At 42.2% G+C, this 57671-nt stretch carries 44 protein-coding genes, 1 tRNA gene and 1 other annotated feature (1 of these 46 only partly in view); of the genes, 18 read left to right on the top strand and 27 right to left on the bottom strand.

Going from position 1 to position 57671, the window contains the following annotated elements; translation table 11 throughout:
* A protein-coding gene (argF, locus tag HWQ42_RS03455; protein ID WP_292809299.1) for an ornithine carbamoyltransferase crosses the window boundary here: on the bottom strand, nt 1-805 show its 5' portion. It extends 116 nt beyond the left edge of the window; only the first 805 of its 921 coding nucleotides appear in the window; the start codon lies at nt 803-805; its stop codon lies beyond the left edge, outside the window.
* A 375-nt stretch (nt 806-1180) separates the two neighbouring features.
* On the opposite strand from argF, the gene HWQ42_RS03450 reads away from it, so the two are divergent.
* A tRNA-Thr gene (locus tag HWQ42_RS03450) sits at nt 1181-1252 on the top strand.
* 72 nt (nt 1253-1324) lie between these two features.
* On the opposite strand, the gene HWQ42_RS03445 is transcribed toward HWQ42_RS03450, so the two are convergent.
* The 4 genes from HWQ42_RS03445 to HWQ42_RS03430 all read right to left on the bottom strand — a co-directional run bounded on the left by HWQ42_RS03445 (nt 1325) and on the right by HWQ42_RS03430 (nt 7247).
* Entirely contained in the window at nt 1325-2329 is a 1005-nt protein-coding gene (locus HWQ42_RS03445) for a transaldolase (RefSeq protein ID WP_292809297.1), read from the bottom strand.
* 149 nt (nt 2330-2478) lie between these two features.
* Entirely contained in the window at nt 2479-3909 is a 1431-nt protein-coding gene (gene pyk / locus HWQ42_RS03440) for a pyruvate kinase (protein ID WP_334811997.1), read from the bottom strand.
* Nucleotides 3910-4158: 249 nt separating this feature from the next.
* Entirely contained in the window at nt 4159-5202 is a 1044-nt protein-coding gene (gene gap / locus HWQ42_RS03435; protein WP_292734434.1) for a type I glyceraldehyde-3-phosphate dehydrogenase, read from the bottom strand.
* A 206-nt stretch (nt 5203-5408) separates the two neighbouring features.
* Nucleotides 5409-7247 (bottom strand): VWA domain-containing protein, encoded by a 1839-nt coding sequence (locus HWQ42_RS03430; RefSeq protein ID WP_292809293.1) that lies wholly within the window; start codon nt 7245-7247, stop codon nt 5409-5411.
* A gap of 259 nt (nt 7248-7506) precedes the next feature.
* On the opposite strand from HWQ42_RS03430, the gene HWQ42_RS03425 reads away from it, so the two are divergent.
* Nucleotides 7507-7866: a Rieske (2Fe-2S) protein gene (locus HWQ42_RS03425; protein ID WP_292809291.1), complete on the top strand. Its 360-nt coding sequence runs from the start codon at nt 7507-7509 to the stop codon at nt 7864-7866.
* Between the two features lie 159 nt (nt 7867-8025).
* Here the strand turns inward: HWQ42_RS03425 and HWQ42_RS03420 are convergent, their stop codons facing one another.
* Entirely contained in the window at nt 8026-8550 is a 525-nt protein-coding gene (locus HWQ42_RS03420; RefSeq protein ID WP_292809289.1) for an Hsp20/alpha crystallin family protein, read from the bottom strand.
* 828 nt (nt 8551-9378) lie between these two features.
* On the opposite strand from HWQ42_RS03420, the gene HWQ42_RS03415 reads away from it, so the two are divergent.
* The gene (locus tag HWQ42_RS03415; protein WP_292809287.1) at nt 9379-15084 is read left to right on the top strand and encodes a PAS domain S-box protein; all 5706 of its coding nucleotides are present in this window, start codon (nt 9379-9381) and stop codon (nt 15082-15084) included.
* Nucleotides 15085-15220: 136 nt separating this feature from the next.
* On the opposite strand, the gene HWQ42_RS03410 is transcribed toward HWQ42_RS03415, so the two are convergent.
* Both HWQ42_RS03410 and HWQ42_RS03405 read right to left on the bottom strand, forming a co-directional pair.
* Nucleotides 15221-16867, bottom strand: coding sequence for an AarF/ABC1/UbiB kinase family protein (locus tag HWQ42_RS03410; protein WP_292734423.1), 1647 nt, complete (start codon nt 16865-16867; stop codon nt 15221-15223).
* Between the two features lie 330 nt (nt 16868-17197).
* Complete coding sequence (locus HWQ42_RS03405; RefSeq protein ID WP_292809285.1) at nt 17198-18262, bottom strand: mannose-1-phosphate guanylyltransferase; 1065 nt, start codon at nt 18260-18262, stop codon at nt 17198-17200.
* Nucleotides 18263-18377: 115 nt separating this feature from the next.
* Between HWQ42_RS03405 and HWQ42_RS03400 the strand changes: the two genes are divergently transcribed.
* From HWQ42_RS03400 to HWQ42_RS03390, 3 genes are all read left to right on the top strand, one after another.
* On the top strand, nt 18378-19895 hold the full coding sequence (locus HWQ42_RS03400; protein ID WP_292809283.1) for an LCP family protein: 1518 nt from the start codon (nt 18378-18380) through the stop codon (nt 19893-19895).
* Between the two features lie 85 nt (nt 19896-19980).
* A complete protein-coding gene (locus tag HWQ42_RS03395; RefSeq protein WP_292809281.1) occupies nt 19981-20487 on the top strand; it encodes a pentapeptide repeat-containing protein in 507 nt (168 codons plus the stop codon).
* A 46-nt stretch (nt 20488-20533) separates the two neighbouring features.
* Complete coding sequence (locus tag HWQ42_RS03390; RefSeq protein WP_292809279.1) at nt 20534-21370, top strand: hypothetical protein; 837 nt, start codon at nt 20534-20536, stop codon at nt 21368-21370.
* Nucleotides 21371-21676: 306 nt separating this feature from the next.
* Here the strand turns inward: HWQ42_RS03390 and HWQ42_RS03385 are convergent, their stop codons facing one another.
* On the bottom strand, nt 21677-24694 hold the full coding sequence (locus tag HWQ42_RS03385; protein ID WP_292809277.1) for a GAF domain-containing protein: 3018 nt from the start codon (nt 24692-24694) through the stop codon (nt 21677-21679).
* Nucleotides 24695-25465: 771 nt separating this feature from the next.
* On the opposite strand from HWQ42_RS03385, the gene murJ reads away from it, so the two are divergent.
* On the top strand, nt 25466-27070 hold the full coding sequence (murJ, locus tag HWQ42_RS03380; RefSeq protein ID WP_292809275.1) for a murein biosynthesis integral membrane protein MurJ: 1605 nt from the start codon (nt 25466-25468) through the stop codon (nt 27068-27070).
* Between the two features lie 214 nt (nt 27071-27284).
* Here murJ and HWQ42_RS03375 read toward each other — a convergent pair whose 3' ends face one another.
* Nucleotides 27285-27974 (bottom strand): class I SAM-dependent methyltransferase, encoded by a 690-nt coding sequence (locus tag HWQ42_RS03375; RefSeq protein ID WP_292809273.1) that lies wholly within the window; start codon nt 27972-27974, stop codon nt 27285-27287.
* Nucleotides 27975-28388: 414 nt separating this feature from the next.
* Between HWQ42_RS03375 and HWQ42_RS03370 the strand changes: the two genes are divergently transcribed.
* Together HWQ42_RS03370 and HWQ42_RS03365 are read left to right on the top strand one after the other, a co-directional pair.
* Entirely contained in the window at nt 28389-28901 is a 513-nt protein-coding gene (locus tag HWQ42_RS03370) for an outer membrane beta-barrel protein (protein WP_292734405.1), read from the top strand.
* Nucleotides 28902-29105: 204 nt separating this feature from the next.
* Nucleotides 29106-29399, top strand: coding sequence for a hypothetical protein (locus tag HWQ42_RS03365; protein WP_292809271.1), 294 nt, complete (start codon nt 29106-29108; stop codon nt 29397-29399).
* Here the strand turns inward: HWQ42_RS03365 and HWQ42_RS03360 are convergent.
* From HWQ42_RS03360 to HWQ42_RS03345, 4 genes are all read right to left on the bottom strand, one after another.
* Nucleotides 29396-32464 carry a DUF3769 domain-containing protein gene (locus HWQ42_RS03360; RefSeq protein ID WP_292809269.1) on the bottom strand — a complete coding sequence of 1023 codons (3069 nt, stop codon included), beginning with the start codon at nt 32462-32464 and terminating at the stop codon, nt 29396-29398. The genes HWQ42_RS03365 and HWQ42_RS03360 overlap by 4 nt on opposite strands.
* A gap of 197 nt (nt 32465-32661) precedes the next feature.
* Nucleotides 32662-32778, bottom strand: coding sequence for a photosystem II reaction center protein I (locus tag HWQ42_RS03355; protein ID WP_041566417.1), 117 nt, complete (start codon nt 32776-32778; stop codon nt 32662-32664).
* Between the two features lie 400 nt (nt 32779-33178).
* Complete coding sequence (locus HWQ42_RS03350) at nt 33179-33880, bottom strand: DapH/DapD/GlmU-related protein (protein ID WP_292809267.1); 702 nt, start codon at nt 33878-33880, stop codon at nt 33179-33181.
* A gap of 662 nt (nt 33881-34542) precedes the next feature.
* On the bottom strand, nt 34543-34680 hold the full coding sequence (locus HWQ42_RS03345; protein ID WP_174707946.1) for a hypothetical protein: 138 nt from the start codon (nt 34678-34680) through the stop codon (nt 34543-34545).
* Nucleotides 34681-35258: 578 nt separating this feature from the next.
* Here HWQ42_RS03345 and HWQ42_RS03340 point away from each other — a divergent pair.
* Together HWQ42_RS03340 and glgP are read left to right on the top strand one after the other, a co-directional pair.
* On the top strand, nt 35259-35582 hold the full coding sequence (locus HWQ42_RS03340) for a hypothetical protein (protein ID WP_292734393.1): 324 nt from the start codon (nt 35259-35261) through the stop codon (nt 35580-35582).
* A gap of 633 nt (nt 35583-36215) precedes the next feature.
* Nucleotides 36216-38780: an alpha-glucan family phosphorylase gene (gene glgP, locus HWQ42_RS03335; RefSeq protein ID WP_292809265.1), complete on the top strand. Its 2565-nt coding sequence runs from the start codon at nt 36216-36218 to the stop codon at nt 38778-38780.
* A 68-nt stretch (nt 38781-38848) separates the two neighbouring features.
* Here the strand turns inward: glgP and HWQ42_RS03330 are convergent, their stop codons facing one another.
* A complete protein-coding gene (locus HWQ42_RS03330) occupies nt 38849-39310 on the bottom strand; it encodes a DUF29 domain-containing protein (RefSeq protein WP_292809263.1) in 462 nt (153 codons plus the stop codon).
* Nucleotides 39311-39348: 38 nt separating this feature from the next.
* Nucleotides 39349-40131 (bottom strand): DUF429 domain-containing protein, encoded by a 783-nt coding sequence (locus tag HWQ42_RS03325; protein ID WP_292809305.1) that lies wholly within the window; start codon nt 40129-40131, stop codon nt 39349-39351.
* 151 nt (nt 40132-40282) lie between these two features.
* Here HWQ42_RS03325 and HWQ42_RS03320 point away from each other — a divergent pair, with 151 nt between their 5' ends.
* A complete protein-coding gene (locus tag HWQ42_RS03320; RefSeq protein WP_292809262.1) occupies nt 40283-41542 on the top strand; it encodes a glycosyltransferase family 4 protein in 1260 nt (419 codons plus the stop codon).
* Between the two features lie 254 nt (nt 41543-41796).
* Complete coding sequence (locus HWQ42_RS03315; RefSeq protein WP_292809260.1) at nt 41797-42663, top strand: calcium-binding protein; 867 nt, start codon at nt 41797-41799, stop codon at nt 42661-42663.
* Between the two features lie 148 nt (nt 42664-42811).
* On the opposite strand, the gene HWQ42_RS03310 is transcribed toward HWQ42_RS03315, so the two are convergent.
* Nucleotides 42812-43888, bottom strand: coding sequence for a class I SAM-dependent methyltransferase (locus HWQ42_RS03310; protein WP_292809258.1), 1077 nt, complete (start codon nt 43886-43888; stop codon nt 42812-42814).
* Between the two features lie 827 nt (nt 43889-44715).
* On the opposite strand from HWQ42_RS03310, the gene trpS reads away from it, so the two are divergent.
* From trpS to HWQ42_RS03295, 3 genes are all read left to right on the top strand, one after another.
* Nucleotides 44716-45726, top strand: coding sequence for a tryptophan--tRNA ligase (trpS, locus tag HWQ42_RS03305; RefSeq protein WP_292809256.1), 1011 nt, complete (start codon nt 44716-44718; stop codon nt 45724-45726).
* Between the two features lie 58 nt (nt 45727-45784).
* A complete protein-coding gene (locus HWQ42_RS03300; RefSeq protein WP_292734370.1) occupies nt 45785-46705 on the top strand; it encodes a methylenetetrahydrofolate reductase in 921 nt (306 codons plus the stop codon).
* 127 nt (nt 46706-46832) lie between these two features.
* Entirely contained in the window at nt 46833-47684 is an 852-nt protein-coding gene (locus HWQ42_RS03295; RefSeq protein WP_292809254.1) for an Rpn family recombination-promoting nuclease/putative transposase, read from the top strand.
* Nucleotides 47685-48080: 396 nt separating this feature from the next.
* On the opposite strand, the gene HWQ42_RS03290 is transcribed toward HWQ42_RS03295, so the two are convergent.
* The 3 genes from HWQ42_RS03290 to HWQ42_RS03280 all read right to left on the bottom strand — a co-directional run bounded on the left by HWQ42_RS03290 (nt 48081) and on the right by HWQ42_RS03280 (nt 50105).
* The gene (locus HWQ42_RS03290; protein WP_292809252.1) at nt 48081-48326 is read right to left on the bottom strand and encodes a hypothetical protein; all 246 of its coding nucleotides are present in this window, start codon (nt 48324-48326) and stop codon (nt 48081-48083) included.
* Between the two features lie 219 nt (nt 48327-48545).
* The gene (locus tag HWQ42_RS03285; protein WP_190240812.1) at nt 48546-49100 is read right to left on the bottom strand and encodes a phosphate-starvation-inducible PsiE family protein; all 555 of its coding nucleotides are present in this window, start codon (nt 49098-49100) and stop codon (nt 48546-48548) included.
* An 81-nt stretch (nt 49101-49181) separates the two neighbouring features.
* A complete protein-coding gene (locus tag HWQ42_RS03280; protein WP_292809250.1) occupies nt 49182-50105 on the bottom strand; it encodes a tetratricopeptide repeat protein in 924 nt (307 codons plus the stop codon).
* Between the two features lie 266 nt (nt 50106-50371).
* On the opposite strand from HWQ42_RS03280, the gene HWQ42_RS03275 reads away from it, so the two are divergent.
* On the top strand, nt 50372-52420 hold the full coding sequence (locus tag HWQ42_RS03275) for an elongation factor G (RefSeq protein WP_292809248.1): 2049 nt from the start codon (nt 50372-50374) through the stop codon (nt 52418-52420).
* A gap of 227 nt (nt 52421-52647) precedes the next feature.
* Here the strand turns inward: HWQ42_RS03275 and HWQ42_RS03270 are convergent, their stop codons facing one another.
* The gene (locus tag HWQ42_RS03270) at nt 52648-53118 is read right to left on the bottom strand and encodes a hypothetical protein (RefSeq protein WP_292809246.1); all 471 of its coding nucleotides are present in this window, start codon (nt 53116-53118) and stop codon (nt 52648-52650) included.
* A gap of 147 nt (nt 53119-53265) precedes the next feature.
* Between HWQ42_RS03270 and HWQ42_RS03265 the strand changes: the two genes are divergently transcribed.
* The gene (locus HWQ42_RS03265) at nt 53266-53916 is read left to right on the top strand and encodes a Uma2 family endonuclease (protein ID WP_292809244.1); all 651 of its coding nucleotides are present in this window, start codon (nt 53266-53268) and stop codon (nt 53914-53916) included.
* Nucleotides 53917-54051: 135 nt separating this feature from the next.
* On the opposite strand, the gene rplL is transcribed toward HWQ42_RS03265, so the two are convergent.
* The 6 genes from rplL to secE all read right to left on the bottom strand — a co-directional run bounded on the left by rplL (nt 54052) and on the right by secE (nt 57627).
* Nucleotides 54052-54441, bottom strand: a complete 390-nt coding sequence (gene rplL, locus HWQ42_RS03260; RefSeq protein WP_292809242.1) for a 50S ribosomal protein L7/L12 — start codon at nt 54439-54441, stop codon at nt 54052-54054.
* 93 nt (nt 54442-54534) lie between these two features.
* Complete coding sequence (gene rplJ, locus HWQ42_RS03255) at nt 54535-55179, bottom strand: 50S ribosomal protein L10 (RefSeq protein ID WP_099102701.1); 645 nt, start codon at nt 55177-55179, stop codon at nt 54535-54537.
* A 63-nt stretch (nt 55180-55242) separates the two neighbouring features.
* Nucleotides 55243-55410, bottom strand: a sequence feature (ribosomal protein L10 leader region).
* Between the two features lie 70 nt (nt 55411-55480).
* Nucleotides 55481-56194 carry a 50S ribosomal protein L1 gene (gene rplA, locus HWQ42_RS03250; protein WP_292809238.1) on the bottom strand — a complete coding sequence of 238 codons (714 nt, stop codon included), beginning with the start codon at nt 56192-56194 and terminating at the stop codon, nt 55481-55483.
* 129 nt (nt 56195-56323) lie between these two features.
* On the bottom strand, nt 56324-56749 hold the full coding sequence (gene rplK / locus HWQ42_RS03245; RefSeq protein ID WP_099102703.1) for a 50S ribosomal protein L11: 426 nt from the start codon (nt 56747-56749) through the stop codon (nt 56324-56326).
* 6 nt (nt 56750-56755) lie between these two features.
* Nucleotides 56756-57406, bottom strand: coding sequence for a transcription termination/antitermination protein NusG (nusG, locus tag HWQ42_RS03240; protein WP_094348919.1), 651 nt, complete (start codon nt 57404-57406; stop codon nt 56756-56758).
* Complete coding sequence (gene secE, locus HWQ42_RS03235; protein WP_099102704.1) at nt 57406-57627, bottom strand: preprotein translocase subunit SecE; 222 nt, start codon at nt 57625-57627, stop codon at nt 57406-57408. Before secE ends, nusG begins: the two co-directional genes overlap by 1 nt.
* Nucleotides 57628-57671: the final 44 nt, after the last annotated feature.

The raw sequence follows: 57671 nt of genomic DNA, 5'->3' as shown, positions 1-57671 counted from the left end.
CGCGATGGGCTGGTAAGCAGTGTAAAACAATTGCCTCTGGATCAGCAAGGCTCAATAGCTGCTCTGAAATTTGGTAAGGCTGGAAAATTGGCATCCGGTTGTCTGCTTCTGCTTCTTGCCCCATACTCGCCCAAACATCAGTGTAAAGTACAGCAGAACCCTTTGCGGCTAATTCTGGATCGTGAGTCAGGAGGACTTCAGTTTTGTTGTTAGCGATCGCTCTTGCTTGCTCTACAATCTGAGAATCTGGCTCATATCCACTAGGAGTAGCAATTCGAACATTCATCCCCACTAAAGCACAGCCCAACATCAAAGAATTAGCTACATTATTCCCATCACCCACGTAGGTTAAAGTTAACCCAGCAAGAGTGCCAAAGCTTTCTTGAATCGTCAATAAATCAGCTAATACCTGACAAGGATGTTCTGCATCAGTAAGTGCGTTAATCACTGGAATCTTGGCATATTCCGCAAAAGTTTCTAAATCCTGCTGGGCAAAAGTGCGAATTGCCAAAATATCCAGATATCGATCTAACACCCGCGCTGTATCCTGCAAAGGTTCCCCGCGACTAACTTGAGTAACATTAGGATTGAGATCAATTACCTGTCCACCCAGTTGGTACATCGCCACTGTAAAACTTACCCGTGTACGAGTTGAAGCTTTGGAGAACAACAACCCCAAAACTTTATTACACTGCAACTTCAACTGCTGTGATTTAAGTTGAGTTGCCAATTGCAGAAGTTCTTGAAGTTCCGTAGAACTAATGTCCGCTAGACTTAATAAATCTCGTCCGAGCAATGCTGCCATGCTTGTAATCTGTAAAAAATAATTATATATTTCTGTTCCTTTATTCAGCCGTGCCAAGAAAATATAGTTTTAAAACTGACCAGATATTTTTGGGTTCAGCCCAGGATTTGAGTTAGCTTTTGCGATGAATATTAATTTATCAACTTTATCAGTGATTCAGAATCCCTGATTGTTTCTGGTTCATCACAATGGAAACGCCAGAACAACCATCTAGGCGTACAAAAGCAGCGATATCGCGAAAATTTCTGGTCTTTTAGCCTAATTTCTGATGAAGTAGATATTTTTTAGAATTAACAGCTAGACAAATAAATGGATTATGGTACAATGATGAATCGTGGTTGCTAATTAAGAGTAATCGTCGTAATCGTCAAACTTGCCAGCATAGCACAGTGGTAGTGCATCCGACTTGTAATCGGAAGGTCGCGAGTTCAAATCCCGCTGCTGGCTTTTATTAAAATGCGTTACGGCTCAAGCCGTAACGCATACTACCTACTTTAGATGTTTTTTAATTGGAAGTCCCTAATGGGTTGCCACTACCTCTCCTTCCAGGCGAACGAGTCGGTCTGCCAAAAGTTTTTCAAGGTCTTCTAGTGCCTTGGTGAAACCTTTAATACCTTCGTCTAGTTTGTCAGTTGCCATACGGTCAGCAGCGTGCATCTTGTCATAGCTAGCTTTGTCAATAGATATCTTTTCGATTTCCAAGCTTGCTGCCTTCGCAGGGTCAAGTTTGCGTGGCAGTTCTCCAACGGTTGCTTGCAATTCAGCCAAAAGCGACGGCGAAATAGTCAGCAAGTCACTACCTGCAAGTTCAGTAATTTCACCAAGGTTACGGAAACTAGCTCCCATAACTTCGGTTTTGTAGCCAAATTTCTTGTAGTAGTTGTAGATTTTGGTGACGGACAAAACTCCTGGATCTTCGGTTGCTGGGTAGCTATCGCGTCCGGTATCTTTTTTGTACCAGTCGAGAATCCGACCGACGAAGGGAGAAATTAGAGTAATGCCGGCTTCTGCACAGGCGATCGCTTGGTGAAGACCAAACAATAAAGTAAGGTTACAGTGAATACCTTCTTTTTCGAGAATTTCCGCAGCGCGAATGCCTTCCCAGGTGCTGGCAATTTTAATTAAAACGCGATCGCGACCAACTCCAGCAGCTTTATACTGAGCAATTAAGTCCCGTGCTTTAGTCAGGGTAGCTTCGGTATCGTAGGACAAGCGAGCATCCACTTCCGTAGACACGCGACCGGGAATGATTTGCAAAATCTTTAATCCAAAGGCAACTGCCAAACGGTCGAAAGCCAGAGAAACTATCTGTGCTTGGTTGGCTCCGGCTCCAGCATCTTTCTTCGCTTGCAGTAAAGTTTGATCGACAATTCCCTGATATTCTGGCATTTGTGCCGCAGCAGTAATCAGTGAAGGATTGGTGGTAGCGTCTTGGGGTTTAAACTTTTCAATTGCCTGGATATCCCCTGTATCTGCGACTACAACAGTCACTTGTCGCAATTGTTCTAGTAAATTCTTAGACATAAAATACTCCGTGATGAATGTTACAGGATTTACTTATTCCCCAGTTCTTTACACTCTTTACTCTTCCTTCAATTCTGATTCTGGCAATTTTTCTTAATGATTGCCCAATTTTGCTTACTATCTTGAGCCACAGCCTTATTCTAAGTGCCTTATGCCGAAATTGGCTGTCCAATGGAATGCACTTTGATTAAACTAGTTGTGCCCGATTTACCAATTGGAACACCAGAGGTAATTACTACCTTATCGCCCTTGTTTGCTAGACCCATGTCTACAACTGTGTTCACTACATTGGTAAACATCTCTTCAGCATTGTGGACTGGTGGGATCAACAAAGCTTCCACACCCCAAGAAAGTGCTAGCTGGCGGTAAGCGGTAATGTCGGAGGTTAGGGCAATAATGGGAGAAGTCGGCCGATATTTAGACACCATTCTCGCCGTACTTCCTGATGAAGTGTTACAAAGAATTGCCCGTGAGCCAGTTTCATAAGCGATGCGACAGACGGATTCTGCCACAGATTCGGTAACGCTGAGACTGCCTGCTTCATGACACCAAGCGTGTTTGCTACCCTCATCTAAAGCTTGTTCTGTCCGCACGGCGATGTTGTGCATCATCTGGACGGCGGCGACGGGATATTGTCCGACAGCTGTTTCACCAGAAAGCATTACTGCGTCTGTTCCATCCAAGATAGAGTTAGCAACATCGGTTGCTTCGGCGCGGGTGGGATCGGGGGCGCTAATCATCGACTCTAGCATTTGGGTGGCTGTAATCACCGGCTTACCAGCACGATTGCAACGGCGAATAATATCTTTTTGAATTAGGGGTACTTCGTGAATTGGCACTTCCACCCCTAAATCGCCACGGGCAATCATAATCGCGTCGGCAACTTTCAGAATGGAGTCAAAGTTTTCTACTGCCTCCGATCTTTCGATTTTGGCAATTAAGCGGATCGAAGCGCCAGCGGCTTCAATCATTCGTCTGGCGGGTTCTAAGTCTTGTGGCGATCGCACGAAGGACACCGCCACCCAATCTACACCCAACTGAATCCCAAAACGCAAATCCAGCAAGTCTTTTTCGGTGATCGAACTTACAGGTAAAGGAGTTTGGGGCAGGTTCACTCCCTTGTGCGTAGAAATTAACCCGCCAATTTTCACTTGGGCGCGAATGCGATCGGCATCGCGATCGGTAACTATCAATTTGACGCGACCATCATTAATTAAAATTGGTTCGCCTGGTCGCACCATTGCGAACAAAGTCGGCAATGGTAGGGGTAGTTCGTCAATACTCCCACCCTTTTCTTGCAAAACAAAAGTAACTTCAGTACCAGCTTCTAAATTTAACCCTTCCGGTGGTAAAGTTCCCAAGCGAATTTTGGGGCCACACAGGTCTTGCATAATGGCGATCGGCTTTTGCAGCTCAGTACTAATCTGCCTGAGATAGTGAGCCGTTTGGGCGTGGAATTCATAAGCTCCGTGGGAAAAATTCAGCCGTGCCACATTCATTCCAGCTTTTACCAAGGCTTGCAGCTTTTCAGGTGCAGATGTAGCCGGGCCAACAGTACAAATGATTTTGGTTCGACGCATAGGGATTGGGGGTTGAGGAGTAACCTGCAAATTTGGATGCTTGGAGCGTAGGCGTAGCCCGTCGTAGACATCGCACAAAACATCCAAATTCACACGTGCTTCATATCACTGGTTTGCTAAATAAAAATACTAGATTCCGTTTTATTTTCGGAGTATTTACCATTTGACCCAAATCCCAAAAGTCCCTAGTCAAGAGTCAGCAGTCAAAAGCTAATGACCAATGACTAATGACTAATGACTAATGACTAATCAAACCACAGCCGCTGTCGGGGCGAGTTTTTCCTTCTGTGACATAGACAACATCAGGTCAATCACGCGATTTGAGTAGCCCCACTCGTTGTCATACCAGGCAATTACCTTGAAGAAGTTTGAATTCAACTCAATCCCAGCACCTGCATCGAAGATGCTGGAATGAGTATCACCTTGAAAATCTGTGGAAACTACTTCTTCGTCTGTGTAACCCAAGATACCCTTTAGTGAACCTGCGGCAGCCTCCTTCATCGCAGCACAGATTTCCTTATAACTGGTGGCTTTGGCTGTTTTGAAAGTTAAATCAACTACAGAGACATCGGGAGTTGGAACTCGTAATGCCATCCCAGTTAACCTGCCCTTCAATTCTGGTAAAACCAGTGCTACGGCTTTCGCTGCGCCTGTGGAGGAGGGAATAATATTTTGGGATGCACCTCGACCACCCCGCCAGTCTTTTTTGCTGGGGCCGTCTACAGTTGGCTGAGTCGCAGTCATAGCATGGACTGTGGTCATCAACCCTTCAGTCAACCCGAAATTATCATTAATCACCTTAGCTATGGGAGCTAGACAGTTTGTAGTGCAGCTAGCATTGGAGACAATGATATCCTTGGCGGGGTCAAATAGGTGATGATTGACACCTATTAACAGAGTAGTAACTCTATCTGGATCTTTAGTGGGAGCGGAAATTACCACTCGCTTTGCACCTGCCTTTAAGTGGTTTGCAGCTCCTTCGTAGTCAGTGAAGAGTCCGGTAGCTTCTACGACATAATCTGCACCTAATTTTCCCCAAGGTAACTCTGCTGGATTCCTCACTGACACACAAGGAATGAAATGTCCGTCAATGAGAATACCGTCTTCCTTGGCTTCAACCTTCTGTTTTAATTTACCGTGGGTTGAGTCGTACTTTAATAGGTAAGCGAGGTTATCTGGTGGTACTAGGTCGTTAATGCCCACAAACTCAATGTTGGGGTTATCGATGCCAGCACGAAGCACAAGTCGCCCGATTCGACCGAAGCCATTGATACCAACTTTCAATTTAGTCAAGATTAAACCTCCCGTTGTGGAAGTTGAACAAAAGGAGAAAGTTAAAAGTCAAAATAGATTGCCTTTTACTCTTTACTCTTTGATCCTGACAGTCTCAGTCGGCTAAGGCATATTTACTTGGCATATTTTAAGGATTGGGCATTGGGCATAAGGCATTAATTATTCTCCTCTGCTCCCCTGCTCCCCTGCCTCCCCTGCTCTCCAATTCAAGTGGGTTGGACAAATCGCTTAATTTCACCACAGGCAATGTAAGACTTGCCATCTGGCGCGGTTTTGACTTCATCAACGACGTAAAGCATTCCTTCTTCGCGAACCGATCGCGGAAAACGCATGTTCCAATCTGGTTCATATCCGTCGGAAACCACCCTAGCGCGTAGCTTGCTGCCATCTTTGACACACTGAACTAAAATGCTGTCCCCTACACTGTCAGTTGTAGGAAGATCGGCAGCACTGGCAGGGCCTTTGGAAGCTTTACCTGTGTTAGTTGGATACGATTGTCTAGGGGCAACAAAGATATCTGTTTCACCGGGTTTAGCAAAACGGGTAATCTTACCACGTACCCGATAGAAAGTGCGATCGCTTGAGAGTTCCAACCCTTCAACGACATAGCGTGCCCCCTCGGCACGAATGGCGCGGGGAAACTGGATGTTCTTGGTTGAATCATAGCCTTCGGACATGACCTTGATCCGCAGTTTACCCCCTTCACGAACGCAGTGCAATTCAACGCCTGAACCGACTTCATTCACAATGGGCATGGCGTAAACTTCATCGCCAGCAGTGACACCACGACCCACCAAATCGCTGCGATTGCGCGTCATCGTCTGGTAAGTCTGATCCCGCATCTCTTTCCGTCCGGCATTGCCTAGAGCTTTTTGAGCGATTCGACTGGCGAAATATTCAAGCTGATCGATTTCTTCAGCAATTTCAAAATTCTCGTTCAAGCCTTTATCCCGCAAATCTTTCACAAGCGCCTGCAGGATTTGTTCAGCTTCCTGATGCTTGCCATGCTCAGCGAGATTAAGCCCAGTCTCTTTGGCCTTAGCGATGGTAAGGCGACTCAGTTCCAGAATGATATGGCTCGTAGCAGCAAAAGCTGCTTCCTCAACAGTGCCAACTTTGGCGACGACATCAACTGTACCTGACACGCTTTGAATGCGGTCATCTTGCACAACATCGGCGCTGTAATGCAGCTTCATCACAGGTAAATCGCCAACTTGAGCGCTTGATATCCCCAGACTCAAACCGAGAAGTTTGTCTTCACCCTCGTAAAGCTCTCCCAAAGTGATGACAGCTTTACCAGCGTCATTCTGGCTAACTTTAGCCAGACTTAAGGTATCAACCAGGCTGACACCATCTGCTAATTCAAGCGTCACCTTGAGGTTCTGTCCCACTACTGCTCTGAGACTGTCTAGCTCAATACTAAACACTTCAGTTGCTTCGTCGATGCTCTGAATGAAGTAGAAGTTGCCTGTAGCGGCCCTTGCCATACCAATCAGCAGGTCTTCATTAAAACCTTGAGCAAAGCCTAACGTAGTTGTAATAATGCCTTCCTCAGCTTTTTGCCCTGCTGTCGCTGTCAGTATTTTGGGGTCTTGAATGCCCATATTGGCGTGACCATCGGTAAGCAGGAGAACACGGTTGATTTTTTGCGGGTCGAGTCGCGTTTTCACGTGTTCGCAGCCTTTGAGCCATCCCCCCGATAAGTTGGTAATACCGCCGGCTCTCACCTTGCGGATGGAATTTTTCAGTGTAGATTTGTTAGTCACAGCTTGGGGTGGCACAACACTATCCACTTCATCGTCGTAAACAACTACTGAGAGAATGTCATCAGGCTCAAGTCGATCTACCACAGACTCAGCGGCTTTGAGCGCGTGATGCAAGGGAGCGCCTGCCATAGAGCCGGAACGGTCAATTACAAGCGAAAGGTTAAGGTTACGTCGAGGAGATTTAGCTATGTCAGGACGAAAACGTAGCAGAATATCAGTCTTTAATGAAGATCCTGCGGCGAGGATAGATTGCTCAAATTCGTAACTTGTCTTAATCATTTTTTATATCTCTTAGAATTGTCTGTTATCAGCTACAAGCCTTGTGAAACATAGACAGTAAATGCTTTATTTAGTGTACCCAGAAATAAGTTTATTCAGTATATAAATGCTGTTTAATGTAAAATTTTATAGTTTTATTATCTTGCCAGCGTAGACAAAGCCCGTCGTAGACATTCTCGACTCTCCGGTACTCAAAGGCGATCGCACTGGTCACTATTGCGGGAAACTGAAAGCAGATATATTAGGAGAGGAGAACCTAATGAGTTGGACTAAAGTTCTTGCCGTCGATGCACTTTCCCCAGGTGCGCGAGAAGTGGTGAAAGTTGGCAACCGGAAAATTTTGCTTTTGAATCACGAAAGTCAGTTTTATGCTGTAGATAACACTTGTCCTCACCTAAAATTACCTTTGAAAAGTGGGAAAATAAATGAGAATGGCGCAATTGTTTGTTCCTTCCATCACAGTGCTTTTGACCTGCGGACTGGTGAGGTAAAAGATTGGTGTTCTTGGCCACCTGGTGTAGGTAAGGTACTCTCGTTAGTTTCACAACCAAAGGCACTGCCAGTGTTTCCGATTCGTGTGGAAGAAGGCAGTATCTGGGTTGATGTCCAAGAGGAATAAACTCTCACCCTAAATTTACTGAAATAGGGTTGAGAAAAAAACCAATAAAAACCCCAGCTAAACTCATTAGCTGGGGTTTCTATCAAGATTTACCTATTTTAAAGATATAGGAATTATGGAATGAGAAAATAGAACGTCTTCTCAAGTAGTTTGAACACTTTACTGTGATGTAATGTTGGATTGTGTGTTGCCATTGCCAGCTTCTATAGAAGCTGTAGCACTTTGAGATTGGCCTAAATTGACTTTGAATACCTTACTCTGCTCTTGCTCCAGTTTGGGTAAAGTCAAAATTAAAATCCCATCTTTTAGGTCTGCCTTAATTTGTTGATTCTGAACTTTGGTTGGCAGAGGAATTACTCTAGCGAACTTGCCATACCGGAATTCAGAATGCACTTTATCCTTAGATTGGGAATGTTTTTCGTAACGATGCTCACCAGCAATCGAAACTGCATCTTGAGTAACTTGAACATCCAAGTCTTTACCTTCCACGCCTGGAATCTCAACTCTTAATAGCAACTCTGAACCATTATCATGTAATTCAACCGCAGGTACCCACGCTGTTCTCGGTGATGCAGAAATATCTGAGTTACCACGCTCGGCTACTGTCAGATCAGAGAATAGTTGATCCATTTGACGACGCAGAATCTCCATTTCACGGAATGGTTCCCAACGAATGAGTGCCATATTTCAATCTCTCCTTAACTTTCTAATTCAATTTTGGGTAATCAATCAAAGTTTTAGAGGTGTTTTTGAGAGAGGAGCTTTATTTGCTTTGTTTCTTCTCTCTAGTAAGTAATTTAATAAAAGAAGAATCTAAAAACAGTTGGGTAAACCGTACAGACATAGGTTGGATTTACCGTATCAAACAAAACAATCATCAAAAGCTTGAGAATAGTTAATGTCAAAGGAAGTAGGCAATCATAAATTAAACTAGATTATGTAATCTAAATTTAATTAAATTCGCTTGTAGTCAGAAGCTCTAGCCCGATCTCAGGGTTAGATTGACAAAGACGCTGGACGTAGCTTGCCGTATGAAGACTTGCTAACGCTTTTGGCGTCTCCCCAATGCGAAGGACTACGGTGTGGACACAAGTAGAAAAAAGGTCGATTTCCCATTGTTCTCAGATTTATCTCGTTCCCATACAGAGCATGGCAATGGCTGATTAGCGGCTGCTGCCTCCAGTCAGACATTGAGTCAGAGACTCAATGAATGCATTCCCAGTCGGAGACTGGGAACGAGTCAAGCCTCATCAACCTAGATTTTTAGGACTTGTATGTACACCGTAGCTTTGGCTGTTTGGGATTCTTCCGATTTAATTAAGTAATGAAGCAGACATAATATAAGCAGTTATCCTGCTTTATATGCAACTTTTCTATACACCCGGCGCTGAAGTATAGTTGTAAGCGATGATGATTTTATTTACAATCTGGTGATAGAGTTTTGCTTTCTGATTTCATGTTCAGTTTTATTGAAAAAATTATTCCTGATTGAAAATTAACTTAGTAACTGATATGGATGCTCAAAAAATAAAAATTTTATTAGTTGATGACAACTTAGAGAATTTACATTTTTTATCAGACATCCTTCAACAGCAAGGTTATGAAGTACAAAATGTCATTTCTGGACAATTGGCAATCAAGACGGCACTTGCTTCTCCTCCAGATTTGCTTTTGTTAAATGTTATTATTATAGAGAGGGATGGTTATGAAGTATGGCAATATTTAAAAGCTAACGATCAAACTCAAGAAATCCCGATAATTCTTTTCGGAATTTTCGATGATTTTTTTGAAAAAATAAACATCTTAAACTTAGGTGATATTGACTATATTACTCAACCATTCAAAACTAAAGAAGTTTTATTACGCATCCAAAATCAACTCACTCTCCAAAGACTGAAAAAACAGTTAAAAGAAAAAAATAACCAACTGCAACAGGAGATTCAAGAGCGTCAACGGATTACAGTTGAGTTAAATATTCGCAACCGACAAATAGAAGATATTTTTACAGAAATTCCCTTTAGCATTAGCAAAGCCTTTTGTAGAGAAGTTTATCAAAGCGAACGCCTTGTAGTCGAAGCCGCCCTCAAGAAGAGTGAAAGTCAGTATCGCCTCCTAGTGGAGACATCCCAGGACATGATCTGGTCGGTGGACATTGATGGAATAATTACTTTTGTCAATCCAGCAGTCAAACAGATTTATGGCTACGAACCCCAAGAAATGATCGGGCGTGCCTTAATTGATTTCATCTCACCTACACAAGTTGCTCAAGATAAAGTAGCCTTTGAGCGTGTTCTTCAGGGAAAGTCTATCTTCCAGCATGAAACTACCTGTGTGGCTAAAGATGGTACCTTACTTTATCTAATGTTGAATGCGATCGCATTACGCAACGAAGAGGGTCAGGTTATAGGTATGACAGGCACTGGTAGTAATATTACGCAGCGCCGAGGCGTAGAAAAATTACTCCAAGAAAGCGCGATTAAGCTCCGCAATCATAATCTAGTGCTAACACAATTGGCACAAAATCAGACGCTTTATCAGGGTGATTTGAAAGCAGCCTTGAGTAAAATCACAGAAACAGCGGTCAAGAATATTGGCATGGAACGAGCTGGTGTCTGGCTGTATGACGAAACAGGCATGAAAATCCAGTGTTTTGATCTATTTGAGGGCAGTAGCAATCAACATAGCGAAGGACTTTTCTTGTCAGCGGTAGACTATCCAATTTATTTTGCAGCTTTGCAGCAAGAACAACCAATCGCCGCAGATGATGCTCATACCGATCCCAGAACTAAAGAATTTTCTGTGTCTTATTTAAGATTAAATATTACCTCCATACTCGATACACCCATTAGGCTGGAGGGAAAGACCGTAGGAGTTTTATGCCTGGAGGCGGTGGGAGTTACGCATCATTGGACGCTAGAAGACCAAAATTTCGCTCGCTCTCTGGGCAATTTAGTATCTTTGGTATTGGAGGCAAAAGAACGCCAACGCGCAGAAGCAGCGCGACGGGCTTCTGAAGAAAAGTTAGCGTCAGCTTTTCGGTCATCTCCTGACCCAATTGCATTAATTACTGTTCCCAACAAACGCTACATCGAAGTAAACGACAGCTTTTGTCGGTTTTTTGGTTATTCTCGTTCTCAGGTAATCGATCGCACCGATGAAGAATTGCATATTTGGGTGAATCCAGAAGAATATAATTTTCTCATCAACATCCTGCAACAAGCAAAAGCCATCCGCAACTATGAGATTGATGTCTGCACTTCAACAGGAGAAATCAGGACAACACTGTTGAGTGCAGAAATGATCGAGATTGATGGGCAATGGTATGTACTGGGAACCGCAAAAGATATTACTGAACGCAAGCAGGCAGAAAATGAAAGCCGTTTGTTACTGTTGACAACCCAAGCTATCACTCGCGCCAGTGATGTCAACAACGCCTTAGCAGTGATCTTGCGTTTAATTTGTCACACCATTGGCTGGGATTTTGGTGAAGCCTGGATACCTAATGAAGATGGGACTGTTTTAGAACACAGACTGGGCTGGTACGGAGAGGAGAGCAGCTTAGAAGAATTCTGCCAGCAAAGCCAAACGGTGAAATTTTCTCTGGGAGTGGGATTGCCAGGAAGAGTTTGGAAAAACCAAGAACCAGAATGGATAGAAGATGTCTCTAAAGTTACACAACCAGTTTTCTTGCAATCGCTACAAGCAGCCAAGGTAGGATTCAAAGCTGGTTTTGGTGTTCCCATACTCGCTGGCAACCAAGTATTAGCTGTTTTAGTGTTTTTTAAACGTAGCTCAGTATTAGTAGATCGGCGTTTGCTCTTGCTAGTCAGTGCTGTTGCGGCTCAATTGGGTGGGTTGATTGAGCGCAAAACCCTAGAACAAGAACTAGCACTCAGAGAAGCTCGTCTCAATGCCTTCTTTAGCAGCGCTCCCGTCGGCATGAATATTGTAGATAACCAGCTGCGATTTGTGCAAATTAACCAACTGTTGGCGGAGATTAATGGACTACCCCAGCAAGATCATATTGGCAAGACCATCCATGAAGTCTTACCCCACATCGCCCCTTTAGTAGAACCAATTTATCAGCAAGTTCTGTTAACTGGTCAACCCATTCTCAATCAAGAATTAAGCAGCACATCAATCAAACAACCAGATATTATCCGCCACTTCTTAGCTTCTTATTTTCCGATTGTAGGTGAAGGCGATCGCCCCTCTGGTGTTGGCACAGTTTTAGTAGAAATTAGCGAACTACATGCAGCGCTACGCGAACGCAAACACGTCGAACAAGAACTGCGTTTAGCCAACGAACGCCTACAATATCTGCTCACATCTAGCCCTGTAGTTATTTATAGCAGCAAAATATCAGAGGATTTTAGCATTACTTTTATCAGTGAAAACGTTAAAGAAATGGTGGGCTACGAAGCGCGGGAATTTATCGATAACTCCAGTTTTTGGCTTTATCACGTCCATCCACAAGATATTGAACTGATCTCGGAAAAATTTTCTCACCTTATTAAGCAGGAGTACATTTCTTACAAATACCGTTGGTTACACGCTGACGGAACTTATCACTGGTTCTACGAAGAGATGAGGTTAATTCGTGACGAAGCGAATTCCCCGATCGAATGGGTTGGTTATTGGGCAGATATTAACGATCGCAAATTGGCAGAACTAGCTTTGCAGTCAGGCCAGCAACGATATCAACTTCTCGCAGAAGCCTCACCAGCTTGTATATTTCATACTGATGTAGATGGCAATGTTTTATATTTTAATCAACGCTGGAGTGAAATTACTGGATATAGTTTAGAAAATTCTCTGGGAACAGGTTGGGCAAATGCCGTACATCCAGACGACCGCGAGCAGCTATTGTTGGCATGGAATCAAGCAACAGTAGCGAAGTCAACCTATAAGTACGAACATCGTTTCTTGCATGATGATAATACAGTTGTCTGGGTAATTTGTCATGCTTTGCCAGAATTTAGAGATGATGGAGAAATTAAAGGTTACATCGGTACAATTACAGATATTACCGAGAGAAAATTGGCAGAAGAAGCCTTGCGTGAGAGTGCAGAGCGAGAAAGAGCGATCGCGCAAGTGATTCAAAGAATGCGCCAAACACTAGATTTAGAGACGATATTTGCGGCTACAACCGAAGAATTACGCCAAGTACTCAACTGCGATCGGGTTGTTGTCTATCGTTTCAATCCCGACTGGAATGGGGAATTTGTTTCTGAATCAGTGGGTAACGATTGGATTTCTCTCATAGAAGAACACAACAACAATCCTTATCTCACAGAGGGGGTATTACAAGATGGGCGTTGTCTAGCGAAAATTTTGGATAGCGCCGATAACCAGGTGGAATATCTCGATCTGCAAGCAACCCCAGGTGCAAGTTTTCTCTGTGTCCCAGACATTTACAATGCTGAGTTTCATCCTGCTTATATCAATCTCTTAGAGCGCTTTCAAGCTAAAGCCTACATTATTGTTCCGATTTTACATGGTAGTCAGCTTTGGGGATTGCTGGCGAGTTATCAAAATTCCGATCCCCGCCAATGGAAACCAGGAGAAATCAACATCGTAGTTCAAATTGGCAATCAGTTGGGTGTTGCTTTACAGCAGGCACAATTGCTAGCGCAAACTCAAAGGCAGTCACAAGCATTGCAAGAAGCTGTAATAATTGCTGATGCTGCTAACCGTGCCAAAAGCGAATTCCTCGCTAACATGAGTCACGAACTGCGTACCCCACTCAACGCCATCCTTGGTTTTACCCAAGTCATGAGCCACGATCATGATTTATCAACTGAACATCAGCAAAATCTCGCAATTATCAATCGTGCTGGCGAACATCTCCTGAATTTAATCAACGACATTTTGGAAATGTCTAAAATCGAAGCCGGCAGAATAACCTTAAATCTCAATAGTTTTGACTTAATTCGCCTCTTAGAAAACCTCGAAGAGATGTTGCGCTTCCGCGCCACCTCCAAAGGATTGGAATTGGTCTTTGAATATACATCTCACCTTCCCCAATACATCCAAGTTGACGAAAGTAAACTGCGTCAAGTCTTGCTTAACCTCCTGGGAAATGCCATCAAATTTACCGATACTGGCAGGGTGACGCTGCGAGTGGGGATGGGGGAGCAGGGGGGCAGAGGAGCAGGGGAGCAGGGGAGCAGAGGAGCAGAGGAGCAGGGGAGAATAATTAATGCCCAATGCCCAATGCCCAATGCCCAATCCCTAACCTTCGAGGTACAAGACACTGGTCGCGGTATTGCCCCACAAGAAATTGACTTGCTCTTTGAAGCTTTTGGGCAAACTGAAACCGGAAGAAAATCGCAACAGGGAACAGGATTAGGTTTAGCAATTAGCCGCAAGTACGTGCAACTAATGGGAGGTGATATTAGCGTTACCAGTATTATTGGCCAGGGAAGTAAATTTACTTTTGATATTCAAATTGGTCTAGCCACAGTCAGCGAAATCCAGAGCCAACAAATTAGACCCCAAGTTATTAGTTTAGCGCCCACTCAAAGCGAATACCGTATTTTAGTAGTTGATGACTCTACAGATAGCCGTTTAGTGTTAATGAAAATTCTCACATCCATCGGTTTTGTAGTCCAGGAAGCAATAAATGGCATTGAAGCGATCGCACTTTGGCAGACATGGCAACCACATCTGATCTTAATGGATATGCGGATGCCAATCATGGACGGCTATGAAGCCACAAAAGTTATTAAAACTAGAGAAGAAACCTCAATCCAAAATACCGAATCCCAAATCCCCAATTGGAAGACCATTATTATTGCCTTAACTGCTAATGCTTTTGAGGAACAACGAGAAGCAATAATCAAAGCGGGTTGCGATGATTATATTAACAAGCCTTTCCGTGAGGAGGAATTACTAGAAAAGTTGAGCGAATATTTGGGAGTTCAATATATTTATCAAGAAGAAAGCTATCAGTTAACAAACCTAAAGCAACAAAGACCAAAATCAATGTTGACGATCGCGGATTTAGTGAATCTATTATCTGAAATGTCGCCTGAATGGGTGAAACAGGTCTATACTGCCGCAGCCCAATGTAGTGATGACCTGATTTTAGAATTGATTGAGCAAATCCCTTCAGAAAATGCTGTACTGCAAAATTTTATCAAGAATTTAGCTCATGATTTTCAGTTTGAGAAAATCATGGAATTGACGAGTATTGCAGGAGTCTTATCCAGTTAATCAAAATTGATGGTTAAGCAAGTTCGTAGTAAGGACTTTAGTCCTTAATTTTCTCAGCACTAAAGTTCTTACTACAAACTTCCATTTTAAATTTTAGATTTTTCTTTCAATTCAAAGTCCAAAATTCAAAATGATTTTACCGTAAACGTCCCGATCGCAATGTACTGATAATTAACCACAAACCCAATAAACTAGCGACTGCAAAGAGGCTGGTGCTTAAAAAAGATAGCTGAGTTGTCTGCGCTCTGGTGGAAATAATTGCCGCACCCATAATCAGCGAACCCACTAATATACTAAAAGATAGTCGGTTAGCGGCATCATCCATAGTGCGCCGCACACCATCTAACCCCCGCAGCGATAAATTCCACTGTAAAGTTTCTGAGGTAACTCGGTCTAATAATAGTTCAATTTGGCGAGGAGATTGGAGAGACAGACTTTTAATATCTAAGGCTGTCCGTAATAGCGATCGCACTGGATTATCGCCTAGTAATTGCCGACGAAACAAGTCTGTAATTAATGGCTTAACTTCATCAAAAAAATTAAGCTCTGGGTTGAATGTCCGCGCTACACCCTCTAAATTCGCTAGGGTTTTAGCATACAAACCCATATTACTAGGCAGCCTAATTTTATTGTTGCGGGCAACTTGTAAAACTTCATAAATTATCTGACTGAAGTTTATTTGTGTGAGGCTGACATTGTGATACTTTCGCAACATGCGATCGTAATCATTTTCTAACCGTGATAAAATAACTGGTTGAGCAGAATCTGATAGCTGCAAAGTTAACTGAGCGCACCTTTGAGCATCTAAATCAACGATCGCTAACAACATCTCTGTTAATATCTGCTGTGTCCGGGGATCGAGTCTTCCCACCATGCCACAATCTAAGAGAGCCACACGACCATCTTTGAGATAAAACAAGTTTCCTGGATGGGGATCGGCGTGGAAAAAGCCATCAATATATAGTTGCTGGAAAAATACCCGAAACAACAAAGTAGTTATTTCTTTACGCTTTTCAGCAGGGTCTTTAATGTTAGGGTCATTATCCAAATCTGCCGCCAGGAACGGCACTCCATCGAGCCATTCCATTACCAGTAATTTCTCTGTGGTCAACTCCCAGTTAATTTCCGCAACTACTATTTGTGTGGGATCGTACCAGCGACTCTTGGATAAGTTGCGCCGCAGCTGGTCTGTAAAACCCGCTTCCCGTGTAAAATCTAACTCGGCTTCTAAGGCTTTAGTAAATTCTTCGGCGGTAGATTTGATTTCGTAGGTTTGCCCAAACTCAGTCCGCGCTACTAAATCGGCAATACCTTGAATTAAAGCAATATCTTGAGCAATAGTAATATCAATTCCCGGACGTTGCACTTTTAGAGCGACTTCTCGACCGTCTGCTAGTGTAGCCCGATGCGTCTGAGCAATTGATCCGGCTGCTACGGGGATCGGGTTAACTGTGCTAAAGGTTTCTGCTAATGGACGTTTTAATTCTTTGCGAAGAATTATTTCTATCTCTGACCAAGGAACTGGCGGTACTTCATCTTGTAGAGTTGACAATTCCTCAATGTAGGAGGCGCTCAGTAAGTCGGGACGGGTTGAGAGTAGCTGGCCAAGTTTGACGTAAACTGGCCCCAAGTCTACCAAAATATTTTTTAAAACCGCAGGTGTCGGCAGTTGGGGTTCATCAGCTTTGCCACCAGTAAGCAACCTTCGCATATAGTCCCAGCCATTGCGAAGGAAGACTTCCAGGATTTCTCGTTGACGGGGAACAGTTTGGGTGAGGAACATTTTTGTAAAAAACTGCAAAGAGGCAGAGGAGTTAAAGAGGTAGGTAGCAGGGGATGACAATACAACGGAAATCGGCTCTAGTTTTGATGCTGGTTAAAGTTTTGCTAGCTCGTCACTAGAACAGGAATCCCCACCGTGTAATAAGCGATGGGAACAAGAAAATCCTTTGGACGGAGAAATATATTTTTGATAGGCAGTAATAGAATCGATTGCTATTGTCTTGGCCAGAGGTTCAAAGCTAATAATGTCCATAACTGTCAGATAAAATAACAGACTGTCAAGTTATAATGGGAAAATAGACTTTTTCGCCTCTGCCAAGGGTTCTAACTTTTATAGCAGGTCAGTAAATCGGGAATCACTTTGGAGAATTTTAAGGATCTGCTTGATTTCCTGGGTACGTTCTTTTTTGACAACGAGGGTGATATTGCGATCGCGCACAATCACCACATCCTCTAAACCAATAGTAACAACTACATCTTCTGGATTTGAGGCGTAAATAATCGCCCCTTGCGTATCTAAACCTACGTGAGTAGCGAGTTCTACATTGGGAGTATCTTCCGTTTTCAGTAAACGTTCGATCGCATTCCAATCTCCTAAATCATCCCAACCAAAATCAACTGGCAAAACGTATGCTAGAGTTGTCTTTTCCATTAACGCATAGTCTATACTCTTCTTAGGCAACTGGGGATAGATATCAGGGCCATGTTGTTCTAAAGGTTCGATAATTTCTGGAGCATGGGTATGTAGTTCCTTGAGAACAACCCCTGCCCGAAAAACGAACATTCCACTATTCCAGCTAAAACGTCCCGTAGATAAAAAAGTCTCTGCCGTTTCTCGGTCGGGCTTTTCAGTAAAGCGGTTCACGTGATAAGCTGGCAACTCATTAAAGCTACCTATTTTTTCACCTTGTTCAATGTAGCCGTAACCGGTTGATGGAAAAGTAGGCTTGATCCCCAGTGTAACGATCGCTGCTGTGCTTGTTGCCAGTTGCGTAGCTGCATTTAATGTGTGTGCAAACGCCTCTTGGTTAGCAATCCAGTGGTCAGCAGGGAAAAAGCCAATCACAGCGTCTTCACCATAGCGCCGTTTGATTTCTAAACTTGTCCAAGCAACGGCTGCGGCAGTGTCTCTTCCTTCCGACTCAATCAGTAAGTTTTCAACTGGTAGATCGGGTAGTTGTTGTCTTACGCCTTCAGCTATCTGACTAGAAGTAATGACCCACAAGGAATCCCACCCGCCACCGAGTTCAATCAATCGATCGGCGGTTGCTTGTAATAGACTTCTAGAGCTACCATCAAGACTTAAAAATTGCTTGGGTCGGTCTTTGCGGCTTAGGGGCCAAAAACGTTCACCTTTACCACCAGCTAGGATTACGGGGAACAATAAAGTATTCATGTTGTCATACACGCCTACCGAAGAACATTACAAGTTTACAGTGAGCTTTTCCACTGGCAATATTTGTAGCTTGGATTAACATACTTTTAGGGAGTGGTTGAGTGGGGAGATAATTGTGATAAAACAAGTCGAATGGTCGGAAAATCCGGTTACGTCTCAGCAAGTAGTAGAGTTTGAAAGTGACGTGCGATCGTCGCAACTTCAACGGACAGAAAATCAAGTAACACCAGCACCACTGGCCGACTCAGAGGAGGAGGTCGAACTAAACCAGCCAGCGAATCCGAACCGTAGCGTCATCGAATCTGTGGGCGCGTTTCCCAATCAGCTTTCTGAGAGACTGGGCTTAACCATGCCTCGATGGCTGTTATGGTTTATGACGGTTGTCATTGGCATCATCTTATCTGGGCTGCTGGTGTCAACATTAGCGCTGTGGACTCCTTTATGGAGCAATCTAGATCGAACAGATGAAGATTTAGGAACTACTGCTAAAGACGAACTAAAAATCCCATTACCAGGGGAGTTATGGGGCAAACTTTCCCAGTACAAGCTTTCACGTCCGATGAATATTTTAATCATGGGGATTGAACCAGTCAGCGGTACCGTTGATGGCTCACCAGAAAGCTTTGCCGGGAAAAGCGACTCCATGCTACTGGTACGACTGAATCCTAGTGAAAAATCTGTAAGGGTGCTTTCCATTCCCAGAGATACAATGATCGCCATCCCTGAAAAGGGAGAAAAGGGATTAACTAAGGTATCTGATGCCAATGCCAAAGGCGGCCCAGTCTTGGCTGCACGGGTAGTTAGCCGTACCTTAAACAACGCCCCAATCGATCGTTATATCCGCATTTCTACCAGCGGCTTACGGCAGTTAGTCGATCAGTTAGGCGGTGTAGAAGTCTTTGTTCCTAAAGCAATGGAATATAAAGACTCCAGCAGTCGGCTGTCGATTAATTTAGTCAGTGGCTGGCAAACCCTCAACGGCGAACAAGCAGAACACTTTGTTCGATTCCGCGAACCAGGTTTGGGAGATTTGCCGAGAGTGCAGCGTCAGCAAGCACTAACAGCAGCTCTGCTGCAACGTTTAAATAGTCCTACCATCTTACCCCGGTTGCCTCAATTAACTCGCCTAATGCGAAAATATTTTGATACCAACCTGAAGATGGAAGAAATGATGGCGTTGGTCAATTTCGGACTCAACCTAGATCGGGATAATTTCCAAATGACTGTGTTGCCTGGTACGTTTAGCCGCTTTAGCAAAGACCCTGATAGCTATTGGCTGAATATGACTGGACAACAGAGCCTGTTGAATGATTATGTTGGGGTAAATGTACCTGGTCTAAAACCAGATATGCGTCAGGTTCCTAACCTCAAAATTGCTATTCAAAATGCTTCAAATCAACCTCAGCTAACTGAAAAAGTTATTGCTTATCTCAAACAGAAAGGCTTTAATAATATTTACAAAGTGCCTGATTGGCCAGATACCCAACGTCAAACTCAGATTATTGTCCAAAAAGGCAACCGACGAGTTGGGGTTGATTTGCAAAAAGTCTTACGCTTGGGTCAAATCGAGGTGTCTGCCATTGGTGATTTAGAATCTGATCTGACAATCCGTATTGGGAAAGATTGGAAATAGCTAAGAGTCATTAGTCATTAGTCATTAGTCATTGGTTAAATGACAAAAGACTAATGACAAAGGACTACTGACAAATAATAAAGTTATGAAAAAGATTTTACTGCGTTTTTTGGGTTTGATTGTAATTTTACTACTAGCCTTTGGGTGGATAATACTTAATCCTAAGCCGGCTTTTGCTCAGATAAACACAATCAATTACAACAATATAAATTTAGAAAATCGTGACTTTTCTCATACCGATTTGGCAGGTGTAACTTTTGTAGCAGCAGAAATGCGGGGGACAAATTTTCAAGGAGCGAATTTAACCAACGCAATTCTGACTAAAGGAGTTTTATTAAAGGCAAATTTGGAAGATGCGAACTTGAGCGGCGCTTTAGTCGATCGCGCCACTATGGATGGTGCTAACCTCAAGAATGCCATCTTTACTGAAGCAACTTTGACCCGCAGCCGCTTTTATGATGCTGATGTCACTGGTGCTGATTTTACCGATGCTTTAATTGACCGTTATCAAGTGTCGCTGCTGTGTGAAAGAGCCGATGGCATAAATCCAGTTACGGGTGTGTCAACGCGAGATAGTTTGGGTTGTAGGTAAAGGAACTCCGCGTTGAGCTTAAAAACAGAGACATTTTTGCGAAAAAATGGAAAATCAAAGTTCTTTATTAGGCTATATATTATTAATTACCAATTTATTTCTGGTTTGGTATTTTCTCCAAGGTAAGAATCTCAAAATTCATAAGCAAACGCAAAATCAACTTAACTTTACTATTCAACCGAAGTGGTTTCTATTTATTGGGTTATTTATTGGACAAGCAGGGATAATTTGCTTATATACTATTTTTACGATTATAAGTTCCACACAACTTAGTTGTGACCGTGTACCCCAAAATTTACAAGCTTTCAATATTGAGCAAAAATCATCAATAATTATATGTGATCTGAGAGAGTTTGATTTTTTTGATCGTCAAAAAAGCCAAAAACAAATTACTGGATTAATTGGAACTCGTTTAGAAAAACAAACTAAAACTGATAAAGAGGGAAAAATATTATATAAATATCGAGTTCAGTTATTAACTAATACAGAAAGCATTCCATTTACACGAATTGCTTACAGTGATTATTTTTCAGAAGAAGCAGAGTTGATAATTTTAAAAATTAAGAATTTCTTAGCACAACCTTTAGAGAAAAATTTAGTAGTTAAGCAAGATGATACTTTAAAAGGCTATGCCGCAATTGGCGGAACCCTATTTTTGTTTTTGGTAGGTTTACTCATAATAGCCGTAGCTTCATTTATCAACTGTAATTTTCATAAAGAGTCAAATAGTTTAACTCTCAGCCGCTATCGATGGTTGGGAAAATTGGGAAAAGCGGTTTTTTTGTACTCGTTAAATGAAATTATTGAGATTAAAGTTGAAAGTTCTGATTCTAGCGAAGGTGGCTTTGTTTATCGAGTAACCTTAATGTTAGCATCTGGTTAAACTGTACCTTTGAGTGGGTGTTACAGTTCTGGGTTTGAAGAGAAACAAGAAATAGTTAAGACGATCAAAAGTTTTCTCGCTTCAAATTAGTAGCTGTTTATACTAAGTCTGCCACTTTCTCAACATCAACTCTGCGATCGCATCCCCAAAAACGTCCTAAAATATAAATAAATTATATTGATTCAGGCGTTGGTGCATTAGTCTAATGACATAACGCAATAGCAGTTATGATGCTTTCGGGGAACGGAGGCAACCCTGGCTCCCCTATTTAAGATTGACTGAAGAATTGTCAAAAATCAATCGCCTCTAATTACCGCAGGGAATTTCAATTAAAAACTCTGTTCCTTCTCCTGGTTTAGACGAACATTTCATCTGACCATGATGTTTCTCAACTACTATTTGATGGCTAATAGACAATCCTAACCCCGTACCTTTACCTGGTGCTTTGGTAGTGAAGAAGGGATCGAATATATGCGATCGCACTTCTTCTGGAATCCCCAGACCATTATCAGCTATTGTTATTACAATCTGGTTCTGAACGAGTTGCGTATTAATCCAGATAGTCAAAGGTATTCTCGGACACGTTTGTAATAATTTCAAAGACCTTTGCTGTATAGTGTTAAACTTTTCCTCTAATGCATCAATACTGTTACTCAAAAGATTCATAAACACTTGGTTTAATTGCGCGGGATAGCATTCGAGCAAAGGTAAATTATCATATTGTTTAATAATCTCAATAGCTGGGCGATCATTATTGTTTTTAAGGCGATGCCCTAAAATTAGCAAAGTACTATCCAAGCCTTCATGAATATCTACTGGCTTTAATTCAGCCTCATCTGTACGAGAGAAGTTTCGCAGTGATAGCACAATATCACAAATGCGCTCTGTTCCTACTTTCATTGACTCAAGGGTTTTGGGTAAATCTTCAATGAGAAAATCCAAATCACTCTTGTCGATTTGCTCTTGGATAGTTGGCAATATTGAGGAGTTTTGACGGTAAAGTTTCACTACCTTTAGAAGTTCTTGAGTATATTCACTTAAATGGATAAGATTACCAAAAATAAAACTGATAGGATTGTTGATTTCATGGGCAACTCCAGCAAGTAGTTGTCCTAATCCCGCCATTTTTTCACCCTGAATTAACCTAGTCTGAGTTTGTTTTAATTCTTGCAGAGTTTGAGAAAGTTCCAAAGTTTGACGTTTAGTTTGTTCGAGTAATTCTGCTTGCTGAATTGCAATCCCCAATTGCACCCCGACTTGAGCCAGTAAATTAATTTCCTCTTCTTTCCAATAACGCGGTTGTGAATTTTGATAAGCAACTAATAATCCCCATAATTTTTCACCTTCCCGAATCGGCACAAAGGTTTCGTTACGCGGAAGTTCGTTATCGTCGTCTGTGTCCTCAAAAGTTTCTATAATCATTGGTTGGGTTTGTGCAACTGCTTTCCAACCATCTTTAAATGAATCTGCTACAAATTTACCACTCCAATCCGGGTTGAAACGGTAAATTGCAATTCGCTCGACTTCAAGTAACTCTCGCACAGCATGAGTAGTAGTTCTAAAAATAGTTTTAATATCGAGTGACTGGCGGATTTTGTCAATGGTTGCTGCCAGTAATTCTTGCCGTTCCATTGCTTTCTCGCGTTCAGTGGCTTCTGCTAACTGGACAACCTGCATTTGAACTTGCTTTAAATAAGAATCCTGTTTTAATGCGACTCCCAATTGTTCGGCTATTTGACTGGCAAATTCAATTTCAGAGGGTTGCCAGTAGCGAGGAGCGGTGCATTGGTGAATACACAGCAATCCCCAAAGTTCACCTTCTTTTAATAGAGGTGCAACCATATTTGCTCGCACTTGAAATTTTGCTAAAATTTGCACGTAGCAACCGGGAAACTTTCCTTGATAAATGTCAGCGATCGCATTTACTCGACCTTGGGCGTAAAGGTGTGCAAAGTTTTCCCCAAAGCAATAGTCATAAACTTTTTCTGCCATTACCGAGTTACACTCAGACACAAAATCTTCAGAAATAAATTCTCCTTCCCAATCTTTTTGCGGATCAAAACGAAAGACTGCCACTCGGTCTGCTTGCAGCATTTGTCGGGCCTCGGTGACAGTAGTATGGAAGATTGTATCTAAATCTAGAGACTCCCGAATTCGAGTAATTACACTAGTTAATGTCTTTTGTTGCTCTGCTTGGTACTGAGCGTATGCCAGCAACTTATGGTGTCGCACTGCTACACCAATTTGTCTACCGATTTTGCTCAGTGATTCGACTTCATAAGATTGCCACTCTCTGGGTGAGGCATTTTGGTAGACAGCGATGATTCCCCACAGTTGATCTCCCTGAAGAATAGGCGCAGTTGCAAAGGCTTTTGTCTGAAATTGCTCCAATAAGGTGATATGGCAGTCTGTTAATCCGGCTTGATAAATGTCATTAACTATAAATGTCTCGTTGTTAACGTAACGTCCACCTTGCGTCTGTTGTAAATAAGTATCAGCGATCGCAGGCTGAATGCCAACTAAAGCAGTCCAGCCTTCAGCAAATGATTCCGCAACAAAGTTACCACTCCAATCTGGATTGAAGCTAAAGATGGCAACTCGATCGGCTTGCAGCAGCTTACGTATTTCTTGAGTTGTGGTTTTAAAGATAGTTTCAATATCAAGGGGTGAGCGAATTTCATCGACAATTTTAGCTATTACTTGGTCGCGCTGAACTGCTTGAGCCAATTTTGCAGCTTGCAATTGAACTTCATGGAGATGTTTCCCTTGTTGAATTGCAACAACAAGATGGTCAGCAATTTGACGAATAAACTCAATTTCCGATTCTTTCCATTCACGAGTCTCACTGCACTGATGAATGCAAAGCAATCCCCACAGTTCTTGCTTGCGCGATAGAGGGACAACGAGGTTAGCCTGTACCTGAAATTTACTCAAAATTGCCAGATGACAATCACTCAGTCCCGCCTTGTAAATATCTGCTACTGCTTGCACTTGACCTTGTTGATAACTAGAAGCAAATTGTTCTTCAAAACAGTGGTCGTAAACTTTTACAGCCATTGCTGAGTCCCAGCCAATTGCAACATCTTCAGAAACAAATTCTCCCTCCCAGTTTTGTTCGCGGTCAAACTGGAAGACTGCTACTCGGTCAGCATTTAACAACTGACGCACTTGTGTAACAGTCGTTTGAAAAATTTTTTCTAAGTCCAGAGATTCCCGAATTCGGACTATTACACTCGCCAGAGCTTTTTGTTGCTCTAGTTGCTCTTGAAGTTGAGCGCTTGACAAAAGAAGTTGATTTTCTGTGAAATTTGAATTGGGTTCCATTGCTCTGGATTATCTCGTTTTTATACAAGGGTTCCTCACACCAAAATTCAAGGGGTTAAGAAGTGTCAAAAATATGACAAACTGCAAAGTTTTACAGTTTTCAACTAGCCGCGTCCAGGATTCACCTATTTCAGATGGATGTCAACTTGTTGGGGTAGGACGAATGGACGCTTTGGGACTGAGTACTGGGTACTAGGGAAGAAAATATGAGTAAAATTTGTTTGGGATTCCAATCCCTATTCAAATCTCGCCCGATACCCAGTCCCTAATCCCCAATCCCCAGTCCCTAGTTCAACTATTTCCCAGAAGATGGTTATTGTTATAGTTCCCTTTTCTCGATCTATCCTTGTAATGGATTAAAAAATAATTTTGGCTTGTACACAACAGAGGAGATGACTAAATACACAATTGTGTAAATTTGTTGCCAATTGAGGGTTTAATTTGAAACACAGAGGAGCGTAAAGTTTATTTGAGTATATTCACTACGAACTTAGGCAAGGCTATCACTAAGTTAGTGTTGTCCGCGCAAATCAGCAAAGCGGCCCGGCCCCTTTGAAATCCTGATCTAACTAACTTGTAATTCGCTGTATTATAGCAATTCAGGAATTTAATTTTTAGCGTAGACGTAGCCTGCCGTAGGCATCGATCCGCCTTTGCCCTGAGCGTAGGCATTTAAAATTACTAATTTGCCAAAATTTACCTGACAGACTGCGGAATTTCAGGTTAAATGTTTTAAAGTATGCACTCTGCAAGAGTTGTCGGGTATTATTCGTGACACAACAAGATCAAAAACCCTCTCGTTCTTTCGCTGGAATTGCTGGCATTGTTGCCGCAGCCACATTAATTAGTAAAGTCTTCGGTTTAGTGCGGCAGCAAGCGATCGCTGCCGCATTTGGTGTTGGTGCTGCTGCCACCGCCTATAGTTATGCTTATATTATCCCTGGCTTTCTGTTGATCTTACTCGGTGGCGTAAATGGGCCATTACACAGTGCGATCGTCAGCGTTTTAGCCAAGCGTCGCCGAGAAGAAGCAGCTCCCCTAGTGGAAACCGTGACAACGTTGGTAGCTGGAGTGCTGTTGCTGGTGACAGTGGTTCAAGTTCTATTTGCGGATGCGATCGTTGATTTAGTCGGTCATGGTTTGGAAGAAACAACCAGAGCGATCGCCATTCAACAACTCCGCATTATGGCACCAATGGCTTTATTTGCCGGTTTAATTGGCATTGGCTTTGGTACTCTCAATACAGCCAATCAATATTGGTTACTCTCCATTAGCCCTTTATTATCTAGTATTACCGTTGTTGGTGGTCTTGCTATCTTAGCTATGCAACTGGGAAAGGACATTATTAAGCCGGAGTACGCTTTAATCGGGGGAATGGTGTTAGCTTGGGGAACCTTGGCAGGAGCGATTCTCCAGTGGGTAGTGCAGCTAATTGTCCAGTGGCGATTAGGATTGGGCACATTACGCCTGCGGTTTGATTTTAAATCTCCAGGCGTTCAAGAAGTAATTAAAATCATGACTCCGGCAACAGTTTCATCTGGAATGATGCCAATTAATGTTGCCACGGATCTTTATTTTGCTAGTCCTATTCCTGGAGCGGCGGCAGGATTTAATTATGCCAATCTATTAGTCCAAACTCCTTTGGGGATTATTTCTAATATTATTTTGCTGCCTCTATTACCGATATTTGCCAAACTTGCTGGCCCCGAAAATTGGCAGGACTTAAAATTACGGATTCGCCAAGGACTGCTACTCACTGCTTTTACCATGTTACCGCTAGGAGCGTTGATGGTGTCGCTATCTGTACCCATTGTGCAGGTGGTATATGAGCGCGGTGCTTTCAAGCCAGAAGCTACAGAGCTAGTTTCATCTTTGTTAGTAGCTTATGGAATTGGGATGTTTGTCTATTTGGGGCGTGATGTTTTGGTGCGAGTATTTTATGCCTTGGGCGATGGACAGACACCTTTTCGCATCAGTATTTTTAACATCTTGCTCAACATCTTATTAGATTGGTTTTTCGTTAAACCTTTTGGCGCTCCCGGTTTGGTATTAGCAACGGTGGGTGTAAATTGTAGCTCAATGTTAATGCTGTTATGGTTGCTCGATCGCAAACTCAATGGTTTACCTTGGCGTGAGTGGAGTTTGCCGATTCTGGGTTTGGCTGCTGGTAGCGTAGTTGCTGGGGTAGCAAGCTATGGGGCATTGGTTGGTTCTCAGCACTTGCTAGGTAAAACGGGTTTACTGATTCTGGTGTTGCAGTTGTGTATATCTGGCTTCGTAGGGATTGTAGTGTTTGCTGCGATCGCTTCATGGCTGAAAATACCAGAGGTGAATATTTTCATCTCTCGTCTACGTCAACGCTTTTTGAAGAAATAACGAGCGATCGCTCTAGCCAATGTTAACAAATATCCGGATCTGCTGTATAACTACCCCCCGCTGCCAAAGGCATATTTTTTGCTTGATAAAGGGATTGGACTTTGGATAAGTGAAAATTAAGGGTGATGCGTCCTTAATAGAATTTTTTCTTCGCCAACAAATACAGGACTTGTCCATTTTATATAAACTGATAATAAAATTAATTATTATCAGTTTATATCTTCGTGTTATTAGCATAGATAAAATAATGGTCTGTCACTTTTACATTGGCTTTAAAACCAACTTGTATCAGATGCTTTTGCAGTTCATCTTGCTGATAAAAAACTTTCACTATTTGAAATTCTTGCCCATCATTTAACTTCCGGCTTTTGTAAATACTGCCATCATCATTCAGAATATGGTTATTAGCTGTAGATGTTGGTTCAAAGCGCGAGTCAACAATAAATACTTGTCCACCGACACGCACAGATTTATAAACTTTTAGCAAAAACAATTTCAGTAATTCTGGCGGCACATGAGATAACCAGAAAGAGAAAAATACTAAATCATATTCAGCGTGCGCTTCCCAGGCAAATAAATCAATTTGGTGATATTCTACTTTTTGTGAATTTAATTTGCTGCGATTAATTTCAATTACTTCTTCGGAGGCATCAATTGCAGTAATTTTCTGTCCAATTTTTAAAAGCTCTTGTGTCCAAATTCCGGTTCCACAGGCTAATTCTAAGATTTCCTCAGCTTGGACAATTTGTTGTAAATCCTGTTTGACAATATCAACTTCTTTAAACCAACGCTGGTTTAGTTCCTCACCGCGATCGTAACGACCAAGGCGATAAAACCACTGATCGTATTCGTTGGCTCTAGCACAATAGTAGGCAATTTGTTGTTGCAGAATTTGATTGGTCATTGCCAGCTTCTCATCTACTCTAGATAAATTTTACAGCTAAAAGTTCTGCTGACTCAATAGCAGCAGATGAAGTATTATCCCAAGGGCAGTGGCTCAATCAATTTAAGCGGGAAATTTATCTATAGCATCTGAGTTCAGGAGATCCTGTCAGTCAATCAGGCTAATTCCATTCTGTTGGAGATGCTTAAGTAGGTCGGCATAAATAATTATCCTTGGGATAAGGCAGGGGTAAAAGCGCGATCGCACCCACTACTCGATTTAAAGAATTTTGAATTTTTCAGTTGTTACACCCAGATGGGTGAGAAATAATTCAGCCACTTGGGTGAACCAGGTGTGCGAGGTTACATTTTGTAAAAAAAGAGATTCTAGTACTAGAGAACATTGATTTTACCTAACTCTAGTGAGAATAATTCTATGAAACTGACAAAATTAGCTGCCTCTGCAATTGCTGTTGCTTCCATTGTCCTCTCAGCCGGCATTGCATCTGCTCAAACAGCAGGTACTAACGGTAACTACATCGGTGCTGGTGTTGCTGTTGGTGCAACCAGTGGCGGACAAGGAAACGATGAAGCACAAATTGGTGGTAATATTCAAGGACGATACGCCGTACCCAATGCCCCAGTTTCACTGCGGGGTTCTGTGTTGTATGGTGGCGATGCTGCTGCAATTATGCCCATAGTCACTTATGATGCGCCCATCGCCAAAAATACTAACGTTTACTTCGGTGGTGGTTATTCTTTTGTAACTGATGAAGGTCAAAAAACCCCATTGGGCAATCGGAATTCACCTGTAGTCACCCTTGGGATTGAATCAGAAGTAAGCAAAAATGTTATTGCCTACGGGGATACTAAATGGGGTATTGACGCCTACAAAAATAGTGATGCTGATGCCGTCAGCTTCCAAGCTGGATTAGGCTATCGCTTCTAGTGATTACGAGCTAGAAAAGGGCTTATTCGGAAGCTAAAGCAATGATCTTTTCCAGCCGTAATAGTAATTCGTTCTTTGATGCCCAAGTATTAATACTTGGGCATCAATCATTTTTAGTGATGATTTTGATAAAAAATGATATTGGCTAGTCTTAATACTTTATCTTAAAGTGAAGCAAATAGACATACGTATAAGATATTACTGATGAAAAAGATTAATTACATTCCAGAAATAGTTGGTGAAACAACTGACGTAGAATCTTGGCTGATGCGAGCGGGGCTAAGATTTTCAGACTTAGGTGACGATGCTGCAAGTATTGAAATCCGCAGGCAATGGCGAGAGTACCAAGCCGCAGTTCATAGATGCTGTGTAACCCTACACCAACCACCATCAGGCATTCAACTAAGCGGCGACTATGCCAGCTTGAGAATACCTGGCGCGGCATTAACTAATTGTGCGATCGATCGCTTGTCGAGTCGTCCCAAATCCTCAGACTAATTATCCTGTTGCACGCCGTTCACTACTGGCTTAATTTCCGAAAATGGATCGGTGCCGCCACCCCAGTTAAAATCACTAATTCGGATGCTGAAGCCGCCTAACTCCAGCACCGGATTGTAACGTAAGGTAATGCCATAGGTGCGACGGCTATATTCCAAAATGTAGTCGGTACTAGTTTCTCTACCAGTATCTAAATTAACAGATGTTTGGAAGCCTAAGCGAAAAGGTCCGTAGATTTGCTGTGATATTCCAGCGGTCAATACTGTGTTATCAACGGAGCGGTCAAACAAAAAGGGTGATAATCCGTTATTAAAGCCTTGAGAGTAACTAATATTAAAGGCGGTATAGTCGAAAAAAGGCCGGGAAAAATGACCAATTTGCCCTTGTAAGCCAATTGTACCAATTAGGGTGCTTTGGTTATCACCATTGCTGTAATAACTGGTAGTGCCTGTAAGGCTAGCGATCGCTTGCAAGTAAGGAACTACAGGGGTAGCGGTGTATCGTAATCCCTCAGTGGCAGTGGGTGGTAATGGTTTTCCCTGCCACAGCAACAGCCCTCTACTGAGGGTAGCACTGCCTTGTAAACGACCAAGTGAAATGCGATCGTTTTCCCGCACTGGTTCTAGCAAGTCTTGGCGATCGGTGTTGGCATCAATATACTGGGCACTTGCTTGGTAGTTAAGGTTGATGCCACTTTTTCCTAAAGGAATCACAGGAGAGGTAATAATGCCGCCAAAACTGCTCTGGACAGTTTGAAAACCCAGAGTACCGTTGTAGAGACGATCGCGGTAGTTATATTGCACATTCAATGTGTGGGGAAGAGAAGTGCCCAATGTCTGGCGCAATCCTAAATTCACTCGCAAATTCTCTTCCACGTCATTCAAGTTAAAACTAGTTAACTCCGCAGTTCCCTGAATTATCCTCCGTGGATTCAAAACAGAATTTATCTTGGTCTTCACACCAAACAGTGCGCCTAAGTCACCCGTGCCTTCTTGCACACCTCTCTGTAATAATAACTGGGGCGTGATTGTCCAGCGTGTTTGCTCTGTATCGATTACTGGAAATCCACGCTCAATATACAAACCTCCCCGATCTTCTCCATCGTAGCCTGGGGAGACTATTGCAGGTGTAACGTCCCGCTCTCGGCGGTCAATAGTACGCTCATTCAGGGGAATTGGTAAGGAGACTGTTTGATCCAATACCAAACGCTGTCGCTGTGTTCTGATGCGGTCTACTAAGGGTGATTCTCGTGTCAAAGTTACTTTATCTGCGCGTAATTCCAATTCAGGCGGGGAAAAAGGATCGTTGGTGATGCGGACATTGTTTGCTTGCCAGCCTTGCGGATAAAAGTCAATTTGTTCAGCTTCAAACCTGAGCCGATTGACTGCACCTCCTGCTTTCGGTGGCGGGATGTTGCTGGCGTCTGACTGACCACCAATTGTCACATCAATTCCTCCAGGGCTACTCACACCGGAAACGGGTTGATTGGCTCTAATGCGATCGCTAGCCGGACGTTTTGAAACTCCACCAGTACTTACAGCCGTGGGTGAAAAAGCAAAATCTGTTTGTGCTGAAGGTACGTAAATTTCTCCTCTACCATTTTCCAGTTCCCCACGATCTTGAACGAAGTTATAGGTAAAGCGTTGTCCACGCAGTATCTGATCGCCCCGTGTTAAGGTTACGTTGCCTTCCCCCGCAGCGATCATGTTGTCCAAATTGACTTGTAAGCGATCGGCATCCACCACCGCCCCATCAAATCGCACAATTACATTACCTACAGCTGTAATAATTCGCTGTTTCTCGTCATACTCTTGCCGATCTGAAGTAACTTCTACAATTCTTTGTGCGCCTGGCGGTGTGGTAGCTGGCGCAGTTGTACCAGATGGTTGAGTTTGCGGCTGAGTGGTATTTATCTGTGGTGTAGGCGTTGGTACTTGGCTTTGTTGCTGGACTTGGGACTTAAATTCTACAGTGATGGGTACTGAGAGTTGGTTTTTGGGCTTACGAGACTTGAATGTGATAAAATTTTCTACTGATTGAGAACTCGGTGCAAGATCGGCAGCAGATACAGAGATATTGTCTTGTTTTAGAGACTGTTGTGCAGTAATATCATGTTGCTGTTTTTGTTGGGTTAACTTCTCAGCTAAAATTTCTGCTTTGGATTTGCCTAACTTGTTGCTGTTTGTGACAGTTGTGGCAATTTGAAGAGGGCGTGGAGATTGGGCGACAAGTGGGCTTGGAGAAACTCTATAGGTAAAGCTAGAAGAGTCCAAAAAGGTTGGTTTTGCTCCACCATTAGAGTTTGGATTTAGCGTAGACGCAAAGCGGTGAGGGGGTCGCAGTCTTCTCCCAAGGGGAGACGCTAAGAGCGATGGCGGTTCCCGTCGATTGCGATAGCGCAGCGTTAGCGAGTCTTCTCCCAAGGGGAGACGCCAAGGGCGAACGAGCGTCACCCCCGAACCCGTTGGCGCAGCCTCTCGTAGAGAAGGGCTTGTCGTCAGCCATCGCTGACCGAGTTTTTGAGCAGGCTCATATTTTGCTTGTTGATCTAAAGCCTCTGCTCCAACTTTTCTTTGCAAGGCAGCGGCTTCTCTTTGCGTCTCCCGTTTACGCAGTGCCGACATCAGAAGAAGTTCCGAGCGGCGGGGTTCGACGCTCGGACTTGTCTTTGTGTCTTGTTTAAGCCCATTAGAGGTTGTAACCTCCTGCGTGGGATAACCAACAACCAGTGGCTGCCCCAAAAGCCCAGCAGTTGCAGAACCGGGGAGTGGGGAATTTTCTGGTGGAAAGGTTTCTGGTGAATGAGGTACAGAAGAAGTTTTAGCAACTACCAAGTCATCTTGAGTTGAGTCGATTGGAGTTGACAATAAAGGATCGCTCTTAGTGTTACCCGAAATTGCCAACTGAGCCAAATTCTTGGGCTGCTTGGATTTGTCTGTCTTTTCGTGTATTCCAGTATCTACACCTGAAAGAAACTTTGTATGACTAGCAGATGAGGCGGGATTTACAGGTTGTAAAGATTCAACGATAGGAGGCGGATTAGGTGGCAGAACTGGATGAAGCATAAGTGAGCAAAATCGGGCTAACAAACAGCCAAATGACAAAGGGAAGGATTAAACATACATTTTGCCTTCCGACTGTCGCCTTCTGCTACCTACAGCAAGCTACTTGGAGGAAGAAACTTACTAAATTTTCGCTTAGTAAGTTTCCGTGGCGTTTAGTATTTTCCGCCTTCCAAAGTCGCGGATGATTTATCGCCCTTTTACTCTAAGTCCCGACGGCCGGGGTTACGAGCTGGATCGTTCGACAAAAATCCGAAGATGAAGATAGTTACGAAGAAGGCAACAACAATATAAACAGCGATTTTTAAAGTCAGCATAGAAATATCTCCAACGGGTAAAACAAAGAAAGCTTTTCTTTCAGTATCTGCAATGCAGAAAAGATAGCTACTTTATATTACCCAAATCTCGTCCCTTTTTTAGAGGACTCTGGGGACTCAGGGCTAGCAATGTCTACCCTACGGTTATTGATAATGTACAAGATGTAAGTTGTCTGACTTGTAGATGCCCTTAAGAGAGATAACTCAGAGGCGTTTACCCTTGTGACGTTGACTGATGGCAAAGGTTTCCCAAAAAAGGCAACAGCTTACAGGGGATAGTTACTATTCCCCATAGCTTTCAGGAGTGCTGAGTACGGAGTGCTGAGTGGTAAATGGGGAGCAGAGGAGAAGTTACAGTAAGTTCTGCCCCTTTGCACCTCTGCCTCTTGTACCCAATGCCCTATGTCTTAACTTGAAGCTTGGCTATATCTTTGCCAATTCGGTTTTTGATTACTCTTGCAGGTATGCCGACAGCAACCGAAAAAGGAGGAATATCTTTATTAACAACTGCTCCCGCCCCAATAACGCTGCCTTTGCCGATAGTAACGCCATCTAATACTGTTACTCCATGTCCTAGCCAACAATCATCCTCAATCACAATTCCCTTGCGAGTAACACCTTGGTATTTAATCAGCTCCATCGGATCGGCAAAATTATGATTATTGCCATATATCCCTGAATGAGCAGCAATCATGCAGTGTTTACCAATTTTAATGTCTCCTGGCCCCTCAATACATACGTTGGGAGCAATGAAGGTGTCTTCATCAATATGTATATACGTATCTTTCAAAGACCCGATATCAACGTTACGCTCAATCGCAACTCTATCTCCTAGATGGATTCTATTATTTTTATGTCCTCTCGCATCCATCCGCACACCCTTGAAAATATAGACTCCTGCGCCGATCTCAATACAAGAAGTACCGTTAAATTCAACACCATTTTGAATATATACTGGGCTGCCTATCTGGTCAAAAATACTACGGTATCCTAAATTACGCAATTTTGGGCCGAGGAGAAGTGTCGGAATATCTCCTAACACTGTAGTTACTAAAAGTTCTTGCACGCGCTGCAATTTGGAAAAATATTGCTCGTTCTGCATGGCTACATATCTCTTTAATCAATTGTTGTTGACAGTGTTTCAAGTTGTTTTGGCTGTATCCTAATCTTCTGCCAATACCAATAGGCTCTGTGTGTATTAATACATGAGCTAAGGTAGCAGTATCACCAAAATTCCCTAAGATTTTTAGATGGTTTTTCAAATGTTGAAAAACCATAGTCTGGCTTTGACTATGCGAGCAATTCTTGAGGTTAGGTGTGTAGAATTACTCAAGTAATATGCACAATTACGTTAAGTCGCTAGCAGATTTTGTGCTATATGCACTTAAAACTTTGGCTTATTTTTCACAAAATCAATTAACAAAACAATTTCAGTGCATTGCCGGGTCAAAACTCAGACTTTTAAATTGTCTGATGGGAAATTTTCTGGTTTAGATAGACTACTGTTTTGGTTCTCTGGCAAATTTGAAAAGCTTGCTACCGCTAACAGCACTCCTAAAAGTAACTAGGATAGTGTTGTTTGTCTTGAGGCTATTTTCTCTCAAGCGGTTTTAGTCTTTTGAAACAATTCAGTTTCACAAGCTATTTGGCAACAAAAAATACATTTAACTAGACTATATTCAAAGTTTAGATAAAATTTCTGCCTAGCATAACAATGTAATTATTGTTGGATTTTGATGGGTATTTTTGCCCAAAAAAATCCAATTAGGGTGGATTATCTCCCACATCAGCCATCACATTGAAGTTAACCATCGGTGCAAACAAGTAAGCGCTTCCCCGACTGCTATGACGGCTTTCTTGCAACGAATTTCTAGAGTATGCTGCTCCAATCATGTTGCACACGGATGATTTACAGACTAGCCAATTCACGTTTGTAATGACATGAATTGTTTTTAAGAACAATTGTTTTTAACGATAACACATTTTATTTTTAGTGGAACACTCTTATGAAATAAGTTGATTTCCAGATTTATTGTTGATGATAATGCTGGAAATAAGTTAACTTTTTTACTAGAGCGAGTGCTACTCGGAAATATTTTTATACACTTAGACAGCATCCATTGAGGAGGGAGATTTAAAAATGCTGTAAGTGGTTATTGGCATTTTGGTCTATATTTATATCGTTACTATTTTATAAATTGGGCATTAAACTCAGAATAATATCTACTATACTTGTGACACCCTCTTCGTTAAAAAGCCAAAGTAGCTGAAAATTTTCCTCTTCCTTATTACTTGTATCTAAAAATTTATAAATCACCCATTCGGGTGAGCCAAGCGGGTGATGCGTGGTTGGTAGTATTCATTATAAATTTTATTAAAAGAAAGCTAAAAGTAGCTTAGTTTCGAGGATAAATCTACAAAAAAACATCTAATTTCCCAAATTGAGGTATCCGTTTTAACTCACACACTTGGTTCAAATTATGGCTTTAATTAAAGAAATTGTACAAGAAGCTCTAACTATCGGCTATCTAAGTGTTGTAGCCGAAGATCAACTGCGATCGCAACTTCAAAGTAATTATGACTCAGAAGACCTAGATGCCTGGATAATTTTACAGCGAGCTATTGCAGCAGGTGATGTCAAACAAGAGTCGCGCCGAAAAAAAGCTTCCCCATCTCCTAAAGCCAAAGACACTTCATCAAGTATCAAACTTGCTTATCAAATGGCGGCAGAACTCGCTTATGCAGCAGCTGTAGCTCTGACAATGACAAAAAATACTAAAGATCAGCCTTCACTAGGTGCATAAAGTAACATCTTTATAAGTCATTTTGCTGAATTAGTGCAAATATTTCATACCAAGTAGTTAGTGTAGGCGTAGCCCACCGCAGGCATCGCTTTTCTTGGTTAACTGCTTGGTAGGGTTTTCATCCAATTGATTATTTATGGGGTTTCCTTCTGCCTCGTGGGTTGAGAGTGCTGAGTGCTGAGTAAAAATCCCAGTCTTTAGAAGATTTTCATGCTTGGCTTTTGAAACTCCTTTTATTGGGACTGTCTTCTTTGATAGAGCAATTTTATTAAAAAATAATTAAAAAATTTCACTTTCCTGGATACACCTATGGGGAATTTTCACCCTCAGCCAAGAATCTCGAATTGATCCCCGGAAGCAATACTAAAATAAATATAAATTATTTCTTCAAAACTAAATTTTTTTAAGTGATATATACCAGTAAATGATTAAATCTTAATATACCAAGTACATGGCTCAGAGTAAGGCATAGAATTAGAAACACCTTGGTGTAAACTTTAGCAACGAGGTTAAAAATAATTCTCAATGCTTAACAAAGTCATCGCTTTTTCACAAACTACTGTATAAAGAATTGGCAACATTGGTAAAGAGAGTAAACAATAACCATAGCTAAACTTGGAGTTTTGCCAACCTATGCAGCCAATTCGCACATTTAACGTATCTCCTTCACTACCGCCGCGACTTGAACCACTACGGCGGCTGGCATATAACTTGCACTGGGATTGGAACGTTGATACTAAAGATTTATTTCGTCGCTTAGACTCTGACCTGTGGGAGTCTAGCCATCATAACCCGGTGTTAATGTTGGGTACAATCTCTCAATCGCGGCTTCTGGAAGTTGTCGAAGATGAAGGCTTTTTAGCGCAAATGGATCGAGCTGACCGTCAGTTAGACGATTATTTGCAAGAGCGCACTTGGTATCAGAAACAACGAGAGCAGAAACCCAAAGAATGCTATGCCTATTTTTCGGCGGAATTTGGACTTGTAGATTGTTTGCCCGTCTATTCTGGAGGCTTGGGCGTTCTGGCGGGGGATCACCTCAAATCTGCCAGTGACTTGGGGCTACCGCTTGTAGGTGTAGGTTTGCTCTATCAGCAAGGCTACTTTGCCCAGTATCTCAATGCCGATGGCTGGCAGCAAGAACGCTACCTGCTCAACGATTTTTATAATATGCCCTTGCATCTAGAGCGCAATGCCGATGGTTCAGAGCTACGGATTGCGGTAGATTATCCTGGACGCAAGGTATACGCTAGAGTTTGGCGCGTACAGGTGGGAACAGTTCCCTTGTATCTGCTAGACACCAATATTGAACCCAATAACACTTACGACCACGACATTACAGATCAGCTGTATGGTGGCGACATCGATATGCGTATCCACCAGGAAATCATGCTGGGGATCGGTGGTGTGCAAATGCTCAAAGCTTTGGGGCTGAAAGTTACCGCTTACCACATGAATGAAGGCCATGCTGCCTTCTCTGCCCTAGAACGCATCCGCTTGCTGATTCAGGAAGAGGGACTGAATTATGTCCAAGCTAGACAAGTGGTCGCTTCCAGCAATATCTTTACCACCCACACGCCAGTACCTGCGGGAATTGACTTGTTCGCTCCCGACAAAATGCTGCACTACCTGGGATATTACGCAGAGATATTTGGGTTGCCCAAAGAGCAATTTTTAGGACTGGGGCGCGAGAATACAGGCGATTTATCTGGGCCTTTCAGTATGGCGGTGCTGGCGCTGAAGATGGCAACATTTTCCAACGGTGTCGCCCAACTACATGGTGTGGTGTCGCGGCAAATGTTCCAGGGTTTATGGCAAAATGTGCCAGTAGAGGAAGTACCGATCGCCGCAATTACTAACGGTGTCCATGCTCGCAGTTGTGTAGCGAAATCGACTCAAGAGTTGTACGATCGCTATCTCGGCCCAAATTGGTCTTCAGCACCACCAGATAGCCCACTGTGGGAGCGGATGGACGCCATACCGGATGAGGAATTGTGGCGCAATCACGAACGCTGCCGCTTAGATATGATTTTGTATGTGCGGGAGCATTTAGTTAAGCATTTGACCGATCGCGGCGCTTCCGCTTCCGAAATTGTCCAAGCCCAAGAAGTTTTAGATCCTTACGCTTTCACCATTGGCTTTGCTCGTCGCTTTGCCACCTACAAACGCGCCACCCTCTGGATGCGTGATTTGGATCGCATTAAGCGGCTTCTGCTGGCTAACAAAGACCGGAAAGTACAATTTGTAATTGCTGGTAAGGCACATCCCAAGGATATTCCCGGTAAAGAATTGATCCGCGAGATCAATCATTTTATCCGCGAACAGCATTTAGAAAAACAGGTAGTGTTTGTTCCAAATTACGACATTCACATTTCCCGGTTGATGGTTGCGGGTTGCGATATCTGGTTGAACACACCGCGTCGTCCACGGGAAGCCTCTGGTACTAGTGGGATGAAAGCGGCAATGAATGGATTGCCGAATTTAAGTGTGCTAGATGGCTGGTGGGATGAAGCTGATTACGTCCGCACAGGCTGGGCAATTGGACATGGAGAGAATTACGACGATCCTAACTACCAAGATGAAGTAGAAGCAAACGCTCTCTATGAGTTGTTAGAGAAGGAAGTTGTACCGCTATTTTATGAGCAGCGAGATACTGATGGCTTACCCCGTCCGTGGGTTGCCAAAATGAAGGATGCAATTCGGTTGAATTGTCCTTTCTTTAATACAGCGCGGATGGTGGGAGAATATGCCGGGCGAGCTTATTTCCCGGCAAGCGATCGCTATCATACCCTGACTGTTGATAACTATGGCCCAGCGAAAGAACTAGCCGCTTGGAAAGAAAAACTGAACGAACACTGGTTTAACATCAAAATCAAAGATGTTGATGTATCGGCAGCTTCAGACATTGAGGTTAACCAAACCGTTGCTGTCAAAGCCAAGGTTGACTTGGCGACTTTGACCAATGATGATGTGCAGGTGGAACTATACCAAGGTGCGATCGATGCCAATGGTGAGATTGTCAACGCTGTGCCAGTAGTGATGGATTACCAAGGCGAAGATGGACAGCAATTGAGTATTTACACTGGTAATATCATCTATACCGCTTCTGGTTTACAAGGTTTGTCTTTGCGTGTATTGCCAAAAAATCCACACCTGGCTAATCCTTATGAACCAAGGTTGATTGCTTGGGCAGAGTAAGAGTGTTGAGTAGTTATTGAATATTCAATATTAGGCGTTGCTGACTTAAGTTTAGCAACGCTTTTATTTTACAGGTTTTCAGGTAGATAATTAATATCTAATAGCTGTTCTAAGGTATAAATACAATATTGAGGGAAGTTATCTAGTTTACCCTCAGTTTTCTCAATTACATACCCTAAAGCATCATCATAAATTGATGCTAATTCGTTGTCTAAGTATAAATTCATTGTCAAGTTACGTTTTAATTGATTCCTAAAGCTTCTAATTTCTGCTTTCCAATGTCCCGAATTATATTGATATTCTTGTGTCCAGTATTGCAGCAGCAAAAGATGTCTAATAATTTTTTCTAATAAACTAGCAACCTTGGCTTTGTCTCTACGACCAAAATTTTCTAGCTCCTCAATTAAATTTTCTAAATCTAATTCTTCTAAATGGTTATCTTTCAATAGCTTGATTGTTTCCTCTAACCAGAGATGATCGTCAATTTTATAAAGCTCTTTTAAACTCAAGTTAGAATTAACTCCTTGCATAAAACCTCTTTGAGCTAAATCATTAATACATTACAATTTTAGGCTAATATTCTCTGAGGGATGACAATGTAGCCAGTGGTGCGATCGCCTAATACTAAGTTACGTTGTTCTCCCCAATACCACCAGTATGCAGCAACGTAAGCGCAAATTAGGCTATCTAGTTTATCTTCGGTTGCTTTGAGGGCTGCGCCTGTGGTGGGGATTTCGGAAGTAAACGAACCGCCTTCTCTGCGAGAGGCTTCGCCAACGCGCAGCGTCTCGGAGAGAAGACGCCAAGGACGCAGAGGAGGAGAGAAGGAGGGGAGGATATCGAGAAGATAATTTTGGAGTTTGATTAGTTCTAGGCGGCGCTCATTGAGGCGTCCTTTTTTGTATTTGAGAATACGTTCTAAGTTGAATAGGTTAACGATTGCTGGGTGGGGGAAGACTTCTATTTGATATCTGCTGAGTTTTTGCGGTTCTATGGTGGGTGCGTGGGCAAAACCGCGTGATTCTAATTCTAAGCCAAAGTTGATGGTGCGTTCTGCGAAGGGTAGGTTTTGATTCGCTGGGTAGCATCCTGCATGATATTTACCAAAGTACTTGTGGCTGAGTTTGTCGGCGAGGCGGCTTCCGGTGGCGTTGGGTATGAGGGTAGGCGCATCTACGGCGATGATGGCTGGTTCATCTGGTTGGACGCTTTGATCGATCCAGGTGAGGATATCTGCAATGGCATCTTTGCGGTCTAGATCGAGTAATTGTAGTTGTCCATCTATCCATTCTAAACAGCATAATCCACTGGGTTGCGATCGCCAGCCTAAATCAATGCCAATAAATTTCATGGTCATAACACGAATTTGCGATTATTTTCGCATTTTTGAGCAACCATTTACCTAAATTTACTTGCTAAAAGTTGTGATAAATAATCTTATAATCTTAAGCAGTTTGTCTTAATTTATTTTATCTGGCAATAATTTAATCAAGATTATTCCAATGAAAGTTTTATTTTTACATCCCAATTTTCCCTCGCAATTTCGCAACCTAGCGATAGTTTTGGGTAAAGATCCTAATTACCAAGTCGTCTTTGGGACAAATCGTCGGGAAGGGGAAATACCTGGCGTTTTCAAAGCTATTTATACTCCTTCTCGTGAAGCTGCGCCTCAAACTCACCACTACGTTCGTAATCTGGAAAATGCTGTTCTCACCGCTCAGGCTGTCTATCGCGTGGCAGAAAAATTAAAATCTGAGGGTTTCTTTCCAGATATAGTTTATGGTCATTCTGGTTGGGGGCCGACTTTATTTATGAAAGATGTTTTCCCCAAAGCAGAATTATTGTGTTATTTCGAGTGGTTTTATCACGCTCACGGTTCCGATGCAGATTTCGATCCCAACGATCCGCTAAATGCTGATGATGAATGCCGCATCCGCGTGAAAAATGCACCGATTTTAACTGATTTATATAGCTGCGATCGCGGACTTTCTCCAACTAATTGGCAGCGTCAGCAGTTTCCCAAAGAATATCATAGCAAACTCACTGTAATTCATGATGGTGTTGATACCAAATATTTTGTTCCTAAACCAGGTGCAAAGTTAGTTTTACCAAGAATAAATCTGGATCTTTCTCATGTGGAAGAGTTGGTAACTTATGTAGGACGAGGAATGGAACCTTATAGAGGTTTTCCGCAGTTTATGGAAACGGTAGCGTTACTTCAGCAGCGACGACCTAAGTGCCATGTGGTAGTTGTGGGAGAAGATCGGGTTGCTTATGGTAAAAATCTCCCCGATGGTCAGACCTATAAACAATTAATGTTAGAAAAATTATCTTTAGATTTATCGAGACTGCACTTTACAGATAGGCTTCCTTACAATGAGTACCTCCAAGTTTTGCAAGCTTCTTCTGCCCATGTTTATTTAACCCGTCCTTTTGTATTATCTTGGTCAATGTTAGAAGTAATGGCAGCAGGATGTTTACTAATAGCTTCTAAGACTTCGCCAGTCTTGGAGGTCGTACAGGATGGGGTGAATGGACTGCTAGTAGATTTCTTTTCTCCCCAGAATATTGCTAATAGGATTGAAGAGGCGCTGAATAATCCTCAAGAAATGCAAGCAATTCGTGCGAATGCGCGAGAGACAATTATCAAGCGTTATGATTTGGCGAAACTGTTACCACAGCATTTGCAATGGATGTTCGCTGGTAAAACTTCTGATAATTTGAAAAAGCGCCCAAGTTCTAAAGGATTTGGCAAAAATTAGTCATTGGTCATTTGTCATTTGTCCTTTGCATAAATATTTTTGCCTAAAGCAAAGGTGTAAATAAAAGCCTGAAAAGCAAGACTTTTGCAAGAAATATATTAATCATTAGTGATTATTGGTCAATAAAAAATGATAAATGACCAATACAACTATTGGAGAGGCTGCACCAATGACTAAGCTTAGTACAAATGACAAATGACAAATGACAAATGACAAATGACAAATGACAAATAAATACAAAATCGATATGTAAAATGCGAATTATTTTTACTATTGCCCATTTTTTCAAACCTAGCAATGAGGATCGTCATGCTTCCCAACGCAAAAACCCACAACCCCGCTTGGAAGCGTTAACTAAAAGCATTACTGCTTTACATCAATTATTTGGCAAATCTCAAAGTATTATCAACATTGCTCAACGACTAGCTTTCCCTGCTAATCAGCCGCAGTCTCACGAACTAGATATTGTTATTTGTACAACTCAAGATAATCATCTTCTGAATCAGCTTCCTTTACCATCCCATTTATATAAGCATCATTCTAGCAATGCAGAACCTCTATTTTTGGGGTTTGAGTGTCAAGCTATTCTGCAAAGTTGTCTCGGTCAGTATGATTATTATTGCTTTCTTGAAGATGACTTAATTATTCATGACCCTTGGTTTTTTATCAAATTAAACTGGTTTACCCAACAAGCCGGTGATTTCAATTTGCTCCAGCCAAATCGTTATGAAGTCTCTCCCAAAGCTTTGGTTCACAAAGCTTATATTGATGGGGATTTGGCTTTACGAGTAACTGCTCCCTTTCAAAATGTGCAGGAGCAACAGGAACTCAATGGTGCAATTATGAATGCACCAATTACCTTTCGTCGTGCCCTCAATCCTCATGCAGGCTGCTATTTTTTAAATGCAAATCAAATGACTCACTGGGCTAATCAAACCTATTTTCTTGACCGAGATGTTCGTTTTGTTGGGCCTTTAGAAAGTGCTGCCACTTTAGGAATTATGAAGACATTCCGAATTTACAAAACCTCGCCGGAGCAAGCAAGCTTTTTGGAGATTCAGCACTTTGGAACTGGATTTTTGGGGCTAATTGGAGGACAAGTGGGTTTGGCAGACAGGTAAATCGAATTTAAGAGTTTGGTTTTTGTGAGCAAAATTAATTCATGGGATTTTTCATAACCTATCATGCTACTAAGTAATCATACAATTACTGCGGTTTCTGGAGAGTGATGTTGACGACGGGCTACGCCACGCTGCTACTCTTACTCCATTAAGCATGAACCATTAAGTACTGACCGTTCCCATTATATTCACCATCACAACTAGCGAAATTCCGAACAAACCATATTAAATAAAACCTCCATATCCGGCGAAATTTGGCATAATCCATGCCATAATCTAAGTCTTTGACTGTTGCCTGATTTTTGTCAAAATTATCTAGCCATTTGGCAAATGTTTTAGAGTAATTGGAACCGTTTAGATACCATCTTTCAATTGTTTTGAGGTCTTTATTCCGGCTAGAAACTGCATCATAGTTCCAATACCTACCGTGAGGAAAAATGTATTTGTGCGTAAAAGCGCTGGATATATTATTAGGGGTACGAACTGTAATGATATGAATAAAAACCTTGCCATTATCTTTCAGCAAACTAGCTAATTTTTTAAAAGAGTTAGTTAAATTACCAACATGACAAAAAACGCCAATCGAAAGTATCTTATCAAATTTTGTCTCAAATGTTGTACTATTTAAATCTCCTTCATACAGTGTGAATCGGCCTGAACTTAGGTTGCTTTCAGGATCTTGCATCTTCTGGCGCATATATTCACATTGCTCATGGCTCAAATTCAGACCCACAAATTTGACATTGGGGAATTTGGAAAGAATGTAATTTGGCACACATCCCCAACCACAGCCAAAGTCTAAGATATTGTCTCCATCTTTAATGTCTAACTTTTGAATCACATCATCAATCATATCTATTTGAGATTGCTCAAGGTTTAATGCTCCTTTTTCCCACAATCCCATGCTGTATTTAGGATAAATGAGTTTCCCATCGCCCAACATCTTATTCAGCATCCCTTGAGGCAAATCATACTGAATTTTCATCAGATCCCGTGGGCTTTCAGCAAGATTATCAGTTTCTTTTAATACCCATTCATAAGGTGCTAAGAGGGCGGGAAAGTACTTAAAAAAGATAGGCATACAAGTATCAAAAAGAGATTCTAATACTGAGTCAGGAACTTCTAACCCATTGATATAAGCCTCAGCTACCGCCATTTGTATTGTGTTTACTACCTCTACCGCCCCACGCGTTGCTGTATATGCAAGTGGGGTTTTAATATTCATATCTCCTACTAAAGGTATATACTTTTCTAGAGACTTTAGTGTATTAAGAGAAGCCATGTTTTAAATCCTAATTTGCTTTCAGTATTTAGCTATAATATCAATAGCAAAGTTAGGATAAAGATTACATTAAGTTTTAAAATATTCCTTTGAATAAAAATATAAATAAATTTCAATAATATAATATTTATGGAAATTTGTATCACTTAAAAGTCAATTCGCCAAGCAGAATATGCAAAAAAATTGCACCCTCTGCTTCCTGCCAAAGCATTTCTCCCCAATCCAGGTAAATTAGCGATTCTATTTATTAATTGGACAATTTTGATTCTAGGCTGGGCGATCGCATCTTATCTAGATCGTTGGATCTGACTATTATCCCCTAGTGCAAGAATTGCTAAAGATACATTATCCTGAACGTTTAAATTGATTGAATGCCAAAGATGCTTGAAACTTGCTTATGCAAACGCCAAGGCATTATAAAAATGAAGATACCTTTACTGATTGGTCGGGGAAAAAGTCTGTTCCTTGCCCTATTATCGAGGATTACAAAATTATGTAAATCGATGTTTGCCATCATCTTGGATAACACTGCTCACCCAGATATTGTACAAAGATAGGTTTGATTCTCACTGTTGCTAAAGCCACGGTGAGAAGAAACTCCAATATTTCAACAGCAAGTTGACCTAGAAAATGTCAAAATTAAATGAGTTTTGCGTAGGCGCATACTCCTACGGAGAAGCAAGCTACGCGTAGCGTCTCCAAGAGTTGCGATTTGTCACTAGACATCGCCACTTTACAAGCGCGGATTTGAGATAACTAAGTTGAAATTTATGGGCAAGCAACGTGTTCTTTCTGGAGTTCAACCAACCGGCAATTACCATCTAGGTAACTACTTGGGAGCCATTCGCAACTGGGTAGAAGGTCAGAGCGAATACGAAAATTACCTTTTTGTGGCTGATTTGCACGCGATTACAGTGCCACACGATCCAAAACAGTTGGCAGCTGATACCTACACTCTTGCTGCTCTCTATCTAGCTTGTGGTCTTGATTTAAATCACTCCACTATCTTTGTGCAATCCCACGTTTCGGCCCACAGCGAACTCACCTGGTTGCTCAACTGCATTACACCTCTAAACTGGCTGCAAGATATGATTCAGTTTAAAGAAAAGGCTGTCAAGCAGGCAGAAAATGTGAGTGCGGGTTTATTGGATTATCCTGTGCTAATGGCAGCGGATATTTTGCTTTACCAAGCTGATAAAGTGCCAGTGGGTGAAGACCAAAAGCAACATTTGGAATTGACACGGGATATTGCAGCTCGGTTAAATCACCAGTTTGGTAAACCAGATCAACCAGTTCTGAAGTTACCAGACCCTTTGATTCGCAAGGAAGGGGCAAGGGTGATGAGTTTAGCAGACGGTACACGCAAAATGTCGAAGTCCGATCCTTCCGACTTAAGCCGGATCAGTTTGCTAGATTCACCGGAACAGATTCAATACAAGATTAAGCGTTGTAAAACCGATCCGATTCGTGGTCTGACTTTTGACGATCCAGCGCGTCCAGAGTGTAATAATTTGTTAACGCTCTATACATTGCTGGCTGGGAAGAAAAAGGAAGATGTGGCAGTTGAGTGTCAGGATATGGGCTGGGGGCAATTCAAGCCATTGTTGACAGATACAATTATTGAGTCTCTGAAACCAATCCAAGAAAAATATCACTCGATAACGGCGGATAAAAGCTATTTGGAGTCTGTATTGCGGGATGGAGGGGAAAAAGCTAGAGCGATCGCAAATCAAACTTTATCACAAGTAAAAGCTGCTTTAGGCTACTCTCTTCCTCTATAGGTTTTCCCTTTTAGGTGTGATTTGCTATACCATTTAAGAAATTGAAATTCTTAATTCTATGCATCACACCCATAGCCACACAGCCTTTCGCAGAGCTGTACAAGCAGGTGAATTTCTAATTACCGCCGAGGTAGCACCACCGAAAGGGGGAGATCCAGCGCACATGATTCAAATGGCGGCGACTCTTAAGGGAAGGGTTCATGCTATCAATGTTACTGATGGTAGCCGCGCAGTGTTACGGATGTCTTCGTTAATGGCGTCAGTGATTTTGTTACAAAACGGTATAGAGCCGATTTGTCAAATTGCTTGCCGCGATCGCAACCGCATCGGTTTACAAGCTGATTTGATGGGCGCTCATGCTTTAGGTATTCGTAATATTTTAGCTTTGACTGGCGACCCAGTAAAAGCAGGCGATCATCCAGATGCTAAAGCAGTATTTGACTTAGAAGCTGTGCGACTGCTGCAACTGATTCGGAAGATGAATCAAGGTGTTGATTGTAATGAAAAGCCTTTGACTGATGGAGCGTTAGATTTATTTGTTGGTGCAGCAGTAGATCCGCAATGTAAAAGTTGGTCGGGTTTACAAAGTCGATTTGAACGGAAAATCGAAGCTGGAGCACAGTTTTTTCAAAGTCAGTTGATTACTGATTTTGAGCGACTAGAAAAGTTTATGGACACAATCGCTGCTGGTTATAAAAAACCAATTTTGGCAGGAATATTTCTGTTGAAATCAGCCAAAAATGCTCAGTTTATTAATAGATGTGTTCCGGGTGTAGATATTCCCCAACATATTATTGACAGATTGGCGAAAGCCAAAGATCCTTTTGAGGAAGGGATAAAAATTGCCGCCGAGCAAGTGCAGATAGCGCGGCAATTATGCCAAGGAGTTCACATGATGGCAGTGAAACGAGAAGATGCGATCGCGCCAATTTTAGATTTGGCTGGGATTGCTCCAGTGAATCAATTGGTATCTATGTAAATTAGAGAATGAATCTTTATATTAAAGCAGATGGTTATTCCTATCTGCTTTTTTTATGCTGAAACAGATGCGTTTACACTATTTTTGATAGACTTTCAATATCCAATGTTCGCTTGACTAAATCTAGGTGCAAACTGATAAAATATTTTATAGCTTATTTCAAGCTTTTCCTAGCATATTTTTTGCCATAATTGGCGATACGACTGCCAATGTCAATGCATATCAATTTGTTTCAGTCGAGCTAAAAGAAACTGCTTTTAGGATTGATGGGGTATTTATCCCTACACGTGAAACTACAAACCAACCACTTTATTTTGTTGAAGTTCAGTTTCAATTAGACTCAACTTTTTATAGACGCTTCTTTGCCGAAATCTTCCTTTACTTACGTCAAAACGAATCAGTCAATTTTTGGCGTGCTGTTGTCATCTATCCGCAACGAAGTTTAGATCCAAACGATCGGCTACCATATCAATTGCTGCTAGACAGTTCACTAGTGCAACGCATTTATCTAGATGAATTAGATACGAGGGAGAACTCACTTCAAGTTGCGATCGTTAAATTAATTATCGAAAGAGAAGAGACAGCCGTTGACAAAGGTAGAGAATTGATTTTACAAGCAAGGCAACAACTGGCAGATGAATCTACCACCAAGCAAATTGTAGAATTGATAGAGACTATTCTGTTGTACAAATTTACCCGGTTAAGCCGAGAGGAGTTAGCAGAAATGTTGGGTATAGACGACGAATTCAAAAAAACGCGGATGTATCAATCAATCAAGGAAGACGGCTTAGAAGAAGGTCGCCAGGAAGGTCGCCAGGAAGGTCGCCAGGAAGGTCGCCAGGAAGGTCGCCAGGAAGGTCGCCAGGAAGCTAAGTTAGAAGCTATTCCCCGATTGTTGGCATTGGGATTGAGTGTAGAACAAGTGGCGGTGGCTCTCGATTTAACGGTGGCGCAAGTAGAGCAAGCAGCCCAGAATTAGTCTATCTGATAGTGGGCAGTGCTTGCCTCTAATTTAATCAGCAACTGCGACGCCGATAGCAATACGGTTCAGTTAAGGCTAGCACTCTTTGTCAAAGCCGGTTTTTTTAACGTAGACGCAAAGCGGCTTGCCGCAGGCTACCACAGAGGCGCAGAGGACACAGAGAGAGAAGAAAGAGAAGAAAAAAATGCTTAACTGAACTGTATTGACGCCGATAGCGTTCGCGCAGCGTCTCGTAGAGAAGCGTTAGCGAGTCCGCGTACTCTTTCAGAGAAGCAAGCAAGCTACGCTTTTAGCGTCTCGTAGAGAGCGTCATAGCTTGTTTTAGAGATCGCCTCTTTTTAAAGCAGAAGCGATGTCTACGACGGGCTTACGCCTACAAACTCAAAACTTGGGTTACATCTTACCGTGTTGCAGCACTTGTTGTAGATGTTGGCGAATCTCTTGTGCGTGTTCAATATCAGATTGCCGCAATTTTTGAAATAACTCTACACAAGGTTGAGAACCTACTTTTTCTGCATCTTTGATGTAGGTATCGTAAGCTTTAACAGCTTCAGCCTTGTTGTGCAAAATAGTGACAAAATCATACTCCAAGTCGCTAATCGCTGTTTGAGATTGTCCGTTACCTGTATTTGTAGCCATTGCTTGAACCTCTTTTAGAATTTCTAATTAACGTTATATTCACCCTTAAAGAGTAATTCATCTTCCAAAAAGAGTATATTTCAATACGTCGGAAGTACCTTGCAAGAATAATTTCCTGATACAGTTTCACACAAAGGAGTGGGGAATAAAGTATTTTCCCCACTCCCCAGTACAGACACGATTAATCGCGTCTCTCCCACTCCCCATTTTCATAACAATTTATCCAAGGGGTTGATTCTCATCACATTGACGTGAATACTGTAATTCCAACTCGTTTTGGCGTTCTCTACCTCCCCTATACACAACCGGACAAAACTTAGTGTTAGCGCTCATACAATCCATGTGTGGTGTCTTAGCGCATACCACGAGTAGTCCACCCAAAACAAATAACAAACCACAAATTGCAAGCGTATTAACCCAAGAAATTTCCAGCGCTCCGTGAACTACTACCTCTCGCAGCAAAGATACTATTGTTACCTCAACTGCCACTCCTACAGAGATACTATGTTCTTGCAAATAGACCATTAATAGTCGAAATAATTCGACTAAAATCAACACAAATAGTATTTTTGCAGTCACGTGTTTATAGTCTAGTGGCTGCGTGAGGGCGATAGCTATCCCCCACAATTGGATTAGCATGACGGCGAACAAACCCAAACACAAAACAATCACAATTAAGTCTTGAAAGGCTTCCATGTTGCGAACAATTGATTGCCGATCAAGCCAGCGATCGCTAAATAAAAATCGACTTTTCTGGCGCTTTTGCATGTACATTTTTCCAATCGGGACGAGTTCAGACAACACCAGCGAGTCAACCCAATAGTTTTATGTTATGCAATATTAAGTTTTTCTGCCTCAGCGAGGTTGGTAATTTAAATTTTGTGCTTGTTGCAACAATTGCTCGGCATTTTTGGCCCACTGGGGATTTTTTTGAGAATTGTATAAATCTCTAGCAAATTGCAAGACTTGTACTGCATCGCCATATTGCTGTAACTGCATAAAAACTAACCCAGCACCATAATACGCGTTGGGATAATTAGAGTTAGCTTCAGCTGATTTTCTAAAAGCCTCTAATGCCTCTTGTAATTTACTTTGTTGAAAAAAAATCGAGCCGAGATTGTAGTAAGCTTCTGGATACTTGGGATTAATTTTTAATGCCTGATAAAATGCACTTCTTGCTTGATCGAGTTTACCTTGTTGGAGATAACACATTCCTATGTGGTAAGGAGGTTCTGGTGCATTTTTGCTATATTGTACAGCTTTTTTAAAAGATGCGATCGCTTGTTCGCAATCTCGTTGCTGTTCTCGTACTAATCCCAAGTTATAGTGGGCAAATCCGAGTTTGGGATCGAGTTCTAAAGCGCGTTGCAAATAATCGTTAGCTAACTTGAAATTATTGCCTTCTAATAACGCTCCGCCTAAATTAGCAAAAGCTGGAGCAAATTTCGGATCGGCTTGCGTCGCTCGATAAAATGCATCCGCAGAGGGTTGTAATTGTCCTGTTTGTCGGAGCGCTAGCCCTAGATTATAGTGTGCTGGTGCTAATGCCGGATCTAATTTAGCCGCTTGTTTAAAGGCTGCGATCGCATCTTGTACCTTTCCCGCCTGAATTGCTTGTAAGCCTTGGTTTAACCAGTCTACGGCAGTTTTAGGATTAGACTGTGCTAGCTTTGAGGCGACAGGAGGAGATAGAGCAAGAGAGGGGGAGGAAATACTCATAATCAGCAAAGTTAAACTTACTAACCCTGCTATGCGATATTTAAAGAATGATAATCTCATTGATTTTCTGACTCGCAACACTTTCAGTTAAATTTACTTGATAAAAAGTTTTTTACAAAAGTTTTTGATTTAGCATAAAAATTTTTGATGCTTAACTTTTCTTAAGCTAAATCTTACGACAGGCTACAATTTTTTTAACTTTCGATTAAAAGGAGCATAATAACAAATTAAAGAAGGGGTAATTTTGACTCCAGAGAACCATTTTTTATCCCTTGATATCTACGGAATAATGCGGTTATGAATGAATTACCGCAAGGGAGGTTTTTATGAACGAAAAAGTAAAATCGGGTTCGCGGAACGTTGGAATTGTCGGGCCTTATTTAAGTGGAAAAACCACTTTACTAGAAAGCTTGTTATTTGTCACAGGGGCAATTTCCCGCAAAGGCAATATTAAGGACAGCAATACAGTGGGAGATAGTGCTGCCGAGTCGCGCGATCGCCACATGAGTGTAGAAGTCAGCGCCGCTAGCACTGAGTATAACGATATTCGCTTCACCTTTATTGACTGTCCGGGAAGCGTAGAATTTGCTCAAGAAACGTACAATGCTTTAATCGGAGTCGATGCAGCAATTGTAGTTTGCGAACCCATCCGCGATCGCGTTCTCACCCTTGCCCCTCTATTTAAATTCCTGGACGATTGGGAAATTCCCCATCTCGTCTTCGTCAACAAAATGGATCGCGCAAACATTCACGTTCTAGAAACGTTGCACGCCCTGAAAGCAGTATCTAGCCGTCCCCTGGTAGCGCATCAATATCCCATCATGAATGGGGAACAACTCACTGGCTTTATTGATATGGTGAGCGAACAGGCATATCAATATCATCCAGGCGCACCAGCTGACCCCATTCCGTTCCCCGAAAGTTTAAAAGAAGAAGAACATATAGCACGGGCAGAAATGCTCGAAGCCTTAGCAAATTTTGACGACCATTTACTCGAAGAACTTTTAGAAGATATCGAACCACCTCAAGAAGAAATCCTCAAAGATTTAAAAATGGAATTAGGGGCAGATTTAGTAGTGCCCGTTTTCTTTGGTGTGGCAGAACAAGATTATGGTGTTAGACCTCTATTAGAAGCCTTGTTACGAGAAGCCCCCGAACCCGAAACTACAGCAGAACGTCGTTTAAAAAATATAAAGGGTGATACAGCTTTAGCGCAGGTATTAAAAACTTACTACACTCCCCAAGGTGGCAAACTGTCTTTAGTGCGTGTTTGGCGCGGTAAACTAACTGATGGCATTGTCCTCAATGGTATTCGCACTGGTGGAATTTACCGCCTCATGGGACAACAACAGCAGTCAGTTAACCAAGTTAGTGCTGGTGAAATTGTCGCATTGAGCCGTTTAGAAGGAATCAAGACAGGCGATACAATCTCTACAGAACAGCAAGTGGCGATGGAATTACCTAAAGCTGTACAGTTAGAACCTGTGTATGCCCTCGCCATTACACCAGAAAAGCGCAACGATGAAGTTAAACTCAGCAGTGCTATTACCAAGTTATTAGAAGAAGACTCTTCACTTGCTTGGGAACAACACGGCGACACCCACGAAGTTATATTGTGGGGTCAAGGCGAGATTCATTTGCAAGTCACCCTAGACAGACTGCGCCGCAAATATAACCTGCCAATGACAACCCACTTACCGCAAGTGCCTTACAAAGAAACCATCCGCAAAACGGTGGCTTCAGTTCATGGGCGCTATAAACATCAAAGCGGTGGTCACGGACAGTTTGGTGATGTTTTTCTCGAAATCAAGCCTTTACCACGCGGTACAGGTTTCAACTTTAACGAAACCATTGTCGGCGGCGTGGTTCCGAAACAGTACATTCCTGGCGTAGAAATGGGCGTGCGGGAATTTTTGACACACGGCCCTTTAGGCTTCCCAATAGTTGATGTAGCGGTAACTCTGACTAATGGTTCGTATCACAACGTTGATAGTTCCGAACAAGCCTTTAAACAAGCTGCCCGATTGGCAATGCAAACGGGGATACCCCAAGCAGAACCTACCTTATTAGAACCAATTCTGCGGGTAGAAGTGACAACACCTAGCGAATTTACCTCCAAAGTGTTGCAACTATTAAGTGGTAGACGGGGGCAGATTTTAGGCTATGAGGGGAGAAACGATTGGCAAGGCTGGGATAATGTCTCGGCATACTTGCCGCAAGCTGAGATGCAGAATTTTATTGTAGAGCTGCGATCGCTCACTCTTGGCGTTGGTTCCTTCCACTGGGAATATGACCATCTCCAGGAAGTGCCAGAAAAGCTTGCCGAACGTGTCATTCACAGCAATGGCAATGGTAGTAACGGCAACGGTAAGTAATTTTGGATTTGAGATTTTGGATTAATTTAAAATCAACACTAGCCCGGAACTTTAAGTTTCGGGCTAATAACTAAAATCCAATTATTAGGGACTACCAAAAAATAAATCATCCAATCTTATTTTGTAGGGTGTGTTAACGAAGTAACGTACCATCTTTCTAATCTGTCACGGCGCATAACACACCCTACAAGTTGGATATTTTTTTTTATTGGAAGTTCCTTAACTATCTAAGAAAGCTTCACACTTAACCCAGAGTTTGGGCCATTAGGTAAACCCAAGGCTGTATCAATACCTGGATTAACTCTAAGATCCTCCAGTAATTTTTCTGCTTTTACTTTCGTTCCTATTTTTGCTTGTGAATTAGGACGAGGATTTATTACATCTTTAGCACGGTAAACTTCAAGGTCAGATATTCCCTCATCCAACGCTCTGAGACATAAACCACGAATATAAAAACGGTTAAATTCACCCTCTGCTAGTGTTTCAGCAGCAGTTACAGGAATTTTTACAGTTGTATTTTTTCTTTGCTCTGTTAAGTTGATTCTGCTATTTAATGACAGTTGTTGAGCAAACCAGGTTTCATCATGGCTACTAATAGCTTCTTTAAGTAAATTTACATAGTCTTTTCTACCAATTTCACTCAAGCGAAGACTGACGTATAGTTTGGCTTTAGTAATATCTAGCTCAACTTCAGCCATAATAAATTGGCGTGTTCTATCATCCAAATTTTCAAACAACATAATTATTAAAGTGGAAATGGTTCCACTAAATATAAAGAGTTTTCTTTATATAAAAAACTGTAAAAATACGCAAAAATACTATTTTCAAAATTTTAGTGATTAGTAATGGTGAAATTTCAATTGCGACAATTAAGTGTTCCGCCGGGACATAGAGTAATACTCCACGATGTTAGCTGGCAAGAATTTGAGGCAATTTTAGAAGAACTTGGCGACCATAGAGCCACTCGATTAGCTTACAGCCAGGGAACTTTGGAGATGAGAATGCCGTTACCAAAGCATGAGAAAGCCAAAGTCATCATTGGGGATTTGGTGAAAATTCTGTTGGAAGAGTTAGAGATTGACTGCGAAACATTTGGCTCAACCACTTTCAAACGTGAAGATATAGCTTTTGATGTAGAGCCTGATGATTCTTTCTATATTCAAAATCATGCTCAAATGATTGGTAAAGAGCGAATAGACTTGAGGGTTGACCCGCCACCTGACTTAGCAATTGAAGTTGATGTTACTTCCAAAACTCAACTTAATGCTTACGAAGCATTGCGAGTTCCTGAACTGTGGCGATATGAAAATGGCAAGCTACAAATTAATATTCTTCAGGATGGTAAATACATTGAGTCTGAAATTAGTTCTACTTTTCCCAACTTGCCCATTGTTGAAGAAATTCCCCGGTTTGTCGAACAAAGCCGAACTTTAGGTAGAAGTCCAACACTTAGGGCATTTCGTCAATGGGTAAGAAAGCAAATCAACCCAACTTAATGTAACCCTTGCTCTTTTAATAAGAAATTAGTGTTGTAATACTTAATACTATTTTTATCTGCAACATAAGACTCTACGATAAAAAAAGGAGCCTAACTTAGGCTCCTTAATAAAAAACTGCTAATAGAATTGTGACTACTTAACAGTCACCTTACCGCCAGCTTCTTCGATGCGCTTCTTAGCATCTTCGGCAGCATCCTTAGCAATACCTTCTTTAACTGCCTTGGGCGCAGCTTCCACCAAGTCTTTAGCTTCTTTCAGACCCAAACCGGTCAATTCTCGAACAATCTTCAGTACGGCAATCTTCTTATCAGCTGGAACTGATTCGAGAATGACTTCAAACTCGGTTTGCTCAACAGCTTCTTCAGCAGGAGCAGCAGCAGCACCAGGGCCTGCAAACGCTACACCAACAGGTGCAGCAGCACTCACGCCAAAAGCTTCTTCAATTTGCTTGACTAACTCAGAAGCTTCCAGCAAAGAAAGACCTTTTAGTTGTTCTAAAATGTTATCGGTTGCAGCAGACATTGATATAACTCCTGTAATTTTGATTATTTATTTGTCATGAGTCATTGGTCTTTAACTATAGACTTTTGACTTTTGACTGATGAACCACGAAGTCTATTCAGCAGCAGTTTCAGTGCTACTATCACCTTCAGCAGTGCTTTCGGTGCCGCTATCTTGGACAGCAGCAGTTTCGGTGCTGCTATCTTGGACAGCAGCAGTTTCGGTGCTACCACCACTTTGCTCTTGGTCGGCCACAGCCTGCAAAGCACGAGCCAGTGAACCAGGAACTTCGTTGATACCCACAGCAATCTTGGTAGCCAAAGCGTTGATAGCCCCAGCAATTTGGGCGATGAGTTGTTCTTTAGATGGCAAGTCTCCTAGTACCTTGACATCAGGTTCTTTGAGTAGGCGACCTTCCAGTACACCACCACGAAGTTCTGTCTTCTTGCTGACTTTTTGAAATTCTTGGTATGCCTTAATTGCCGATGAAAAATCTTCTTTTACCAGCAAAAAGGCGGAAGAACCGTTGAGCAATTCCGACAAAGGCTGCCATTTTTCATCATCTTTAATGGCAATGCCCATTAGAGTGTTCTTCGTCACCTTACAAACAGTGCCACTGGGACGCAGCCGCCGCCGTAAGTCTGTGATTTCAGAAACTGTCAGCCCCTGATAGTCAATTACCAGTGCTAGAGTTGACTGACTCAAAGTTTCTTTGAGGTCAGCTACTATCTCTTTTTTATTTTCTAGTGTTCTACCCATTCCAATCTCACCTCCTTAAAATAATCGGTGAAGTGCCCTACTTGTACGTTTTTTCTAAACCTGAACCCAAACAACAAACCCCAGCTAATTTAGCCGGGGTTGAGTATTAAGACTCTTGACGCCATAGTTATCACACCTTTATGGGTGGTAATTCTGACTATTAGAGTTTTAACCTCGGCAGGATATTAAGTTATTAGCACCTGCTGTCTCCGGCTTTGCCTATTTAATTTAAAGTTAGGAGTGAGTAGTTAGGAGTTAGAAGTTTTATTCTTAACTCCTAACTTATAACTCATAACTCTTATTAACCTGCTTGGCTCAGTTTCAAATCTCGTAGGGCACTGATATCAACTTTAATTGATGGACCCATAGTGGCTGACACATAAAATGTGCGCCAATAACGACCTTTAGCTCCTGAAGGACGGTTACGGTCAATCGTCTCCTGCAATGCCTTCAGGTTGACTAACAAATCTTCAGGCGAGAAGGTTGTCTTACCAAACATAACATGGACAATACCAGTTCGGTCAGCTCGGAATTCTAATTTACCAGCTTTGAATTCTGCGATCGCACCTGCTAAATCAAATGTTACGGTTCCACCCTTGGGCGATGGCATCAAACCACGCGGCCCAAGCAATTTACCCAGCTTTGCCACTTGTGGCATTACATCGGGTGTGGCAATCAGCTTGTCAAAATCCATTCTACCTTTCTGGATTTCGTCAATCAGTTCTTCCGATCCGACTATATCAGCACCAGCACTGCTGGCTTCGTTTACCTTTTCGCCTCTGGCAATCACCGCCACTCGGACAATTTGCCCTGTACCTTTGGGCAGTGCTACCGTTGTCCGCAACTGTTGGTCTGTATACTTGGGGTCAATTCCTAACCGGATATGCGCTTCCGCAGCTTCGGTAAATTTAGCTGTTGCTGTGTCTTTAAGAAGGGCTAAAGCCTCTAGGGGATGATAATCTTTTTCTTCTACTTTTGCTTGCAGACCCTGCAAACGACGCGATATTTTTGGCATTTGTTCTCCTGGGGTAATTCCGAAGCCTCGCCTCTCCCCCGATAATTTTTAGTTATGAGTCCTTTGTTATTTGTCCTTTGTCCTTAGTCATTTACCAATGACTAATTACCAATGACCAATGACCAATGACTAATCCGTAACTGTTACGCCCATATTTTTAGCCGTTCCTGCCACAATCTTCATTGCCGCTTCGATATCGTTGGCATTGAGGTCGGGGAGTTTGGTTTGGGCTATTTCTTGCAATTGTGCTTTGGTAATTGACCCAACCTTCTTTTTGTTGGGTTCATTCGAGCCTTTTTCAACTTTCGCCGCCTTCCGAATCAGTACTGATGCGGGTGGCGTTTTGAGTACGAATGTAAAACTCCGGTCTTCAAAAACCGAAATTTCTACAGGTATAACCATTCCAGCTTGGTCTGCTGTTTTGGCGTTGTACTCTTTACAAAACATCATGATGTTGACACCATGTTGACCCAAGGCGGGACCAACTGGCGGTGCTGGGTTGGCTTTTCCAGCATTCAGGGCCAGTTTAATGACCGCCACTACTTTCTTCGCCATTTGTATTTAACTCTGTTTCTCTACCTGATTAAATTCCAATTCTACTGGTGTATCCCTGCCGAAAATTGAGAGCAAGGCTTTAAGTTTACTCCGTTCTGGAGAGACTTCAATTACCTCGCCTTCAAAGTCTTTGAATGGACCAGAAAGCACCATTATCTTATCACCAGTAGCCATGTCAATTTTGACAACAGCTTCTTGTTCGCTGGTTTGTTTGAATATACGTTCAACTTCTGAAGAACTTAGTGGTATGGGGTTGACATGACCGCGACCCTTGCTGCTACCACGTTTTTGTTCTGAACCGACAAAGTTAATTACATGAGAGGTGTTGCGTACCACCTGCCAAGTATCATCATCCATCATCATCCGTACCAGCACATAACCAGGGAAAACTTTTTCTTCTGTATGCTGGCGACTGCCATCTTTGCGGATTTTCACCGCTGGCGTCTGCGGAATTTCTACCTGGATAATTTTGTCAGCGACATCAAAAGTTTGAATGCGTTGCTCTAAGTTAGTCTTTACACGCTTTTCACAGCCTGAAGCTACTTGTACTGCATACCAGCGCGCTTCTTTTGACGCTGCTTCTGCTGCTTCTGCTGCTTCTGCTGTTTCCTCTGACTGCAACATTGAGTTGCGTGGTTCATCTGTTGCAAAACTCATTAGAACACCTGTTTTGCTGCCCAAGCAAACAATCCATCGACCAAGTATATCAAAGATGCGGAGAGTGCCACCATTAACAACACAGCGGCGGATTCGCTCACTATCTGTTTCCGACTGGGCCAAACTACTTTTTCAAGTTCTTCTTTGGTTCCCTGTATGAAGTTGCCAAAGCTAAACCCATTTGTGGTTTCTGGCAATTCTGCTTCACTTTTTTTGGCCACGACCGTTATCCCCCGTTTCTTATACTAGATCCTGTTTAATTGTC

This window comes from Nostoc sp. JL23 (assembly GCF_017115065.1).
Taxonomy (GTDB): Bacteria; Cyanobacteriota; Cyanobacteriia; order Cyanobacteriales; family Nostocaceae; genus Nostoc; species Nostoc punctiforme_A.
Note: the sequence above shows the minus strand (reverse complement) of the source record. Positions and strands in the feature narration are given on the sequence as shown.

Excerpts from the sequence above, each read along its gene's own strand:
- HWQ42_RS03445 (WP_292809297.1), bottom strand. The coding sequence starts at position 2,329 with ATGTCTAAGAATTTACTAGAACAATTGCGACAAGTGACTGTTGTAGTC.
- pyk (WP_334811997.1), bottom strand. The coding sequence starts at position 3,909 with ATGCGTCGAACCAAAATCATTTGTACTGTTGGCCCGGCTACATCTGCA.
- HWQ42_RS03430 (WP_292809293.1), bottom strand. The coding sequence starts at position 7,247 with ATGATTAAGACAAGTTACGAATTTGAGCAATCTATCCTCGCCGCAGGA.
- HWQ42_RS03425 (WP_292809291.1), top strand. The coding sequence starts at position 7,507 with ATGAGTTGGACTAAAGTTCTTGCCGTCGATGCACTTTCCCCAGGTGCG.
- HWQ42_RS03420 (WP_292809289.1), bottom strand. The coding sequence starts at position 8,550 with ATGGCACTCATTCGTTGGGAACCATTCCGTGAAATGGAGATTCTGCGT.
- HWQ42_RS03415 (WP_292809287.1), top strand. The coding sequence starts at position 9,379 with ATGGATGCTCAAAAAATAAAAATTTTATTAGTTGATGACAACTTAGAG.
- HWQ42_RS03410 (WP_292734423.1), bottom strand. The coding sequence starts at position 16,867 with ATGTTCCTCACCCAAACTGTTCCCCGTCAACGAGAAATCCTGGAAGTC.
- HWQ42_RS03405 (WP_292809285.1), bottom strand. The coding sequence starts at position 18,262 with ATGAATACTTTATTGTTCCCCGTAATCCTAGCTGGTGGTAAAGGTGAA.
- HWQ42_RS03395 (WP_292809281.1), top strand. The coding sequence starts at position 19,981 with ATGAAAAAGATTTTACTGCGTTTTTTGGGTTTGATTGTAATTTTACTA.
- HWQ42_RS03390 (WP_292809279.1), top strand. The coding sequence starts at position 20,534 with ATGGAAAATCAAAGTTCTTTATTAGGCTATATATTATTAATTACCAAT.
- HWQ42_RS03385 (WP_292809277.1), bottom strand. The coding sequence starts at position 24,694 with ATGGAACCCAATTCAAATTTCACAGAAAATCAACTTCTTTTGTCAAGC.
- HWQ42_RS03375 (WP_292809273.1), bottom strand. The coding sequence starts at position 27,974 with ATGACCAATCAAATTCTGCAACAACAAATTGCCTACTATTGTGCTAGA.
- HWQ42_RS03370 (WP_292734405.1), top strand. The coding sequence starts at position 28,389 with ATGAAACTGACAAAATTAGCTGCCTCTGCAATTGCTGTTGCTTCCATT.
- HWQ42_RS03365 (WP_292809271.1), top strand. The coding sequence starts at position 29,106 with ATGAAAAAGATTAATTACATTCCAGAAATAGTTGGTGAAACAACTGAC.
- HWQ42_RS03360 (WP_292809269.1), bottom strand. The coding sequence starts at position 32,464 with ATGCTTCATCCAGTTCTGCCACCTAATCCGCCTCCTATCGTTGAATCT.
- HWQ42_RS03355 (WP_041566417.1), bottom strand. The coding sequence starts at position 32,778 with ATGCTGACTTTAAAAATCGCTGTTTATATTGTTGTTGCCTTCTTCGTA.
- HWQ42_RS03350 (WP_292809267.1), bottom strand. The coding sequence starts at position 33,880 with ATGCAGAACGAGCAATATTTTTCCAAATTGCAGCGCGTGCAAGAACTT.
- HWQ42_RS03340 (WP_292734393.1), top strand. The coding sequence starts at position 35,259 with ATGGCTTTAATTAAAGAAATTGTACAAGAAGCTCTAACTATCGGCTAT.
- glgP (WP_292809265.1), top strand. The coding sequence starts at position 36,216 with ATGCAGCCAATTCGCACATTTAACGTATCTCCTTCACTACCGCCGCGA.
- HWQ42_RS03330 (WP_292809263.1), bottom strand. The coding sequence starts at position 39,310 with ATGCAAGGAGTTAATTCTAACTTGAGTTTAAAAGAGCTTTATAAAATT.
- HWQ42_RS03325 (WP_292809305.1), bottom strand. The coding sequence starts at position 40,131 with ATGAAATTTATTGGCATTGATTTAGGCTGGCGATCGCAACCCAGTGGA.
- HWQ42_RS03320 (WP_292809262.1), top strand. The coding sequence starts at position 40,283 with ATGAAAGTTTTATTTTTACATCCCAATTTTCCCTCGCAATTTCGCAAC.
- HWQ42_RS03315 (WP_292809260.1), top strand. The coding sequence starts at position 41,797 with ATGCGAATTATTTTTACTATTGCCCATTTTTTCAAACCTAGCAATGAG.
- HWQ42_RS03310 (WP_292809258.1), bottom strand. The coding sequence starts at position 43,888 with ATGAATATTAAAACCCCACTTGCATATACAGCAACGCGTGGGGCGGTA.
- trpS (WP_292809256.1), top strand. The coding sequence starts at position 44,716 with ATGGGCAAGCAACGTGTTCTTTCTGGAGTTCAACCAACCGGCAATTAC.
- HWQ42_RS03300 (WP_292734370.1), top strand. The coding sequence starts at position 45,785 with ATGCATCACACCCATAGCCACACAGCCTTTCGCAGAGCTGTACAAGCA.
- HWQ42_RS03290 (WP_292809252.1), bottom strand. The coding sequence starts at position 48,326 with ATGGCTACAAATACAGGTAACGGACAATCTCAAACAGCGATTAGCGAC.
- HWQ42_RS03285 (WP_190240812.1), bottom strand. The coding sequence starts at position 49,100 with ATGTACATGCAAAAGCGCCAGAAAAGTCGATTTTTATTTAGCGATCGC.
- HWQ42_RS03280 (WP_292809250.1), bottom strand. The coding sequence starts at position 50,105 with ATGAGATTATCATTCTTTAAATATCGCATAGCAGGGTTAGTAAGTTTA.
- HWQ42_RS03275 (WP_292809248.1), top strand. The coding sequence starts at position 50,372 with ATGAACGAAAAAGTAAAATCGGGTTCGCGGAACGTTGGAATTGTCGGG.
- HWQ42_RS03270 (WP_292809246.1), bottom strand. The coding sequence starts at position 53,118 with ATGGCTGAAGTTGAGCTAGATATTACTAAAGCCAAACTATACGTCAGT.
- HWQ42_RS03265 (WP_292809244.1), top strand. The coding sequence starts at position 53,266 with ATGGTGAAATTTCAATTGCGACAATTAAGTGTTCCGCCGGGACATAGA.
- rplL (WP_292809242.1), bottom strand. The coding sequence starts at position 54,441 with ATGTCTGCTGCAACCGATAACATTTTAGAACAACTAAAAGGTCTTTCT.
- rplJ (WP_099102701.1), bottom strand. The coding sequence starts at position 55,179 with ATGGGTAGAACACTAGAAAATAAAAAAGAGATAGTAGCTGACCTCAAA.
- rplA (WP_292809238.1), bottom strand. The coding sequence starts at position 56,194 with ATGCCAAAAATATCGCGTCGTTTGCAGGGTCTGCAAGCAAAAGTAGAA.
- rplK (WP_099102703.1), bottom strand. The coding sequence starts at position 56,749 with ATGGCGAAGAAAGTAGTGGCGGTCATTAAACTGGCCCTGAATGCTGGA.
- nusG (WP_094348919.1), bottom strand. The coding sequence starts at position 57,406 with ATGAGTTTTGCAACAGATGAACCACGCAACTCAATGTTGCAGTCAGAG.